Annotated in this window: 52 protein-coding genes and 2 tRNA genes (1 of these 54 only partly in view); 25 read left to right on the forward strand and 29 right to left on the reverse strand. The window is 59.9% G+C overall.

Features of this window, described 5'->3' with window-relative positions:
* Positions 1-524, reverse strand: partial view of an FprA family A-type flavoprotein gene (locus MCUTH_RS07315; RefSeq protein ID WP_066957590.1) — the beginning only. The gene continues 691 nt to the left of window position 1, outside the view; 524 of the gene's 1215 nt are visible here — the first part of the coding sequence; it begins with the start codon at positions 522-524; its stop codon lies off the left edge, out of view.
* Positions 525-607: 83 nt separating this feature from the next.
* Here MCUTH_RS07315 and MCUTH_RS07320 point away from each other — a divergent pair, with 83 nt between their 5' ends.
* Positions 608-1423, forward strand: coding sequence for a V4R domain-containing protein (locus tag MCUTH_RS07320; protein ID WP_066957592.1), 816 nt, complete (start codon positions 608-610; stop codon positions 1421-1423).
* 137 nt (positions 1424-1560) lie between these two features.
* Here the strand turns inward: MCUTH_RS07320 and MCUTH_RS07325 are convergent.
* Positions 1561-1631 (reverse strand) — tRNA-Gly (locus tag MCUTH_RS07325).
* A gap of 337 nt (positions 1632-1968) precedes the next feature.
* Between MCUTH_RS07325 and MCUTH_RS07330 the strand changes: the two genes are divergently transcribed.
* The 9 genes from MCUTH_RS07330 (at position 1969) to MCUTH_RS07370 (ending at position 9390) form a co-directional block, all read left to right on the forward strand.
* Complete coding sequence (locus MCUTH_RS07330) at positions 1969-2427, forward strand: 30S ribosomal protein S15 (RefSeq protein WP_066957594.1); 459 nt, start codon at positions 1969-1971, stop codon at positions 2425-2427.
* Between the two features lie 6 nt (positions 2428-2433).
* Positions 2434-3651 (forward strand): DHHA1 domain-containing protein, encoded by a 1218-nt coding sequence (locus MCUTH_RS07335; RefSeq protein ID WP_066957596.1) that lies wholly within the window; start codon positions 2434-2436, stop codon positions 3649-3651.
* Positions 3648-3941, forward strand: coding sequence for a KEOPS complex subunit Pcc1 (locus tag MCUTH_RS07340; protein WP_066957599.1), 294 nt, complete (start codon positions 3648-3650; stop codon positions 3939-3941). Before MCUTH_RS07335 ends, MCUTH_RS07340 begins: the two co-directional genes overlap by 4 nt.
* Before the next feature lie 4 nt (positions 3942-3945).
* Entirely contained in the window at positions 3946-4539 is a 594-nt protein-coding gene (locus tag MCUTH_RS07345; RefSeq protein ID WP_066957601.1) for a 30S ribosomal protein S3ae, read from the forward strand.
* A gap of 244 nt (positions 4540-4783) precedes the next feature.
* Positions 4784-5086 carry a hypothetical protein gene (locus MCUTH_RS11735; RefSeq protein ID WP_161937582.1) on the forward strand — a complete coding sequence of 101 codons (303 nt, stop codon included), beginning with the start codon at positions 4784-4786 and terminating at the stop codon, positions 5084-5086.
* A 59-nt stretch (positions 5087-5145) separates the two neighbouring features.
* A complete protein-coding gene (locus MCUTH_RS07355; RefSeq protein ID WP_066957605.1) occupies positions 5146-6381 on the forward strand; it encodes a 2,3-bisphosphoglycerate-independent phosphoglycerate mutase in 1236 nt (411 codons plus the stop codon).
* A gap of 17 nt (positions 6382-6398) precedes the next feature.
* Positions 6399-7238 (forward strand): polymer-forming cytoskeletal protein, encoded by an 840-nt coding sequence (locus MCUTH_RS07360; RefSeq protein WP_066957607.1) that lies wholly within the window; start codon positions 6399-6401, stop codon positions 7236-7238.
* A 5-nt stretch (positions 7239-7243) separates the two neighbouring features.
* Positions 7244-8080, forward strand: a complete 837-nt coding sequence (locus tag MCUTH_RS07365; protein ID WP_066957609.1) for a hypothetical protein — start codon at positions 7244-7246, stop codon at positions 8078-8080.
* A gap of 122 nt (positions 8081-8202) precedes the next feature.
* A complete protein-coding gene (locus MCUTH_RS07370; protein ID WP_066957611.1) occupies positions 8203-9390 on the forward strand; it encodes an MFS transporter in 1188 nt (395 codons plus the stop codon).
* Positions 9391-9431: 41 nt separating this feature from the next.
* Here the strand turns inward: MCUTH_RS07370 and MCUTH_RS07375 are convergent, their stop codons facing one another.
* Genes MCUTH_RS07375 through MCUTH_RS07385 form a run of 3 tightly spaced genes read right to left on the reverse strand, consistent with a single transcriptional unit; the run spans position 9432 to position 12746 of the window.
* Positions 9432-11444, reverse strand: a complete 2013-nt coding sequence (locus MCUTH_RS07375; protein WP_066957613.1) for a DEAD/DEAH box helicase — start codon at positions 11442-11444, stop codon at positions 9432-9434.
* Positions 11441-12250 (reverse strand): DUF7839 domain-containing protein, encoded by an 810-nt coding sequence (locus MCUTH_RS07380; RefSeq protein WP_066957615.1) that lies wholly within the window; start codon positions 12248-12250, stop codon positions 11441-11443. The genes MCUTH_RS07375 and MCUTH_RS07380 overlap by 4 nt, the downstream gene beginning before the upstream one ends.
* Positions 12234-12746 (reverse strand): ArsR family transcriptional regulator, encoded by a 513-nt coding sequence (locus tag MCUTH_RS07385; protein WP_066957617.1) that lies wholly within the window; start codon positions 12744-12746, stop codon positions 12234-12236. Before MCUTH_RS07385 ends, MCUTH_RS07380 begins: the two co-directional genes overlap by 17 nt.
* 57 nt (positions 12747-12803) lie before the next feature.
* Here MCUTH_RS07385 and hypF point away from each other — a divergent pair, with 57 nt between their 5' ends.
* Positions 12804-15014 carry a carbamoyltransferase HypF gene (hypF, locus tag MCUTH_RS07390; RefSeq protein WP_066957619.1) on the forward strand — a complete coding sequence of 737 codons (2211 nt, stop codon included), beginning with the start codon at positions 12804-12806 and terminating at the stop codon, positions 15012-15014.
* A gap of 204 nt (positions 15015-15218) precedes the next feature.
* On the opposite strand, the gene rpl12p is transcribed toward hypF, so the two are convergent.
* From rpl12p to MCUTH_RS07430, 8 genes are all read right to left on the reverse strand, one after another.
* Entirely contained in the window at positions 15219-15536 is a 318-nt protein-coding gene (gene rpl12p / locus MCUTH_RS07395) for a 50S ribosomal protein P1 (RefSeq protein ID WP_066957621.1), read from the reverse strand.
* Positions 15537-15567: 31 nt separating this feature from the next.
* Complete coding sequence (locus MCUTH_RS07400) at positions 15568-16593, reverse strand: 50S ribosomal protein L10 (RefSeq protein WP_066957623.1); 1026 nt, start codon at positions 16591-16593, stop codon at positions 15568-15570.
* Positions 16593-17234 carry a 50S ribosomal protein L1 gene (locus MCUTH_RS07405; protein WP_066957625.1) on the reverse strand — a complete coding sequence of 214 codons (642 nt, stop codon included), beginning with the start codon at positions 17232-17234 and terminating at the stop codon, positions 16593-16595. Before MCUTH_RS07405 ends, MCUTH_RS07400 begins: the two co-directional genes overlap by 1 nt.
* A 51-nt stretch (positions 17235-17285) precedes the next feature.
* Positions 17286-17762 carry a 50S ribosomal protein L11 gene (locus tag MCUTH_RS07410; protein WP_066957627.1) on the reverse strand — a complete coding sequence of 159 codons (477 nt, stop codon included), beginning with the start codon at positions 17760-17762 and terminating at the stop codon, positions 17286-17288.
* A 206-nt stretch (positions 17763-17968) separates the two neighbouring features.
* The gene (locus MCUTH_RS07415) at positions 17969-18442 is read right to left on the reverse strand and encodes a transcription elongation factor Spt5 (RefSeq protein WP_066957755.1); all 474 of its coding nucleotides are present in this window, start codon (positions 18440-18442) and stop codon (positions 17969-17971) included.
* 5 nt (positions 18443-18447) lie between these two features.
* Positions 18448-18657, reverse strand: coding sequence for a protein translocase SEC61 complex subunit gamma (locus tag MCUTH_RS07420; RefSeq protein ID WP_066957629.1), 210 nt, complete (start codon positions 18655-18657; stop codon positions 18448-18450).
* Positions 18658-18663: 6 nt separating this feature from the next.
* Positions 18664-19761: a cell division protein FtsZ gene (gene ftsZ / locus MCUTH_RS07425; RefSeq protein ID WP_066957631.1), complete on the reverse strand. Its 1098-nt coding sequence runs from the start codon at positions 19759-19761 to the stop codon at positions 18664-18666.
* The gene (locus tag MCUTH_RS07430; RefSeq protein WP_066957633.1) at positions 19758-21068 is read right to left on the reverse strand and encodes a D-aminoacyl-tRNA deacylase; all 1311 of its coding nucleotides are present in this window, start codon (positions 21066-21068) and stop codon (positions 19758-19760) included. Before MCUTH_RS07430 ends, ftsZ begins: the two co-directional genes overlap by 4 nt.
* A 93-nt stretch (positions 21069-21161) precedes the next feature.
* Here MCUTH_RS07430 and MCUTH_RS07435 point away from each other — a divergent pair, with 93 nt between their 5' ends.
* The 3 genes from MCUTH_RS07435 to MCUTH_RS07445 are packed head-to-tail and all read left to right on the forward strand — an operon-like array spanning position 21162 to position 24414.
* The gene (locus tag MCUTH_RS07435; RefSeq protein ID WP_066957635.1) at positions 21162-21344 is read left to right on the forward strand and encodes a hypothetical protein; all 183 of its coding nucleotides are present in this window, start codon (positions 21162-21164) and stop codon (positions 21342-21344) included.
* Entirely contained in the window at positions 21341-22543 is a 1203-nt protein-coding gene (locus MCUTH_RS07440; RefSeq protein ID WP_066957636.1) for a molybdopterin molybdotransferase MoeA, read from the forward strand. Before MCUTH_RS07435 ends, MCUTH_RS07440 begins: the two co-directional genes overlap by 4 nt.
* Positions 22537-24414: a molybdopterin biosynthesis protein gene (locus tag MCUTH_RS07445; protein WP_066957637.1), complete on the forward strand. Its 1878-nt coding sequence runs from the start codon at positions 22537-22539 to the stop codon at positions 24412-24414. Before MCUTH_RS07440 ends, MCUTH_RS07445 begins: the two co-directional genes overlap by 7 nt.
* Here MCUTH_RS07445 and MCUTH_RS11375 read toward each other — a convergent pair.
* Entirely contained in the window at positions 24341-24823 is a 483-nt protein-coding gene (locus MCUTH_RS11375; RefSeq protein WP_083524814.1) for a TIGR00725 family protein, read from the reverse strand. The two genes, MCUTH_RS07445 and MCUTH_RS11375, sit on opposite strands and share 74 nt — an antisense overlap.
* Before the next feature lie 265 nt (positions 24824-25088).
* Here MCUTH_RS11375 and ileS point away from each other — a divergent pair, with 265 nt between their 5' ends.
* Entirely contained in the window at positions 25089-28271 is a 3183-nt protein-coding gene (ileS, locus tag MCUTH_RS07455) for an isoleucine--tRNA ligase (protein WP_066957639.1), read from the forward strand.
* Here ileS and MCUTH_RS07460 read toward each other — a convergent pair.
* Positions 28254-28988: a tRNA(His) guanylyltransferase Thg1 family protein gene (locus MCUTH_RS07460; RefSeq protein WP_066957640.1), complete on the reverse strand. Its 735-nt coding sequence runs from the start codon at positions 28986-28988 to the stop codon at positions 28254-28256. The two genes, ileS and MCUTH_RS07460, sit on opposite strands and share 18 nt — an antisense overlap.
* A 41-nt stretch (positions 28989-29029) precedes the next feature.
* Complete coding sequence (locus tag MCUTH_RS07465; RefSeq protein WP_066957642.1) at positions 29030-29293, reverse strand: PRC-barrel domain-containing protein; 264 nt, start codon at positions 29291-29293, stop codon at positions 29030-29032.
* A 52-nt stretch (positions 29294-29345) separates the two neighbouring features.
* Here MCUTH_RS07465 and MCUTH_RS07470 point away from each other — a divergent pair, with 52 nt between their 5' ends.
* Positions 29346-30482, forward strand: coding sequence for a CBS domain-containing protein (locus tag MCUTH_RS07470; protein WP_066957644.1), 1137 nt, complete (start codon positions 29346-29348; stop codon positions 30480-30482).
* Between the two features lie 887 nt (positions 30483-31369).
* On the opposite strand, the gene MCUTH_RS07475 is transcribed toward MCUTH_RS07470, so the two are convergent.
* From MCUTH_RS07475 to MCUTH_RS07485, 3 genes are read right to left on the reverse strand one after another with little or no spacing between them, the layout of a single operon-like run.
* Entirely contained in the window at positions 31370-33013 is a 1644-nt protein-coding gene (locus tag MCUTH_RS07475) for a radical SAM protein (RefSeq protein WP_066957646.1), read from the reverse strand.
* Positions 33003-33626: a 6-hydroxymethylpterin diphosphokinase MptE-like protein gene (locus MCUTH_RS07480; RefSeq protein ID WP_066957648.1), complete on the reverse strand. Its 624-nt coding sequence runs from the start codon at positions 33624-33626 to the stop codon at positions 33003-33005. The genes MCUTH_RS07475 and MCUTH_RS07480 overlap by 11 nt, the downstream gene beginning before the upstream one ends.
* The gene (locus MCUTH_RS07485; RefSeq protein WP_083524820.1) at positions 33623-35125 is read right to left on the reverse strand and encodes a DHH family phosphoesterase; all 1503 of its coding nucleotides are present in this window, start codon (positions 35123-35125) and stop codon (positions 33623-33625) included. The genes MCUTH_RS07480 and MCUTH_RS07485 overlap by 4 nt, the downstream gene beginning before the upstream one ends.
* Positions 35126-35196: 71 nt before the next feature.
* On the opposite strand from MCUTH_RS07485, the gene MCUTH_RS07490 reads away from it, so the two are divergent.
* Positions 35197-35270, forward strand: a tRNA-Lys gene (locus tag MCUTH_RS07490).
* Positions 35271-35631: 361 nt separating this feature from the next.
* On the opposite strand, the gene MCUTH_RS07495 is transcribed toward MCUTH_RS07490, so the two are convergent.
* The gene (locus tag MCUTH_RS07495; RefSeq protein ID WP_066957649.1) at positions 35632-36519 is read right to left on the reverse strand and encodes an ABC transporter ATP-binding protein; all 888 of its coding nucleotides are present in this window, start codon (positions 36517-36519) and stop codon (positions 35632-35634) included.
* Between the two features lie 82 nt (positions 36520-36601).
* On the opposite strand from MCUTH_RS07495, the gene MCUTH_RS07500 reads away from it, so the two are divergent.
* The 6 genes from MCUTH_RS07500 to MCUTH_RS11890 all read left to right on the forward strand — a co-directional run bounded on the left by MCUTH_RS07500 (position 36602) and on the right by MCUTH_RS11890 (position 44506).
* Positions 36602-38407 (forward strand): ABC transporter, encoded by a 1806-nt coding sequence (locus tag MCUTH_RS07500; RefSeq protein WP_066957651.1) that lies wholly within the window; start codon positions 36602-36604, stop codon positions 38405-38407.
* Positions 38404-39486, forward strand: a complete 1083-nt coding sequence (locus MCUTH_RS07505) for an ABC transporter permease (RefSeq protein WP_066957653.1) — start codon at positions 38404-38406, stop codon at positions 39484-39486. The genes MCUTH_RS07500 and MCUTH_RS07505 overlap by 4 nt, the downstream gene beginning before the upstream one ends.
* A gap of 126 nt (positions 39487-39612) precedes the next feature.
* On the forward strand, positions 39613-40290 hold the full coding sequence (locus MCUTH_RS07510) for a hypothetical protein (protein ID WP_066957656.1): 678 nt from the start codon (positions 39613-39615) through the stop codon (positions 40288-40290).
* 55 nt (positions 40291-40345) lie between these two features.
* Positions 40346-41653, forward strand: a complete 1308-nt coding sequence (locus tag MCUTH_RS07515; protein ID WP_066957658.1) for a methyl-coenzyme M reductase glutamine C-methyltransferase — start codon at positions 40346-40348, stop codon at positions 41651-41653.
* A 146-nt stretch (positions 41654-41799) separates the two neighbouring features.
* Positions 41800-43206: a DUF2795 domain-containing protein gene (locus MCUTH_RS11885; protein WP_083524815.1), complete on the forward strand. Its 1407-nt coding sequence runs from the start codon at positions 41800-41802 to the stop codon at positions 43204-43206.
* Positions 43207-43396: 190 nt separating this feature from the next.
* The gene (locus tag MCUTH_RS11890; protein ID WP_224732763.1) at positions 43397-44506 is read left to right on the forward strand and encodes a DUF2795 domain-containing protein; all 1110 of its coding nucleotides are present in this window, start codon (positions 43397-43399) and stop codon (positions 44504-44506) included.
* Between the two features lie 42 nt (positions 44507-44548).
* Here MCUTH_RS11890 and MCUTH_RS07530 read toward each other — a convergent pair whose 3' ends face one another.
* Complete coding sequence (locus MCUTH_RS07530; RefSeq protein ID WP_066957663.1) at positions 44549-45634, reverse strand: helix-hairpin-helix domain-containing protein; 1086 nt, start codon at positions 45632-45634, stop codon at positions 44549-44551.
* Positions 45635-45820: 186 nt separating this feature from the next.
* On the opposite strand from MCUTH_RS07530, the gene MCUTH_RS07535 reads away from it, so the two are divergent.
* Positions 45821-47032, forward strand: coding sequence for a geranylgeranyl reductase family protein (locus MCUTH_RS07535; RefSeq protein WP_066957665.1), 1212 nt, complete (start codon positions 45821-45823; stop codon positions 47030-47032).
* A gap of 228 nt (positions 47033-47260) precedes the next feature.
* Here the strand turns inward: MCUTH_RS07535 and MCUTH_RS07540 are convergent, their stop codons facing one another.
* Entirely contained in the window at positions 47261-48091 is an 831-nt protein-coding gene (locus MCUTH_RS07540) for a tetratricopeptide repeat protein (RefSeq protein WP_066957667.1), read from the reverse strand.
* A gap of 161 nt (positions 48092-48252) precedes the next feature.
* Here MCUTH_RS07540 and MCUTH_RS11740 point away from each other — a divergent pair, with 161 nt between their 5' ends.
* Positions 48253-48711 (forward strand): hypothetical protein, encoded by a 459-nt coding sequence (locus MCUTH_RS11740; RefSeq protein WP_066957668.1) that lies wholly within the window; start codon positions 48253-48255, stop codon positions 48709-48711.
* A 15-nt stretch (positions 48712-48726) separates the two neighbouring features.
* Here MCUTH_RS11740 and MCUTH_RS07550 read toward each other — a convergent pair whose 3' ends face one another.
* The 7 genes from MCUTH_RS07550 to mcrB all read right to left on the reverse strand — a co-directional run bounded on the left by MCUTH_RS07550 (position 48727) and on the right by mcrB (position 56241).
* Positions 48727-49152 (reverse strand): hypothetical protein, encoded by a 426-nt coding sequence (locus tag MCUTH_RS07550; RefSeq protein WP_066957670.1) that lies wholly within the window; start codon positions 49150-49152, stop codon positions 48727-48729.
* Positions 49153-49295: 143 nt separating this feature from the next.
* On the reverse strand, positions 49296-50129 hold the full coding sequence (locus MCUTH_RS07555; protein ID WP_066957673.1) for an SDH family Clp fold serine proteinase: 834 nt from the start codon (positions 50127-50129) through the stop codon (positions 49296-49298).
* A gap of 56 nt (positions 50130-50185) precedes the next feature.
* Positions 50186-51301, reverse strand: a complete 1116-nt coding sequence (gene dinB, locus MCUTH_RS07560; protein WP_066957675.1) for a DNA polymerase IV — start codon at positions 51299-51301, stop codon at positions 50186-50188.
* 579 nt (positions 51302-51880) lie between these two features.
* Complete coding sequence (mcrA, locus tag MCUTH_RS07565) at positions 51881-53587, reverse strand: coenzyme-B sulfoethylthiotransferase subunit alpha (protein ID WP_066957677.1); 1707 nt, start codon at positions 53585-53587, stop codon at positions 51881-51883.
* Between the two features lie 5 nt (positions 53588-53592).
* On the reverse strand, positions 53593-54357 hold the full coding sequence (gene mcrG, locus MCUTH_RS07570; RefSeq protein ID WP_066957679.1) for a coenzyme-B sulfoethylthiotransferase subunit gamma: 765 nt from the start codon (positions 54355-54357) through the stop codon (positions 53593-53595).
* Between the two features lie 92 nt (positions 54358-54449).
* Positions 54450-54920: a methyl-coenzyme M reductase operon protein D gene (gene mcrD, locus MCUTH_RS07575; RefSeq protein WP_066957681.1), complete on the reverse strand. Its 471-nt coding sequence runs from the start codon at positions 54918-54920 to the stop codon at positions 54450-54452.
* Between the two features lie 16 nt (positions 54921-54936).
* On the reverse strand, positions 54937-56241 hold the full coding sequence (mcrB, locus tag MCUTH_RS07580) for a coenzyme-B sulfoethylthiotransferase subunit beta (protein ID WP_066957683.1): 1305 nt from the start codon (positions 56239-56241) through the stop codon (positions 54937-54939).
* Positions 56242-57211 lie beyond the last annotated feature (970 nt).

The raw sequence follows: 57211 nt of genomic DNA on the forward strand, positions 1-57211 counted from the left end.
AACCGGGCGGCACTTGCGACATGTTGGCCGAAGGCATCGTTCGGGAAGAGGATGGCGTCCTCCGCGAGGTAGGTGAACATCGAGTCGGGCCAGTGGAGCATCGGCGCCTCAAGGAACGTGAGCGTCTTCCCGCCGAGATCAAGAGTATCCCCGGTCTTCACGACCCGGATGTTCCAGCCGGTCGTATCGTAGTGGCGGGCGAGACCCTCTTTCGCCCGTTCCGTGCAGTAGATCGGGACATCGGGCATCCGCCGCACGAACTCGGGCAGGGTGCCGGAGTGGTCCATCTCGATGTGGTTCACGATGATGTAGTCGATCGTAGCGGGGTCGCAGATGGACTTAATGCGGCCGAGGACCTCCTCCTCGAACCCGCCGTAGGCGCCGTCGATCAGCGCAGTCTTCTCACCCTGAACGAGGTAGGCGTTATAGGTCGTTCCCGGGAGCGTGTATCCATGGTACTCTCTAAGATTCCAGTCGATCGCCCCGACCCAGTGGACACCGGGGGCAAGTTCTTTGGCTATCATTTTTATCCCTCATATAGTTCTACAATATACGAACGTTCTATTGTATCCGAACATTTGATATATCTTCCTTTCGATCTTATTCCATGGAAAGTGAGATCACCCGCAGAGGCAAAGCCGGGCGGCCGAGACCGAACCGGGAGATAGATCTCTACTCGACACCCGGAGGAACGCGGGCTGTCGAAAACCCGGTACGGCGGGCGATTCTTGCGGCACTCAGGGAACGGGAGCATACGTTTGAAGAGATCGTCGATCTAGCCGGGCGGGCCAAATCAACGATCTCGGTGCACCTCCGCGACCTTGTCGCGGCGGGCGTGGTCGGGTCCCGGGTCGATCCGGAGGACGCCCGGAGAAAGATCTTCCACCTCACCGGTGGCCTCGTCGCTAGCGTCTCGCCACAAGATCGTCTGGATGATGAGATCACCGCCTACGCAGGCACGTACCGGCCCGGATCCAGTGACCCCTATACGTTCTACCGGCTGGCCTTCCGGACGATACGGGTCGCGCTCATGCAGGAGGGAGTCCTCCTCGACCCGCTGCTCACCCGGGCCGGGGAGCGGATAGGAGAGGAACTCTACCCGGCGGTTGCCGGCCCCGATACGGAAGCGTTCTGCACCAACATCGCCAGGTTCTGGGAGGAGCATCGCCTTGGCCGAGTCGAAGTCGCGGGAACCGGACCGCTCACGCTCCTGGTCTACGACTGCTTCGAGTGCGCCGATCTCCCCGTAACCGGAAAACCCGCATGCGCCTTCGACTCCAGAATCCTCCGTGCGCTCTTCACCCGCCACTACGGGCGGCCGACGGCGGCGATTGAGACCCGATGCTACGCGATGGGGTTCGACCACTGCCGGTTTGAGGTGGTGCCGGAGGTGACGCAAGAATTGGAGAATCTGCCCGCATAGAAACGGCCCCATCCCGCCACAATCTCGGCCGCGTTCACGCCGCTACGTCCAGGACTCGATACAGCGTATACACGGCAACGGGAATGCCGATGACCGTCAGGATAGAATGGAACCGAGAAAAGAGACGGAAAAACCAATGCGATAGCCGGGAATCGAACCCGGGCTAGAGGCTTGGGAAGCCCCTGTCCTACCGCTAGACTACTATCGCTCCGGTATCATTACATGTTAACCGGAGAGATAATAAAGATTCGGCTCCCGCCGCAAGCGGGATGCGAGCGTGACGGCGGACCCCCTCCCCCCGGGCGACCGGGACACGGCCGCTCGCACGACGGGAGCCGCAAACCGATTCTCCATCCAGGATCCGCGCGCTTTCGATACCCTTAAGATTCCTCCCGGTAAACATGATGCAGCACTTGCATGTGCTGGCTATGGTAAGTCCGACGTGCTCCCGAAAGCACTGCCCTCTCGGGCTTGGGATTACAGAGATTAGTCAGTAAAAGACTCTTTTCTGGACTTAACATAGCGTATCTAACGGAGGTGTATGAATGGCAAGAATGTATGCTCGGCGCCGCGGAACCAGCGGTTCCGTCCGACCCTACCGGAAGGAAACTCCCGAGTGGTCCAACACGGATACAGCGGAGATCGAGAAGATCATCATCGATCTTCGCAAAGACGGCCTCTCGGCCAGCCAGATCGGCCTCGTGCTGCGGGACAGATATGCCGTCCCTGATGTCAAACTCGCCACGGGCAAGCGGATAACGGAGATCCTCCGCGAAAAAGGTCTCGAATCGGAGATCCCCGAAGATCTCAGAGACCTGATGCGGAAAGCGCTCAGGATGAGGAAACACCTGGCGGAGAACAAAAAAGACAAGCTCAACGCGCGCCAGCTCCAGGTCGCGGAGTCCAAGGTGCGCAGACTGGTCAAGTACTACACCAAGTCCGGACGGCTGCCGAAAGACTGGACCTACAGACCGGAGACTGCTGAGATCCTGCTATCGCGCTGATGATCCATGTCGCTTGACGTTGCTGTTGCAGAACTCGCCGATCACCTGCTAAAGCAGGAGTTTGTGGAGGTGCTGGCGCACCACGATGCGGACGGTATAGCCGCCGCGTCCATCCTCTGCCACGCCATGTACCGCAAGGGCATGCAGTTCCGGCTGAGGATCCGCCCGGTCATCACCACGGCGGACGTGCCGCGCGACAGCAGCGTACTTCTCTGCGACTTCGGATCAGCACTCCCGGATCTCTCCAGCGACGTGATGGTGGTGGACCACCATATGCCCCACTTCGAGGGCGAGTACCACGTCAACCCGCGTCTCGAGGGAATCGACGGCGATCGGAACCTCTCGGCAGCCGGCGCAGCATACCTTGTCGCACAGCGCATGGGAGACAACCGCGACCTCGCGGGGCTTGCGCTTCTCGGGATCCTCGGCGACGGTCAGGAGATTGAAGGGCCGAATCGGGAGATCGTGAATGAAGGCATCGCAAACGGGTTCATCACGCCCAACCGGGGCCTCCGCCTCGCGGGGAGGGGCCTGGTGGAGCAACTCGCGCTCGCCCTCAACCCCTACCTCGACGGGCTCTCAGGCACTCCCGAGACCGCCCGCACACTGGTCGCGCAGGTCACAGACGAAGACGACGTTGACTATGAGACCCTCCTCTCCCGGATCGTCCTTGCAACCGCTCCGCAGGCATCGCTCTCCGCACTCTGCGGGCTCTGGGGTACCACCTACAGCCTCGGGCGGGAAGTGATCGACGAGGCCATGAACCTTGCCGCCGTCGTCGATGCATGCGGCAAGACGGGATGCGGCGACATCGGCGCATCACTCTGCCTCCGTTCGACCCACGCGCTCCAGGAAGCCTGGGAGATCGCCGTCCGCTATCGACAGGCGGTCATCTCCAGCATCCAGAGGGCGCGCCGCCTTGACGAGCGTCTTGCTCTCTTTGAGGTGGACGATGGAACGGTGACAAGCGACGTCGCGGATGCGCTCGCAAACGACCTCACCCAGAGCGGTCCCGTCTTTGTCATCGGAGAGAGGGAGGGACAGTGCCATATATCAGCGCGCTGCCCTCCGGGGATCGACCTCGACCTCGAAGCACTGATGCGGAGGCTCGCTGAAGAATGCGGTGGCCAGGGCGGTGGGCATCACCGGAGAGCCGGGGCCAATATCGCTGCCGATCAGGTAGAGAAGTTTAAGCAGGGTCTCCTGGAGGCGGTGCCCGCATGATCCGAATCGAAGGTTTCATCGAGACGCCGCACAGGCATCCCCAGTGCGTCGCAGCAGCGCTCGAGCCCGATAACCTTACCCTGATCAGAACCTACCCGATTGAGGGAGGGGTTCGGGCCGAGATCGATGGAACCAAACTCCGATCGATCACCGCCTCGGTGGACGACTACCTCATGAACCTGGCGATAGCGGAGGAGGTATGCACCTGCGCTTCGAAACGGCGGGAGAACCTCGGGAGTGATGATGCTAACCCATCGGGACTGAGGAGCGAGAAAATCAGAAGGAAGTGATACCATGGCAAAGAAGAAACAGGTTGGAAGAAGAGTTGAAGGCTGGAAGGCCAAGAAGTGGTACCGTGTCTTTGTGCCCGACAGCTTCGGTAAAGTTGAGATCGGCGATACCATCTCTGCCGATCCCGAGAACATGATCGGCCGGGTTATGACCGCAACACTCGGTGAGATTGTGCAGGACTACTCAAAGTCCCACATCAAGATGAAGTTCAAGATCAACAACGTTGCCGGCGATGCCGCATACACCGAGTTCGTCGGGCATGAAGTGACCCGGGACTACCTCCGGTCGATGGTGAAGCGGCGGGCATCCCGCATTGACACCATCCACCCGATCATCAGCAAGGACGGCAAACTGCTCCGGGTGACCGTCGTCTGTCTCACCCTCTCGAGGGCCGATCAGAGCCAGGTCCACGCCGTGCGGCAGGCAATCTCGCAGGCCCTCACCGCCCGTGCGGCGGAGAGCGACTTTGAGACCCTGGTCAAGGATATCGTCTCCGGGGATATGGCCCGCGATATCTTCAAGGTCGCAAAGGAGATTTACCCGATCCGCCGGGTCGAGATCACCAAGTCCAAACTCGAGCAGATCGCAACTGTATAAGGGCGGCTGCTCCCCCCATTTTTCTATCCGCACCAACGTTGCTCTTCTCCCCGTCGCGATGTTGGATCGATACAAAGAGTATATACTCTATGACCGGGTATACCCCCGCACAAAGGCGTCCAGGGAGGTGAAGATGGTGACGGTCAAAGAGCAGGCTACAGAGACGCGGTCAAGTGATCAGGTTATCCCAAACCAGGATCACCCAGAGAAACAGCAGAGGATAGCCCATGGGGTTATCAGAGGAATGCTCGTTCAGTTTTACCGGGAGTGGACAACTTTTCGGAGCGGCGCGAGCGGCGGGACCAGCATGCTCGCGGCAAACGCGCTGCTTGACCGGCACTCGCATCAGATCCACGATGCCGTGTGCGACGTGGAGGCGATCATCGGTGACGATATCGCAGTGGAGATCCGGTGCCTCTCGGCCGATATGATCGAGACGACCAATATCCTCATCATGCTCGGCTGTGAGGAGGAATGCTACAGGCGCGGGGACGCTCTTGCGAAGAGGTGTCTTGCGCTGCAGAGAATGGTCGATGCGGCCCGGTGAGCAGTACCATCTCTGCTCACCGGGAAGAGTAATCAGGTTCGCGATCTCACCTGTTTCCGATGATTGCTCACAAAGTGTTATTTGTGGTGCTGGACGGGGTATCCGACCGTCCCTGTGATGCGTTGAACGGATTGACGCCGCTTGAGGCTGCAAAGACTCCGGTCCTCGATCGGATCGCAGCCGAAGGGATCTGCGGGATCATGGACTCCGTTGCCCCGGGGATCCGCCCTGGCTCCGATACCTCTCACCTTGCCCTGCTCGGTTACCCGCCGCAGGAGTACTACACCGGCCGTGGGCCGCTCGAGGCCGAGGGAACCGGGATCCACATGACCGCCGGGATGATCGGGTTTCGGTGCAACTTCGCCACGGTCGACGAAAACGGCCTCATCACCGACCGCCGGGCAGGGCGGATCTCCGGGACCGCGCCGCTTGCAGAGGCCATCCGGGAGGAAGTCGACCTCTCGGCGCTTGGCGTCGAGTTCAGGTTCGAGTCGGGTGCCGGCCACCGTGCAGCCCTCGCCCTTTCAGGAGTTGGGCTCGGGGATAAGGTCTCCTCGAACGACCCAAAGAAGGAGGGGGTGAAACCGCCGGCCGTCAAGCCCTGCACCGATGATCCGGCGGATAAGAAGACTGCCGAAGCCTGCAACGAGTTTATCCGGCAGTCATCGAAGGTCCTCTACGACCACCCGCTGAATATCAAACGGATGGAAGAGGGGCTCCCGCCCGCAAACCTCCTCCTGATCCGGGGCGCCGGAAAGATGGGCAAGTTCCCGCAATTTTCGGAGCGCTATGGTCTTTCCGGGAGCGTCATCTCCGCCGCGACGCTTATTACCGGGATCGGGAAGGTCGTGGGGCTCGAACATATCCCGGTGCCCGGAACGACCGGGTCGGTCAACTCCGATCTCAACGCCAAAGTGAAGGCGGCACTCGGTGAGCTTGAACGGAAAGACTTCGTCCTGATGAACATCAAAGGAGCGGACGAGGCCGGTCATGATGGGAAAGGCATCCAGAAACGCGACTTCATCGAGGTTATCGATGCAGCACTCGAACCGCTGCTTGATCTCCCAGATACCCTGCTCGTCATCTGCGCCGATCACAGCACACCGTGCTCGATAAAGGATCACAGCGCCGATCCCGTGCCGGTCGTCATCAGAGGACCCGGGGTCAGGGTGGATCGGAACACCCGGTTCGATGAGATCTCGTGCGCCGAAGGAGGCCTCCACCGCATCCGTGGCCTCGATCTCATGCCGATAGTCCTGGATCTAATTAATAAGAGTCATAAGTATGGCGCATGAAGATTATACCAGGTTAAATGGGATCGACCGAAGAGCGCGACTGGATCAGGGCATGCACACTCCCGGATAAGACTGAACTCCAGGAGCGAACGCTCAAGACCGATCGGGATATCGTCATCGGTGAGCGGTCGCGGATCGATTACGGTCTTCAGGGCAACGAGGTCGTGGTCTGTGAGTTCTGCAAGATCAACGGCAACATTCTTGCCACCGGCGACGTCCGGATAGACAACTGGTGCGAGATCGGCGGGGATGTCGTCGTGGAGGGAGACGCCTACCTTGGCGAGGGAGTGAAGATCCAGGGCAAACTCGTCGTCAAAGGCGACCTCGATATCGGGGATAACGTCCAGATTGAGCGCGGGTTCGAGGCAAAGGGCTGGATATCCATCCGCAACCCCATGCCGGTCATCATCTACATCGTGATGTACCTGGTGGCCGTCCTCGGGATCGAGAGGGAGGACGAACTCGACTCCGTCCTCCAGAAACTCTTTGGTGAGGAGGAGAACCCCGCCGCCACCCCGCTGATGATCCCGACCGGTGCCATCCTCGATATGCAGACGTTCTCGGTCCCGGAGAAGATGATCGTCGGATCTGGATGCCGGCTGCACGGAAACATCCGCGCCGCCTCGATCGCGGTCCGGGAGGAGACGACGATCTTTGGAAGCCTGCATGTGCGGGAGGGCGCGAGCATCGCACGAGGTTCGGTCATTCACGGTGAGATCCAGAGCGACGGCGATGTGACTATCGAGCAGGGCGGGCACATCCTCGGAAACATATCCTGCCGGTGCCTCACCCTGCACGAGGATGCCCGTGTGGATGGGGTCATCCGGGCGCCGGGAGGACTGAAGATTGAGAGGTGAGCAGCATGAGGATTGCAGAGATTCTTGAGGTCGACGGGTGCCGGCTGGTTGAACCGTCGTTTGCGGAACTGACAGAAGACATTTACACGACGTTGCTGCTCCAGGGAAGACCGGACGAGGCCCGGCTTCTCGTGGACGAGAACGAGGATCCCCTTGCGCTCGCGCTGCACGACGACGGGGGCTGGCAAGCAGCATCGTTCCTCTTTCGGGATCCGACTCTTGCCGCCGTTGAGTGCTTCGAGGCCGTCGGCGGCGATATCTACCAGGAGAGCCGGGAGGCGTGGCTCTCGGCGGTCCGCGCGTACTACTGTGCAGAACTTCTGGCAGCCACCACGCCGGCTCTTGAAGACCTGCGTTCCGACCGGATAGAGATGATCCGGGATCTTACGAGAGAGGTATGGGGCAATCGCGCCGGAACCCTCTGCCTCGACTGTTGTTGTGGGTCGGGTGTCGGTTCTACGGCCCTTCAGGCGGAAGGGATACGCACACTCGCCTACGACAACGACCCCGCGCTCCTCGCGCTCGGCCTCTCGAAAGGTCGCCTCGTGCCGGAAGACACCATGTGCATCGATGCCCGGGCGGCTTCCCGCTACATTGCACCAGTGCCGCTCGGTGCCGCGTTCATGGCCGGAGAGATCTATACCTACAATACCGACCTCTGGAAGCCGATCGTCACCGAGCTCCTCTCCCTCACCGATGAAACACTGATCACGCTCGGCACAGAGGCCGAAGCAGCCCGGGTTCGAGAGTGGTGCACCGGGCAGGGGCGAGAGGTCGAAGTCTTCGAGAACCAGCGGGATCCCATCTACGACCGATGGTGTTGCGTCGCAAGACGAACTTGATATCGGCAGATAGTCTGGCCAATATATAAGTCGGAGTATCCCCTACCCTTTTTCCCGCAATTGTGACGCATCAGCCGCGGTCCAGGTTCTGCGGCTTTGATCTTCAATCTGGTGTCATCTGCATGAATACAGCCAAACGAATATACAACGTCTTATTCATCTCCGTCTTCGCCACCATGCTAGGGCTGGGTGTCGTCAGCCCGCTGCTCCCCATTTATGCAGAGAACCTGGGTGCGACCGGCATATGGCTCGGAATCATCTTCTCGGCCTTCGCGCTCTCCCGGTCGGTCTTCATGCCCATCATCGGACGGATCTCCGATCGACGGGGGAGGAAGTGGATCATCCTCATCGGCATGTTCGCGTACGCCGTCTTCTCACTCGCTTACCTCATCGTCGATAACGTCTACTCCCTCACGGCCGTCCGTTTCGCTCACGGGATTGCGTCCGCGATGGTTGTCCCGATAGCCATGGCTTATATCGCCGACCTCTCGGAAAAGGGCAAGGAGGGAAGCCATATGGGGAACTTCTCCATATCGATGTTCCTCGGTCTCGGGATGGGACCGCTGCTCGGCGGATTCTTGAACGATGGGTTCGGCATGGCGTCGGTCTTCTACGTCATGGCCGCGCTCTCGGCGTTCGCCACGCTCCTCGTCGCCGTCTCCCTTCCAGAGGCGAGACCGGGGAGGTTTGCTCCCCAGAGCAGAGAGACCGCCCCCGCGCGGGAGATCTTTGGGCTCCCGGTGATGAGAGGAGTCCTGATCTTCACCCTCATCAGCGCTCTCGGCCGCGGTGGGATGATGGTCTTCATTCCCGTCTTCGCGCCGCTGGTCGCGATCAGCCCGTCTGAAGTGGGGATCATCCTCTCTGTGAACACCTTCCTGATGGCGTTCCTCCAGGTGCCGATAGGGAGGATAACCGATAAAGGGAACAAAGTGGCCCTGATCGTCATCGGGTCCGCGGTAGCGGCAGTGGCGCTTGCCGTAATCCCGCTCTCCAGGTCGTTCTGGCCGTTGCTCGTGATCACCGCGATCATCGGCGTCGGGGGTGCCATCCAGCAGCCGTCGATCATGGCCCTGACTGTCGATGCAGGCCGGACCATCGGGATGGGGACCTCGATGGGCGCTTACAACACAACCTTCGGGATAGGCATGATCCTCGCTCCGCTCATCGGAGGCATCTTTATGGACTTTATAAGCATCGACGCTGTCTTTTATGTCAGCGGGGCAATAAGCCTTCTCGCAACCGTTGTCTTTGCGGTGATGATGCAGAAGAGTGCTCGTCAGGACGTCGGTAAAGAAAGCCCCGGATAGGATGACCTCATCCACTCCGGGTCTTGGCGGGGAGAATCACCTTACGGCGTCACCTCCTCCTCGGCGCACTCGAGTTCTGCGACGATCTCGGCCGCATCGTCCACCTGCCGGACGAGATCCCTGATCTCTATCAGGCGCTCGGCACCGATGAAGTGCTCCGCCATCACCCGGGCCATATCGGTGAGCTCGATCCGGCCCGCCCGCCGTCGAACCAGCCCGTAGTCGAGAAGGGTGGGGAGGGCCGGCTCCAGCGTCCCGACCATCGTGTGGTTCATCCGGATGATCTCCTGTTCGTCGCCGCCGCAGACAACGGCGTTTGCAACGAACTCTTCCGTGCTCTGCTCCATATCATACTCGGGTGCAACCTCCTCCATCTCACCCCGCAAAAGACCGATGGCAACCTCTTCCTCGGTCTTTCCGGAAGTCCGGGAGTATGACCCTCCCGGCTCAGCCAGGATGACCACCCGGCCGAGGTCGTGGAAGTCCGGCCGGCCCGCCCGGCCCATCATCTGGTGAAACTCCTGAACGCTGAGCCACTGGATGCCCATCGCAAGGGCGTCAAAGATCACCTGAGAGGCCGGAAAATCGACGCCGGCGGCAAGCGCTGCCGTAGTGACCACGGCAGCGATCTCGCCGTTCGCAAACCGTTGCTCCACGTCCCGACGCTCCTGAGAGGTCAGTCCCGCGTGATACGGAGCAGCCATCTTTCCAAGGGCGTCGGCAATGACATGGCACCGGGCCCGGGAGTTGGTGAAGACGATCGTCTGGCCCCGGTAGCCTTTCGACGACCGCATCTTGTACTCCTCGGCAACCATCTGCTTGATGAACGAGATCTTCTTGGACCGCTCAAGGAAGATGAGATGCCGCTCGAGCGGGACGGGACGATCTGCGTATCGAATGAGGTTTGCCCGGAGTTTCTCGGCAAGCAGCCCGGGAGCACCGATTGTAGCAGAGAGGTAGAGGAACTGAGCATCGGGAGCGATGTACTTGAGCCGGGCAATCAACCCGTCGAGGCGGTGCCCACGCTCGGGGTCCTCGAGCGTCTGGACCTCGTCGATGACGACGGTCCCGATATCTTTGAGCGGCCTCCCGGTCCGGAGAGCGTGGTCGATTCCCTCGTAGGTCCCCACCACGACAGGAGCGTTGAGATCCCGGTCCCCTGCCGGCCGGGTCTCGGGGAGATTGAGGCGGCTCACCCCCACCTGGAGGGAAACCCGGACAAGGTGGCCGTAGCGGTCGCGGAACCGCTGGTATTTCTGGTTGGCAAGCGCGACAAGCGGAACCAGGAAGAGCATCCTTCCACGGCCTTCGAGGAAGTTCTTCATCCCGGCCATCTCCCCGATGAAGGTCTTACCGCTCGCTGTTGCAGAGACGACGAGGAGATGCTGGCCCTCGAGAAGCCCCCCCTGGACAGCGAGCTGCTGGACGGGCATCAGGTACTCAACCCCGGCAGCCTTTGTGAACGCGGGGGGCAGCGCGAGCTCTGTGACATGGGCGGTCTTTTGGACCACATGCGCCTCCAGCCGGTCAAAGAGGGTCCGCTGCCGGTCAGGGTGATCCGGCCCGATGGATGCCAGCACCCGGTCAAGATCCCGAACCTGGGCGAGAAGTTTTTCGAGGTGGACGAGCACCGAACCGCCAAACCTCCCAAGATAACCGAGTTCCCGGCGCATCTCGCGTTTTGCGCAGTCCATACAGATCCACTCCCCGCCGTACCGGACCCCGGTTGCTTTATCGACGGGGACGAACCGGTCTTCGAGCTGGCAGAACCGGCAGATATCAATCCGCGACGACGGGATCTGCAGATCGGCCAGGAACGACTCAAACTCCGGGCTCTCCGCCGCAAGGAGGACTGACGACCGGCGCAGCATCGTGATGAGCTCACGGGTGGGAGTGGGCTTGAGTTGTTTGCCCCGCCTGCGCATCTTGAAGTTCTTCGGGCGATGACCCTTCGGGGTTTTGGTCAGATCGACGAACCCGGAACCCTGAACATGCCCGCTCTCAACGAACAACAGTTTGTACGTGCCTTTCTGGGGCTGGACGATAACCTTCATGGTGCGATCAGGTCGTGGATCGTGTAGGCGAGCCCCACCGTCTCCAGTCGCTTGAGAAAATCAGTAAACTCCTCATCAACAATAAGGATTGCGCACTCACGGCCATGGAACGCCGCCTCGATGACACCCTCGCGGGAGCCAAAGAACATATCCGGCTCGATGTCTGCCTTCTTGAGAGCCACATACGACTCGAGGCCGACAGCGGCCACGACCTCGGCGTTGCGGATGACATCCCTGAGGAGATCCGTGCGGACCTTCCTGGATCCGCCGAGCTCCACTCGCGGCACTTTGCAGACATGGATGAGCCCCTCCTCATGATCGATGATGCCGTTTAACTGAGCAACGCCGAGATCCTCACCGGGCTGGGCATCCATCGTCGCGATCCCGGTGGCGCTCCGCTCCTCTTTCGCCACATAGAGCCAGCCGTCCTGCATGAAGACACCGACTCTGTCCCCCTTCCGGATCTCCTCGCGGGCGATGGCTGTCCAGACTGCCACCTGCTGAATGATGTCGCGGTTGACGTGGCGGGCGTACGATTCAAGAGCCTCGGCGTGCCGCAGGACCCACTCGATCCCGCTCTTCGTCACCTCGTATCGACCTCGGCCATGAGCGGTGACGAGCCCTTCATCCACCAGCTCCCGGATGTACTCGGAGACTGCCTGGGGTGTCACACCAAGTTTCTCGGCGATCTCCTGCTGGCGAATGGCCGGCTGGTGCTCCGCAATCTCCACCAGGATCTGGAACCGCGTCGCCTCTCGTTTACTGCGCAGGATGACGTAAAGGGGATCTTCACTGAGGCCGGTCAAGCAACACCATTCCCTGCCCTTTCACATCGAGACTGGGGATCCTCTTCGCCAGCCCCTTGATGAAGATCGGACTGACTCCATATTTTCTAGATATATCGCCGATCGAGGTAGTCCCTGCCGAGATCTCCTGCTCAACCGAATCCACGATCGCACGAAGGCTCTCGTCGTTAGAGATGGCGATGTGCAGCAGGTCTCCGATATCCCCCATGGAACACTGAAAATTTGCCCTGAATTTGCTGTATGTCGTCCGGTATTCCTTCATCGGCTTCTGGCCGGGCTTGGGCATCCGCCACTGCTCTTCGATCAGGTTTCCTTTCTTGAGAATGGAGAGGCACTCAGTCACCACCGAGGCATCAACATACGCCCCCAGTTCCTCCTCGGTCAGCCAGGCCTTGTTTAAGAGATCGTAGATCTTTTTATAGTCCGCATTATTGAATGTTATTAGAAGAGGAACCAGTTCAACCGGATCGTTAAGAATCTTAATATGTCCTGTCAATGCGATACCCTATTACTATATCGTTGTATAACTCCATAAATTTTTGCTGAAATTTCAATGCGTACATGTGGCACTATCATCATCCGGGGCATCGTCCAGGGGGTTGGATTTCGCCCCTTTGTCTACGCAAAGGCCCGAGAATACGGGATCAAGGGGACCGTCAAAAATCTCGGGAGCGAGGTGGAGATCCGCGCGTTCGGTGACCGGTTTGAGGAATTTCTGGAGGCTGTTTCACGGGGAACGCCATTATCTCACATAGATTCTATAGATGTCCGGAATCTTTGCGGTGACCCCCCCGATACGTTTACGATTCTTGAGAGCGGCTCCGGAAGTCTCTCGGGCTTCATCCCGCCAGACGTCGCCATCTGTGACGACTGTATCGCTGATATTCTCACACCGGGCGGGCGATACGAGGGTTACTGGGCCACATCCTGCGTCAACTGCGGTCCGCGATACAGCATCATCAATGCGATCCCCTACGATCGGGAACGGACATCCATGATAGAGTTCCCGATGTGCCCCCCCTGCGAGCGCGAGTATACCGATCCCTCGTGCCGGCGCCACCATGCGCAGACGATCGCCTGTGCGGCCTGCGGACCGCACCTTGCCCTTCTGCGAATTGATGGGACTCCGATAGAAGGGGAGCCCATCAAAAAAGCGGCAGAACTCCTCGATGCCGGTTCAATCGTCGCCATCCGTGGGATCGGGGGGTTCCATATCGCCTGCACCGAAGAGGCAGCTCCTGAGTTGAAACGCCGCCTGGGCCGAACGGAGCAGCCCCTCGCAGTGATGGTGACTCCAGAGGAGGTGGAGCGGATCGCGGTCGTATCCGAGGAAGAGCGAAAGATCCTCCACTCCCGGGAGCGGCCGATCGTGGTGCTTGAGAAGCGGGATCCCGCGTCACACCAGGCGATCTCGGATCTCCACACCATCGGGTGCATGCTCCCCTACACCGGGCTGCACCACCTCCTCTTTGCGAACCTCGCTCACCCGCTCCTCGTCATGACGAGCGCAAACCTTCCGGGCTATCCGATGATCACCGATCTTGCGACCGCCCTTGAACGACTCTCGGGAGAGGTCGATTACATCCTCACCCACAACCGGCAGATCGTCAACCGGTGCGACGACTCCGTTGTACGGGACGGTTACATCATCCGCCTCTCCCGCGGCTTCGCCCCGAAACGGGCGGCGATCGATCTCGGTGATGCGTGCATCCTCGGTGTCGGACCGGAACTGAACGCAAACATCTCCATCTACAAGGACGGATTCTGCATCACCTCGCCCCACGTAGGAAACGTGAGAAACCCCCAGACCCTCGCCTACCTGCAGGAGACGGCAGAGAAGATCGGAGGGCTCGTCGGCGCCCGGTATGATTGGATCGTTCACGATCTCCATCCCCAGTTCCTCTCAACGCGCTACGCGAGGGAGGTTGCGGAGGCAACCGGGGCGGACCTCCTCGCAGTCCAGCACCACCGGGCGCACATAGCGGCGGCGACCCGGGAGGAGTGCATCGGGATCGCCATCGATGGTGTGGGCTATGGCGATGACGGCACAATCTGGGGCGGCGAGGTCTTCGCCGGGCAGGTACCCAACCTCGACCGGGTCGGTCACCTCGAGGTCGTCCCGATGCCGGGCGGCGATCTTGCCACCCGGTATCCCGAACGGATGCTCTACGGCATCCTGCCGACAGACGAGGTCCGCGACCTGCTCGCATCGAGAGGGTGGAGCGAGATCGAACTTGCGGTTCTCGCACGGCAGGTCGAACGGGGCTTAAACGTCGCGAGTACTTCCAGCACCGGCCGGGTTCTTGACGCCGCAGCGGCACTCCTTGGGATCTGCCGGGAGCGGACCTACGATGGAGAGCCGGCGATGAAACTTGAGGCGAGAGCCTACGCGGGAAAACCATCGGTCTGGGAACACAACATCCTGCGCGGAAAAGACGGCTGTGAGGTCCTCTCGACCCGATCGATTCTCGCAGAGGCCTACCGGCGGTTCGGTGCCGGGGAGCGGGTCGAAGATATCGCCGCATCCATCCAGTATAATCTCGCGAGAGGCGTTGCCGCGATGGCCGTCAATGCGGCAGAAGAGCGTGGGATCCCGCGGGTTGCCCTCTCGGGCGGGGTAGCCTACAACCGGGCGATCAGAGAGACGATCCGGGCTGAGATCCTTGCCGCCGGGCTCGAGTTCGTCATGAACAGGGATTATCCCCTCGGTGACGGATGCATCAGCTTCGGGCAGGTGGTCTACGGGGGGAGTATTGAGAAGTAAGCCGAGCAGAAACTCTGGCTAAAGCGATCACTCCGGCTCCTGTCCTCGAATATCAGGGAGGAGCCGCCCATCCGATACTCTCCTTACAGCCGTAAGCGTCTCCTCTGTACAGACTGTAGCAAGGCAAAACTATTCTTGAGAAGAGCAACCATCAGGGGAGATATTCACAAAAGCGCCAGCACCCACCGGCGAAAGAAAAAGGGTTTAGCCGAAGAGGGCACCGAGACCGGCCATGCCGCTCTCTTCTTCCTCTTCCTTCTTCTCCTCTTTCTTCTCCTCTGCTTCGGCTGCGGGTGCGGCGGCTGCAGGGGCAGCGGCTGCGGCGGGCGCAGCGGCGACAGGTGCAACGGCGGCCTTGCTGATGGCCTCCTCGATGTTCACGTCCTCGAGTGCGGCGACAAGGGCCTTCACACGGGCGTCATCAACGGCGACACCGGCCGCGTTCAGGACAGCAGTCACATTCTCTTCAGTAATCTCTTTGCCTGCGTTGTGCAGGAGCAGTGCAGCGTAGATATACTCCATGTTGATTCACCTCATTCTTTTGAAATAGTGTTTAGCCGAAGAGGGCGCCGAGACCGGCCATGCCGCTCTCTTCCTCCTCTTCCTTCTTCTCCTCTTCCTTCTCCTCTTCCCCGGACTTTGCCTCGGCCGGCGCCTCTACCGCAGCAGGGGCTGCGGCAGTCGCAGCGGAGGCTGCCTGCAGGGTCGCTTCATCAAGTTCGAAGCCGTGGCTCTGTGCAGCAAGCGCAACGGCCAGCATCTCGCGCTGTGCCCGTCCGATGATCAGGTCGACGATATCTTTCTCGTAGATGCTCGCCTCGACACCCACGTTCCGGGCTTCCTGGACCGCCTTGCCAATGATCGCGCCGATGGTAATCGACGTCGGGATGACTGCGTTGACCGAGAGGTTGAATGCCTGCTGGGCAGCAAGTGCGATGTTGTTCGCGTAGGCTTCTTCATCGATAGAGAGCAGATCCGGTGTAAAGATAGTGCCCCGATAGTAGGCAGCCTGCAGGACGAGGCCGACATCCATAGGCTTGATGCCGAGCTTGAGAAGCGCATCGGCAATCTTCTTATTGATGGTCTCGCCCTTCTTCACGACAGTCTTTTCCTCGCGGATCTTGACTTTTCCGCCCTCAATGACTGCGGGAATGCCCACCTGCTGAAGCTCACCGACGATTGGACCGGGCTTGAAGCTGGTCGGACCCTTCGGGACAACAATATCCTCAGGAGCGGTCTCACCAGGCTTTGCAGCCATCTTCGTCTTGGTCTTCTCCAGCTGCTTAAAGAGCTTGAAGGGATTCTCGTTCGTGAAGATCAGGGCGCTCTGGCCTTCGGCGTAGTCGTTTAATGCCGCAACGCTGCCGCCGAGCTCGTTTAAGGCGTGCTCGATCAGCGTGTTCCGGGCCATCTTCACCGTCGCGGTCCCGCGGAGGTTCCGCCGGATCTGCTGGACCTGCGATGCCGGAATGCCGTACATGTCCACGACACCGACAAGCGCGTGCTCCTCGATGCCGCGCTTGATCGCCTCGACCTCTTCCTTCTTCCACCGGGGCAGGTGGTGCGTATAGAGTGCCATCAGATTACCCTCACTGCCGGCCCCATGGTCGTTTTCACGTAGACCGAATGAATGTTCATTGCCCCGCTCTCGAGGACAGACTCAACCCGTCGCAGGATCACATCAATATTCTCGGCGATCGCTGCCGGGTCCATGCTTGCCGATCCGACCTTCGCATGGAAGACTTTCTTGTCCTTCGTCCGGATCCTCACGGAACTTCTCAGCCGCTGGACGACGGGCCTGATATCCATTCCCTGCGGAATCGGCATCGGCATTCGTCCGCGCGGACCAAGCCTGACACCGAGGTACCGGCCGACGAGAGGCATCACTGCCGTCTCAGCAAGGAAGAACTGGTACTCCTCCGCCACTTTTCGCGCTTCCCGGGGTTCTCCCCCGAGCCGCTCAATCTCCTCAGGCCCGATGATGAGGTCCACATTCACCTCTTTTGCCTGCGTGGTGATGTCGCCCTTCCCGAGAACGGCGATCTTGACGTTGTCAAAACCGTTCGGGAGAAGAATCGTCTCATCAATACGATTCTTGGGCTGGGACATATCGATATTCCTGAGGTTGACGGTGATATCCACACTCTCCTTGAACTTCCGTTCCGGAGCCTTCTCCAGTGCCGTCTTTACGGCTTCCTGTATAGTGGTTCTGTCAACCATCCTTTGCCTCCATAGTACACGACCTCACGATCTTCTATGGTTGTCTGACATCTATTCGACGAGTACGCCGTCGTACTTTCCATCGTTGATGGCCTGGATCATCTCGCGGGGCTTCATACCCTCGACGGTGACACCAACACTCACGCACGTACCGACAACCTCTTTAACAGCGGATTTCAGGTCGTACGAGAGCATGTCATCAAGTTTCATACGGGCGATACGAACGGCGGCCTCCAGCGGCAGGTTTCCTGCCACCTGAGTACCCGGCTCTGCAGAACCCTTCGCGATACCGGCCTCTTTCATAATGAGTGCCGTTGTGGGCGGAATACCCACCTCAATCGTGAAGTTCCGTTTCTCGTCGACCGTGACAGTCACCGGCACCTGCATGCCGTTGAAGTCCGCTGTTTTCTTGTTGATCTCGTCGACGACAGCCTTCACGTTGATACCGAGAGGTCCTAGCGCCGGTCCGAGAGGTGGACCTGCTGTTGCCTTGCCGCCGGGTACCAATACCTCGACCGTTTCTGCCATACAAATTCACCAGCTTATTCCTCAGGAGGAATAGTTGCCTGGGTTATCTAAGGTCACCGTGAGAGAATTTAAATATAGTGCCGGGCGGCTCCACACCGGTTCCCCCGCCAATCAGGGAGCATGAATGCGCGAAGGCGAGAGAACTGGTTAGGCAGCACCTGCAACGCAAGGAGCCTTACCGCCATCCAAAAAGAGTGAGAATATTCTCAGCTCGTCTCTTCCGTCCGCTCTACGATGCGGACGGAGTCCCCGCGTACCGTGATCGGAATCGGGACCATACTCTCGTATAACTCGACCGTAATCTCTTCTTTCCCGGAATCGATCCTCTTTACGACCGCCTTCTCACCCTTGAAGGGGCCGGCGATGATCTCGACGATAGTGCCCTCGGCGATGCCGCTGACCACCGGCTTCGGCACCAGGAAATGTTCAACCTCCGAGAGGGCAGTCGAGCCATGCACCACGGCACGCGCATGGGGGATCAACTCTACCAGTTGCTCGATCCGGGCCAGGGAATCAGGGCTCTCCACAAGGACGTATCCTCTCAGTTCCTCGGGAGCCATAACTGCCACGACATGGATATCCTTCTGGTCCCGGATAACCTTCTCGATGTTGTCGGCTACGGTCCGTTCCTGTTTTGCGGTCGTCTTTATTGCATATATCCGGTTTGTGCTCTCAGCCATATCCATCATTTGGGCATTACCAGCATAATCTCGTATATGATAAAGCCGACAAGACCGATGAGCATGATCCCGGCCGCCGCCACGATCGCAATCTTGGAGAACTCATCGCGGGTCGGCGTTCGTGCAAGCTTCAGCACGCGCCAGTACTTCTTGAAGAGTTCCTCTTCGATCTTGATCGATTTTACTTCGTTGAATTTTTCCTTATAGTCCATCATATCGGCTCACTTCAGAAAGTCGATCTCAAACTCCTTCATCATTCGTGGCGTACTCTTTTCATTCCTCCCATATATTTGTGGTGACCGAACTCCAGTGACGACAAGCAGTGTCCGCATCTTGCCCTGCATATCAGGATCGACCTGGGCACCCCAGATGATGCGGGCATCGGGATCTATACGGTCGTAGACCTCCTGGATGACGGCCTCCGCTTCATACATCGTCATATCCGGCCCACCGACAACATTGACGAGTGCTGCGCTCGCCCCGGAGATATCCACATCAAGCAGTGGGGAACGCAACGCCTTCTTGACCGAGTCGGCGGCTTTATCCTCGCTGTCACTCTCGCCCATCCCGATCATCGCAACGCCGCCGCGCTCCATGACGGTCCGGACATCGGCGAAGTCCAGGTTGACAAGCCCGGGCATCGTGATGAGCTCGGTGATGCCCTTGACGGCCCGCATCAGCACTTCGTCCGAGACCTTGAAGGCAGCGTGGAGCGGGAGGCGGGGAACGACCTCAAGCAGGCGGTCATTCGGGACGACGATGACGGTATCCGCCACTTCCCGAAGCCGCTCAAGGCCTGCCTCGGCATTCTGGGCGCGTATGGCACCCTCGGCCGTGAACGGCAGGGTGACGACGGCGATGGTCAGGGCACCCTCCTCCCGGGCGGCTTTCGCGACGACGGGTGCGGAGCCTGTGCCGGTGCCGCCCCCGAGTCCCGTGGTGATGAAGACCATATCGCACCCCTCAACAGCGCGTTTGATATCGTCTTCGTTCTCAAGAGCCGCCTCCTCACCGACCTGGGGAATCGAACCCGCACCAAGACCGCGAGTTCTCTGCCTCCCGATAAGGATCCGGGTATCCGCGCGGGTTCGGATAAGGTGCTGAGCATCGGTGTTGAGAGCGATCAGCCGCGCCCCATTGATGCCTTCCTCCGCCATTCGGGTGACCGTATTCGACCCTCCGCCTCCGCATCCGACGACTGCGATCTCGGTCCGGAGTTCCATAAGGACATCTTCAAGTTCCTTATCAACCTCAGTGGGTTCAACAAAACGTTGCTCCTCTCGTGCCCGTGAAAGTGCTTCTTCTACGATGGACTTCATATATACCCCTCCAATCCCGGAATATGTATCCGCTTCACGCTGGTTGTCTGCACTGCATCAGGTGTGATCGTTCGCCCCCCGATCTCAACCGCTTCCCCGTTGGCAAGCTTGGCAAAGAGTGATCCTCTTGGGATCCCATGTCTACGCGCCTTTTCAGGATCGAACCGCACCTTCCGAAGGACAAGGTGATCACCGTCGATAGCAGCGTCTTCACAGATAAGTAAGAGTTTTACGCAGAGGGTAGTTATATCCCTTGCGAGTTGAGAGGACTCATTTTCAAAGCCGATAAACGTTGATATGACCTCTTTTGATCCTTTTGAGATATGAGCCACCTTTAATTTGTCAAGGGATTCAAGAAATTCAACCTTATTGGATTTTACGGTTTCTTCAACTAATTCCTGGATTACGGGGACCGGAACAGGGTTTCCCCGTCCAGTAAGATTATGGATATGAATGCGTGATCCGGGGGCGAGATCTTTGGCGAGAGCGCGTACTGCAAGATAGGTGGCCCATTCAAGGCGAGAGGCCTCGATGATCTCCGACTCAGAAAGGATGGGCAGGTTGGTCGCGTCGAGCAACCGTTCAATTCGCCCGGCCTCATCGGATGAAAGTGATTTCCTGTCGACGTAAGCAGCGACAGCAGAACTCGCCTCTTGCATCCTCCGGATGCTCTCGGGGTTGATGGCACCGATCTGACGGGTAGGTACAATATGACCGAAAGCACCCCGGGAGGAGAGGGCAATCTCCGTCTGCCGCACAGCGTAGTGGGTCCCGCCAAAGCCGAGGAGGTTGATCGTCTCAAGGGGCGCCGCAGAGAGGATGCTCTCCGCAACCGCTCTCCCGGCCATTGGATCGGCCCACTCGGCGGCAGTGGAGCCGATCTCGACGAAGAACGACGGTATCGCGAGCGCCGTCGGGCCGTGGTGCGTCACCTCATAGGAGACACGGTAGCCCTCCGGGGCCCTGGCGGCAAGGTTTTGCAGGACGGCATGCATCCAGGCGGGGGCTGCCGGCGCGAGCATCCCGGGCTCCCCTCCAAGGTCGGCGGTCTCGTAGTTGCCGGTCACGTGCACGGTCAGAGCAGGAGTCGGGTGCACACTCGAGTGCCGGGAGATGAAGATGATAAGGTCTGCATCGATCGTCTCGTCGATCCGGTCCTGATAGATCAGCCGCCCATCTATCTCGTGGAACGCGAGCTCGTGATCTGCAAGCGGCCATGGACCGCCCTCCCTTAGCAGAGTTCGAAGGTTGTCACGGATGTTTACCCCGGCAATGTCCTGTTTTGAGTTAATCAGCGCGATCCGCATCGATACATACGTTGGCGGGCTGCACGCTAAATGATAGTGCTGGTTGGCCGGACAGTAAATCCTATCTCTCTACAGGCAAACCATCTGTGTACTATGGACGAAGAGAAGATACGGAAAGCATTCGAGGCATACGGCATAACCAACGAGATTACCTGTCCACAGGCCTTCGAGATCGCCGAGAAATACAATATTCCAAAGATGGATATCGCCCGCTACTGCAACCAGCACGAACCGAAGATCAAGATCAGGAGTTGTCAGCTGGGCTGCTTCAGATGAGCCTCTTCCTTGAGGTCGTACCCGTCAGCGAGGCCGTAGAGACGGTGCGGAGGATAGCACCCTCACCCGGGTGCGAGGAGATCCCGCTCGAAGACGCTCTCTACCGGGTCCTTGCCCGGGACGTCCTTGCCGATATCGATATACCCGGGTTTGACCGGTCGACGGTCGACGGCTACGCTGTCATTGCGGCCGATACCACCGGGGCTTCCGAGGCCATTCCGGCGATGCTCCAGTGCCGGGGTCGGGTCCTGATGGGGAAGGCCAATGCAGATCGGATCTCCCCGGGGACCTGCTGGTACGTCCCTACAGGAGGGGCTCTTCCCGAGGGGGCGGACGCAGTTGTGATGATCGAGCACGCAGAGCAGATCGGAGACGATATCCTGGTGCATCGCCCGGTGGCACCCGGAGAGAATGTGGTCCTTCGCGGCGAAGACTTTGAGGGAGGAAAAACGGTCCTTGAACGGGGACGCATGCTCTCGCCGCGCGAGATCGGTGTCGTCGCGGCGATCGGCGCCGACAGGGTCTGCGTGATGAAGACGCCGAAGGTCGGGATCATATCAACAGGAAACGAGGTCGTCCCGATCACGAGCACTCCCGGGCCAGGCGAGGTGCGGGATGCAAACTCCTACCTGGCCGGGACCTTTGTCGCGGAGCGAGGCTGCCACCCGGTATACTTCGGGATTGTCCGGGATGAACGGGCAGCCTTGCGGCAGGTGATCTCATCGGCACTCGATCAGTGCGACGTAGTCCTGATATCAGGGGGGTCCTCGAAGGATGAACGGGACAACACCGCGGCGGTCATCGAAGAACTCGGTGAGGTGCTGGTGCACGGGATCGCGCTCGCTCCTGGAAAACCCACGATCATCGGGACTGCCCGGGGAAAACCGGTCATCGGGCTCCCCGGGCACCCGGCTTCGGCCTTCGTCGTGCTCGTCGCTATCGTCGAACACCTGCTCGCAGCGATGCTCGGCGTCACCGTCGCCCGGCGGACTGTCCGCGCACGGCTGACACAGAATATCCCCTCGACACGTGGGCGGGAGGACTATATCCGGGTCAGCCTCAGAGACGGAGAGGCGACGCCGGTCTTCGGCAAATCCGGGCTCCTCAATACCCTGGTGAGGAGCGAGGGGCTCGTGCGCATCCCGGCCTCGAGCGAGGGGTTCGAGGTCGGTGAAGAGGTGGAGGTGATCCTGTGGTGAAGCGTTACCTCTCGGTCATATCGCTTGACGAAGCGCGTGCGCTCGTGGCTCGCTCGTTCCCGGGAGTTCCCGGGATCGTCAAAATCCCGGTAAACACCGGGGCGGTGGGGAGGATCACCGCAGAGCCTATATTTGCCCGGTTCTCGGTTCCGGCCATTCACATCTCGGCGATGGACGGGATTGCGGTCAGGAGCGCAGATACACTCGGAGCGAGCGAGCAGCGGCCCGTAACCCTCCCGGATGCAGCGAGGGTCAATACAGGGAATATCATCCCGCCCGGTTACGATGCCGTGGTGATGATCGAGGATGTCTGGGTCGAGGCGAAGTCCGGCGACGGAGAAACGTATACCATCAGAAAACCGGTCAGCCCCTGGCAGCATATCCGGCCGGTCGGTGAGGATATCGGCGAGTCGGAGATGATCCTCCCAAGAGGCCACCGGATCCGGCCGCATGATCTGGGTGCGCTTGCAAGTTACGGGGTTACGGAGATCCCGGTCATACATCTCCGGGCAGGACTGATCCCCACCGGGAGTGAACTTGTGCCGGTCGGTGAGATGCCGCCGCCCGGGAAGGTGGTGGAGAGCAACACCCTGATGGCCGCGGCGATCCTTTCGGAAGCGGGTGTGGAGACGCACCGCTACCCCATCGTCCCGGACGACTACAACCAGATCCGGGACGCCGTCAGGCGGGGTGTCGCAGAGAACGATATCCTGCTCGTCTCGGCCGGTTCATCCGCCGGGACACGCGACTACACCGCCGATATCATTCGCGATCTTGGTGAGGTTCTGGCGCACGGGGTTGCCATCAAACCAGGAAAGCCCGTGATCATCGGTAGAATTGAGGGAAAACCGGTGATCGGTCTTCCCGGCTACCCCCTTGCCGCTGCAACCGTGCTTCGCGAGATCGTCCTGCCGCTGATTTCACGCTACGGCCTTTCCACCCCACGGCCCGAGCGGGTCGATGCCAGACTGACCACGAGCCTTCACTCGGATATCGGCACCGACGAGTTCGTCCTCCTCTCGGTGGGAAGGCTCGGCGAGCGCTGGGTGGCGGTGCCGCAGTCACGGGGCGCCGGCGTCCAGATGAGCGCGGTTCGCGCGAACGGCTACATGCAGATCCCGGCGCAGAAGGAAGGCGCCGAGGCGGGAGAGACCGTTAGCGTCCGGCTTACCGTCCCCCGTGCGGAGGCCGAAGAGGCGGTGCTCATCACCGGGAGCCACGATCCGGCTCTCGACTACCTGGCCGACCTGGTGCGGCCTCGCGGCGTCGATATCCATTCCACCCATGTAGGGAGCATGGGCGGGGTGATTGCGCTAAAAAAAGAGGAGTGTCACGCGGCCCCGATGCACCTCCTCGCTCCCGACGGCACCTACAACACCTACTACCTGGATCGCTACATGCCGGGCGCGGACCTTGCCCTCCTCTGCGTTGCAAAGCGGCAGCAGGGGGTCATCTCCCGCGACGGGTTGACCTTTGACGACCTACCCGGCCGGACGTTCATCAACCGGCAGAAGGGATCCGGGACCCGGATGCTCCTCGACCGCCACCTCGCAGAACGCGGGATCGATCCGGCATCCATTCCCGGCTACGACCGCGAAGTGACGACGCACCTTGCGGTGGCGCTCGCTGTCAAGACCGGTGAGGCGGATGCCGGGATGGGGGTCTACAGCGCCGCAAAGGCGCTTGGTCTCGAGTTCGTCCCGGTGGCGACAGAGCGCTACGAGCTCGTGATGCACCGCGCGATGCTCGATGACCCGAGGATTGCAACGCTCATCGAGACGGTCTCCTCAGAAGCGTTCAAGAAGGTCCTCCGCGACCTTGGGGGCTACGAGACGGACGAGACGGGCGTCCTGCGCGGACTGCGAGGCTGACCGCCTCCTCTGGCGTGGCGCAGGCCCTCACACCATCTATTTTCCAGGTCGAGAGGCCGTAGACGGGCTTTCCGATCTTGAGTGCGACGGCAATCTCCGAGAGCGTGCCGTAACCTCCACCGACGGCGATGACTGCGTCAGCCGACTGGACGAGAATGACGTTTCGCGCATGACCCATACCGGTGCGGATGATCACATCCAGATACGGATTTCCGTCCCCGGTGTCCGGGAGGATGCCTACGGTCGTCCCGCCGGCCTCCCGTGCGCCCCGCGAGACGGCCTCCATCACCCCGCCGAGGCCGCCGCAGCAGACGGTCCCGGCCGCCTCGGCGATGAGGCGGCCGACCGATCTCGCCATATCGTATTCTTCGTCGGAGCAGTCCCCCCTCCCGATGACTGCGATCTGCATGAGAGAGAGTCTGGCGGGCGAAAGATAAAAGGAACAGGGTGGGCTGTGGAACTTTAGTGGTCGCGAGTCGCACTTACAGTGCTCCCACTCCGGACAGGACGTCCATCGTGAGTCGCACCTACGGTGCTCACGCTCCTGTCGTTCCGACAGTCGCAAACTGCGTCTTTGGTGCTCGCGCTCCTGTCGGAACAACTGGAGTGCACACAAACACTTTGTCTCCTCAGAACAAACGGTACACCAGAGTGCTGAATATGAGGGATACAAGGTGAAAGAGGTCACCAGCAGTTACAACCCGCGTGAACTTGAGACAGAGGTCCAGGATTACTGGAAGCGGGAGAATATTTATGCACGCGTCCAGGCGCTGCGCAAGGATGGAAAAGCATTCTTTTTCGTCGACGGGCCGCCGTATACCACCGGCCACATCCACCTCGGCACCGCCTGGAACAAGATCATCAAAGACTCCATCCTCCGCTACCACCGGATGCAGGGCAGAAATATCATCGAGCGGGCCGGCTATGACATGCACGGCCTGCCTATCGAGGTGAAGGTCGAGCACCAGCTCGGGTTCACTTCAAAGAAGGACATCGAGGAATACGGCATCGCAGAATTCATCGAACAGTGTCGATCGTTCGCCCTGACGCACATGGCGATCATGAGCGAGCAGTTCCGGCGGCTCGGCATCTGGCTCGACTTCGACAACCCCTACCAGACCATTGATCCAGGATACATCGAGTCCGCATGGTGGGCGGTCAAGCGGGCCGACGAACGCGGCCTGCTCGAGCGCGGCTACCGGGTCGTGAACTGGTGCCCCCGATGCGAGACGGCGATCGCCGACTCGGAGGTTGAGTATTGGGACGAGACCGATCCTTCCATCTTCGTAAAATTCCCGATCGTCGGGCGCGAGAACGAGTACCTGGTGATCTGGACGACAACACCCTGGACCCTTCCAGCCAACGTGGCGGTAGCGGTCAACGCAGAGTTTACGTATGCGCGGGTGCGGGCAAAGAAGGACGATAAAGAAGAGATCCTCTGGATTGCCGAGAAACTCGTTGAATCGGTCCTGAAGATGGGCCGGTACCAGGACTATACAGTCCTAGAGACGGCGAGCGGGAGCGATCTTATCGGGATGGAGTACGCATCGCCGCTCGCCGGCCAGGTGCCGCATCAGGCAGAGATCCGGCACCGGGTCGTCGAGGCAGACTATGTCGCACTCGAGAACACCGGTCTCGTCCACATTGCACCGGGGCACGGGTGGGATGACTACCTGGTCGGCATCCGGGAAGGGCTTGAGATCTTCTGTCCGGTTGACGCCGGCGGATGCTTCACGCCGGCAGCCGGGACGACGTTTGAGGATATGTACGTCCGGGACGCAAACGACTTCATCATTGAGGCGCTCGGCGATTACCTCCTCGCTCGACAGACGATCACCCACCGCTACGGTCACTGCTGGCGGTGCAAGACCCCCATCATCTACCGGGCAACGGCGCAGTGGTTCGTGAAGGCCACCGAGATCCGCGACCAGATGCTTGAGGAGATCGCAAAGGTGAAGTGGTACCCGGAGTGGGCGGGAAGCGCCCGGTTCCACGACTTCGTCAAAGAGTCACGCGACTGGTGCATCTCCCGGCAGCGCTACTGGGGCATCCCCATCCCCATCTGGCACTGCGAGAAGTGTGACAGATACACCGTCGTCGGCACCATCAAGGAACTCGAGGAGTTGTCGGGGGCAAAGATTGCCGACCCCCACCGTCCCTACGTAGACACCGTCACCATCCCGTGCTCCTGCGGCGGGGTGATGCGCCGGGTGACCGATATCTTCGATGTCTGGTTCGACTCGGCGGTCGCCTCCTGGGCAACCCTTGGGTTCCCCCAGGAGCGCGAGGCCTTCGACCGCTACTGGCCGGCGGACTTCATCACCGAGGGGCAGGACCAGACCCGGGGCTGGTTTTACTCCCAGCTCGGGGCGAGCACCGTGGCGTTCGGCCGGGCCCCCTACAAGAGCGTTCTGATGCACGGGTTCGCGCTCGATGCCGAAGGGCGCAAGATGAGCAAGAGCCTCGGAAACGTCGTAACACCCGAAGAAGTGATGAACCAGTTCGGCGTTGACGTTCTGCGGCTCTACGTCCTCTGGGCGAACGCTCCCTGGGACGACCTGAAGTTCAACTGGGAGGGTGTGAAGACCATTCACCGGACGCTCAACATCCTCTGGAACGTCTACCGGTTCCCGCTCCCATATATGATCCTTGACTCGTTCCAACCTGCATCCAGAGAGGACGGCCGGTGGGACGATACCTATGTCCAAGAAAAGATCAGCGAGATGCCGCAGGAGGACCGCTGGATTCTCTCCCGGGTGAACACGCTCATCCGGACTGTGGCCGATGATATGCGCGAGTACAACCTCCACAAAGTGACGCGGGCACTCACGACCTTCATCCTCGAGGACCTCTCCCGCTGGTACGTGCAGCTCGTCCGGCCGAGGATGTGGCTTGAGGAGGACTCACCGGAGAAGAGGTATGCCTACGAGACCTCGTACTATGTCCTGCGCCGTCTGACCGCGATCCTTGCACCGTTCGTCCCCCATATCACCGAAGAGATCTACAGTAACCTCCGCCTTTCCGGGGATCCGGAGAGCGTCCATATGCTCGATTGGCCAAAGGCGGACGACCTCCTGATCGATCCGGATCTTGAAGCGGATATGGAGATCATCCGGTCGTTTGACGATGCAGTCGCCACCGCACGGCAGGCGGGAAAAAGGAAACTCCGCTGGCCGATCGATGAGGCCGTGGTGGTCACCGAGAGCAACGACGTGAAGACGGCCCTTGAGGACTTAAACGCCCTTGCCTTAAACCGGGCGAACGCCAGGAAGGTCAGGGTCGTTACCGGGAGATGGGAGCGGATCTTGTGGAAGGCAGAACCGGTTATGCGGGCTATCGGCCCGGAGTTCGGAAAAGAAGGGCCGAAGGTCAAGAGCCTGATTGAGGGTGCCGACGGCACCGCCCTGAAGACCGCGATCGATCGGGAGGGAGAGGCAAAACTCGACGGCTACACGATCTCCGCACGCCATGTCGCCTTCACCGAAGCCCTTCCGGAGGGGGTCTTTGCAGCTCCCATGAAGGACGCGACGGTCTACGTGGACATCACCCTCACGCCGGAACTCGAGGCAGAGGGCTACGCCCGCGAGGTGATCCGGCGGATCCAGGAGATGCGCCGCCAGTTGAACCTGAACGTCAACGAATTCATCGTCGCGACTGTGGAGGTCGGCGACGAGCGAGTAGCCTCCCTCCTCGGGGAAGAGGTGTGGAAGAAGGAGATTGCCGGCGAAGTGCGGGCAGCAGCCCTCACCATCCGGCATGCTGACGGGGAGAAGCCCAAAGAGGCTTTTGCCCTCGAGAAGGACTGGGATGTGGAAGGCGTGCAGATGCAGATGGGCATCTCACGCGCCGGTGAGTGACCGGATCAGGGCCCTTCCCTCCTCCGTCAAAAAGAGCGGCGTCTCGTCCGGTTCCCGGATGCAGGTCCGCGCAGCCTGCACGGTCTCCCCCGTCAGGGGGTTATACCCTTCTTTTATGCACTCATCCCGATAGAGGAGCGTCCCCCGCCGCTGCCAGGCAGGGGTTGCCGCCAGGTTGACGCCCCGCGCAAACATCATCTCATGCATGGCGTCCGACTGCATGCCCCGGAGGGCCGCGGCGGCTTCCCGGGGGGTCATTCCCTCCTCGATCAGGGCATTCTGGCAGTAAGCGTTGATATGGTTTCGCCACGCCTCGTTCTGCCTCGATATGAGGTACTCGATCGCAAACTCTCCGGCTGCAGGGATGATCCGGGCGTCGAACGCAAGCGGCTCAGTACACCCGAGCTCGATCGTGAGCGCACTTGCCGCAATCGCGGCCGTCACCGAGTCAATCTTTTCCACTCTCCCGGAGAAAGGAAGGGTCTTAAAGTAGAGGCTGATCTCGTCGGAGAAGGTGTAGGCGAAGACCGGCGCTAGACCGCTCCCGGTGAGGAGGTGGCGGCAGACCGAGCACATGCTTGCGTGGAATGCCTGATCGAACGGTTTTTTAAGATCGAGCGTACGGGTCAGGCGGTGGAAGGCCCGGCCGTCGAGTCTGACAAAAATTGGGGGGAAGATGGTGAGATTCGAGAAGATCTCACGGTTTACTATATCCATAATATACTATCGATAGAGATATCGGGCCGAGAGGGTTGTAGTTACTCTTCCTTTGCCGGCGACTTGAAGATCCCGGGGATGTGGCGGACGATGACGATATCCCCGACGCTCTTTACGATCCGGAAGGGGATCTGCAGCCCAACGTACCCCTTTACCTCACCGATCTCGGGGTTGAGTTCTCCGACTGCAAGGGAGTCAATTTTCTTCTGATCCACATCGATCACAACATCGTCGACATTCCCAACAAAGATGGCCCTATCGGTATAGACGCTCAGTCCGAACAACTCTGTGACCTGTGTTCTCATCGGTACCCTCTGAAGGTATATTACTATAAATGATAAAAAGATACTCATTTTCATGGACGCGTCGCTGCAGATCGGAAACCTTGCCGGGATCCCGGTCAAACTGCATTGGAGTTTCCTTCTGGTAATTCCGCTCTTTGCTTGGATCATCGGGAGCCAGATCGTGCTCACGACCGAGTTGATCGCTGTCCTCTTTGGTGTTCCGATCGACCTGACGCTGATTACGGCGAATTTTAACCCCTACATCCTCGGGACCGTCGTCGCACTCGGCCTCTTCTTCGGTGTCTTCATCCACGAGATGGCCCACTCGCTCATCGCAAAAGCTAAGGGGATCGAGATCCACAGCATCACCCTCCTCATCCTCGGAGGGGTCTCCCAGGTGGAAGACACGATGCCGGACCCGAAGATCGAGCTCCCCATGGCGCTTGCAGGCCCGCTCACGAGCCTTGCGGTCGGCCTTGTCAGCAGCGCTCTGGTCTACGTCTTTGATGCTCTCATCGAAGATCCGGCGGTGGCCGGTGTCCTGGTCTTCACCTTCGGGTACCTCGGGCTCCTGAATGTCCTGCTCTTCGGGTTTAACCTCCTCCCGGCGTTTCCCATGGACGGAGGGCGCGTGCTGCGGGCATGGCTCGCCCGGAGGATGCCACTTGCCCGGGCGACGCGGATCGCCGCCGATGTCGGGAAGGCGTTTGCCGTCCTCTTCGGGATTGTGGGGCTCCTGCTCCTAAACCCCATCCTGATCATCATTGCCTTCTTCATATATATCGGGGCGAACCAGGAGGCCACGTACCTGCGCTACAACATTCTGCTTCAGGACGTCACGGTTGCAGATGCGATGAGCAGCCCCGTCACCACGGTGGAGCCAACAGTACCCCTCGCACGCGTGGTGGAGATGATGTACGAGACGAAGCACCTCGGATTCCCCGTTGTTGAACGCGGCTCGCTTGTCGGGATCATCACCCTCTCCGACATCCACAAGGTCCCGCAGCTCGATCGGGAGGCGATGCAGGTGCGGGACGTCATGACCCGGAACCCGACCACCCTATCACCATCGGCACCGCTCATCGATGCACTGAGAATCATATCCGGGATGGATATCGGGAGGATCCCGGTGGTCGCGGACGATGTCCTGGTCGGGATCGTCACCCGCACGGACGTCCTGCGAGTGATGGAACTTCGGGAAGAAGGGTAGAAAACGACCGGCCAAAGGTGCGGTATACTGGAACGGCAGGAGCTTGGGATGTCCCTGGCTCCCCGAACCCTCGATTTTGTAGAGAACTACTTTCTATTGGAACGTAGTGTTATCCCATTTCACGGATTTCCATTGTTCCCGCACCTTCGGTAATCAAATACCTTACCTACCACACCGTCCATCGCCACGCACTGCCCGCCCCCTTGGGGGCGGAACGACTTTCCCGCAGGGAAAGGAGATTGAGCACCGCCAGGTGCGATTGAGGAGCGCGAAGCGCGGGCGGTGGGGGTTCTGAGGATGGGGTGCAGGTGCCCACGCAGGGGGTGCTCCTATCTTGGAATGGCGATAGATGACATTTGAGTCTTGAGAAGGTCAAGGACCTTAGAAGCGTGTTTGAACACTGTCAGGTGTGAAGAGACTGGGGGATGCTCCTTCGAAGACCTTCGACTTTTTCGCTCTCCATTCCTCGAAACCTTGCGGGTTTCTCGAGTTTTGGCCTTTCAGCCCGTCATGCCCGATGGCGAGCCCCTCAAATTACTTTGTAACCCCCACCCCGCCCGGCCTTCGGCCTCCTCACTCGCACCTGCGGTGCTCCAACTCCTGCCGCTCGCGATGCTCGCGCCAGTCGTTCCCCGCCCCCAGGGGGCGGGGGCAGTGAGTTGCGATAGGCGACGTACCTACAGGAACGGAGCTCAAGCACCGTTAGGTGCATGTGGCGATGGTTTGGAGAACCGGGGCTAGAGCACCGGATGTACGAAGCCGATGGAAATCCGTGAGTGAGATTATGCGATCTTTTAGTCAGGATTAATTCCGATCATGAGTCCAAACATCATCAGGCCAAACGCAACTCCCAAAGACAGCGGCAGTCTGCATATGAAGCCCCCGCCCTAAAACTTCATCACACCCTCGATCCCCGTCTCCCCGACGATCTTTCGGAACTCCTCGAGGCTCCGGAACGGGCGGCGGGCCGCGATGGTTGCGGCCCTCTTCTTCCCGACGCCGGGGATCCACCGGAGCGCCGAGACAGGCAGGGTGTTGATCTCCACCGGGCAGGGAAGGGCCGTCACGGACCGCATTCCCCAGTCCACCACGACGGTGTCAAGGACTGTCTTTACCGGTAGTTCGAGAGGGATCCCGACGAGAATCGGATAGGAGCCCATCTGCCGGCCGAATGAGGGTTTACCGCTGATCTCGATGACGACATCTCGAAGGATGGTCCCGACCGGAAAGACCCGGCGGAGCATCGGCTCGTCGAAGTGGGTCCGGGTCCACTCCTTGAAGGAGCGGAACCTTGCGTCGTGCTTCCCGATGGTGTGCTCGTCGTAGGCCGCCGTCCCCTCAAACGGCATCAGCTGGCGGATATTCACCCGCCGTACCATGAGCCCGGCATCAAGGACACGTTTGAGGAATCTCTCGTTCGCATCGAAGGTCGCCGGCGTCTCCCCGGCAAGACCGATGATGAAGTTCAAGCCCGGCAGAAGTTCTGGGATGCCGTCCGTCCGGCCTCCCCCGACATCGTTCACGACCTCGATCGCACGGAAGACGTCGTCCGGCATCGCTTTGAGGTTGTTTGCCGCGACCACCGTGGGATCGGCGGTCTCCATCCCGAAGGCGGCGGTGTCGCCGGGGGTGTGGCCTGCGACGATCGCCTCAAGCGCCGCCCGCGCTGCATCCTCATGCCGGGCGATGGTGCCCGGATTGATGTTGTCGATATGCAGGGTCGCAAGATCCGGAGCCATGCTCCGGATCGCGGAGAAGAGGTCTTCGAGCACCTCCGGGCGCGGGACCGGGAACTCCCCGCCTTGGCTCTGGTAGGCTAGGAGATCCGGCTGTCGGCCGAGCCTGAAGTGGCGGGCTCCGGCAGCATGGAGCGCCGCCACCTCCTCCGCGATTCCCTCGATGCTCCGGTAGCGCGGGAGGCCGTAAAAGGGTTCGGTGCAGAAGGAGCAGCCTCCGACCGTCGCCCGCGAGCATCCAATCGCGGTCTCGAGTTCGCACATAACGTAGGGGAACGCCGGATGCTGAGCGATGACCCCCGCGCCCAGGACCGACCAGGGATCGGTCAGAGAGTAATCGGCCGCACCGGCAGGCTCCCCGCCCGAGAGCCAGGCGTCCAGTGCGACCGCCGGCGAACCCGAGAGCATGACGTCGAATCCGGCAATCGCCTGCCGAACCGCCATTCTCCCGCCTCCGGACGCGTAACCGAAGGTGATCGGCCCGCCTATCGCGGTAGTCGGTTCCCGAAGCAACGTCCCGAGTTGCTGGATTTCCGTCAGAGTCGCCGGTTTCCCCCCGATGTAGGCACCGGGCACGGTCAGCCCCGCGATCATCACCACAAGATCATCCCGCCCGGATGCGGCGACGAGAGCCGGGTCGGACCGGACCTGGTCGATGGTGACGTAGCGGGGGGCGTAGCCGTGCTCGATGAGAACCCCGGCAACCTCTCTCACGTAAGGGGAGATGTAGGGGGCGACACCGAGGCAGGCAGGCTCGTCGACGTAGCCGTCGATGATGAGGGCGCTAGAGGTCATACCCGATCAGGCGGAGCAATCTTCCCGCCCAGTAAAGTTTTCCCCGCTTGAGGGGATCGACGTCCCGGTCGGCAAGATCGAACCCGATGATCCGGATCTCTGCCGCACCGAGTTCGTCGGCGGCAAAGACCGCCCGGTCGCCATCGGTGAACCCACCGAAGTTGTGGACGCCGGGTATGGGGGCCGCCTGCGTGGTGGCAACGAGCGGGCCCGGCAGACGGGGGACCCAGTGACGAAGAAGCGGGATGTTGTCGCCGTGAGCATGCACGACCATCACCGTCCCCTGCCGTGAGAGGTCGATGAAGATATCGGTTGCCCCATCCAGGTCAGTAAAGACGGCATCTGGCTGGATCCCATGCCCCACGAGCACCTCTGCGGCCGCATCGGCGGCGAGCACAGTCCCCTCGATCCTATCCAGTTCTTTTGCAAGATTAGGGGCGTTCCCGCAGACCGTCACCGATTTTCCCCGAACGAGCTTTTCAAGCACGCCAATATCGTCACGACCGCCGGCCAGTTCTGCAAGCAGCCGGGCCGCATCCTCGTCAGCCTCGCGGTCGAACCCGAAATACTCGAGGATTGCAGCGTAGTGAGGTTCCCAGTCCTCAAACCTCATTCTTCGTCCTCGTCATCCAGGCCGACAATGCTGGAGAACCGCTTGAGGATCGGGTCGATCACCAGGGCGAGCAGGCCCTCCTTCTCCTTCACCATCGAGAAATAATTGAGCGGGATCTGGGCGGCGGCCATCGTAGCGTGCCCGCCCGCCTCTCCGATAGGGCCGAAGGCCTCGGCCATCACCTTACCCAGGTGAATCCTGATATCTTTGTTTCTGGCGGAGATGATGATGTTCTGGTCGCTGATACCGTAGACCAGCGCGGTATTCACACCCTCAAGGTGGATCAGCATATCAGCCGCCTGGGGAAGCGCATCGCGGTTTCTGATGTAACCGACGTTCGAAAAGAGGTAGCCGCTCTTGATCCGCCGGTTCCTGATAGCGTTTCCGATTATATCAACAGTCTCCTGGGAGATTGTAGGGGAGGTAATCTTATCGAGGAGGTCTGAGTCGGTCAGGGGGAGGAGGAACGCTGCATAGTTGAGGTCCTGGGGCGTGACGTTCCTCTTGAAGTCCCTGGTATCCGCCCGAATGCCGTACAGGAGGGCTGTGGCGACCGTCTTGTTCACAGGAATATCGAGTTCCATCAGATACTGTGTCAGGATACTCGCCGTGGCACCGACTCCCGGTCTGATATCAACGAAGTCAGCAACGGAGGGGAGATGCTCACCGTTCTTGTGATGGTCGATGATGATGTTGACCCGGGTGGTCTTGGGGAGTTCGTTATTCACGCCGGGTCCGGACGAATCAACCAGAGCAATATAGCTGCATTCAGAAAGGATCTGGGGGGTGAGCCGCTCCATTTTGATATCAAGAAGGTTGATGAACGCTCGGTTCTCCTGGTGCCCGATATCGCCCTCGTAGACAATCCGGCAGTCGAGTTTGTTGTGGCTCGCGTGCCGCGCAATCATTGAGAGCGCCATAGCGCTCGAGATTGAGTCAGGATCGGGGTTCAAGTGGGTGACGATGCAGAGCGTCCCCTCCCAGGAAGCGAGCAGATCATAGAGCCGCAGGGCGAGCCGCGAGGAATGGAGCTTCCTGATATGGTGGATAGCTGTCCGGGCCACCACCTCCTGTGGATAGAGGACGACATCAGCACCCTCCTGCTGGAGAAGGTCAACGCTGACAGGGTCTGTGGCGCGCGCAATGACGTAGGTCGCCGGATAACGGTTCTTGAGTGTCCTGAGCGCAGCTAGATTGGCTTCCCGGTCGTTCGCGAGGATGAATGCGATCTCCGGGACCGGCAGCCGGTCTAGCAGATCGGGATCTCTGATATCTCCAACAATCGCCTCGTACTTCTGATCACGGAGATCTTCGACCCTTTTTTCGTCCTTATCGACAATGATGAGGTCCTCGTTCTCCTGCCCGAGCTCCTCCACGACGTTATAGCCGGTGCTCCCGCAGCCAAGAATGATGTACTTGATACGTTCCTTTGAAACGTTCTGAACCGCCTCAGGCATGCGTACAATGGTGTAACTTCTCATCGTATTAAGGGATTCCATCTCTGCGATTTTCGGGAGGTATCCGTAATATTTATATTCTTTCATATCCTATACTGTTAGGTCAGATGCTTGGGCCTGTAGCTTAGTTCGGCAGAGCGACGGACTCTTAATCCGTAGGCCAAGGGTTCAAATCCCTTCAGGCCCGTCGAACACTTGTCTCTTCTTATCATGTGAATTTTCCCGATCTAAAGATCACTCCAGCAAACCAGTTTCAATCTTGTAGCCGACCATTTATTCAAACGATCCCCCGACTCTCAACGTGGCGCCGGGCAATCCATTCGAGCCCAATCAGCCTCAAGACTAACCGCGGATTCTAACGCGGGCTTGATTGCTGCAAGCTTTCCGGGGTACCGGAGGCACATATATGCCAAAGATATATAATACCTGCTCCGGCGGAATAAACGGACAAATGTGATGCACACCTGACTAAAAAAGAATTCCAGAGGTGCAATCGCTGCAGGCCGCCCGGGGGCGCCGCTGGAGCATCTTCAGGCAAACCCGGGTCGTCACTGTCCAATCTTAAAGAGCATCTCCTCAAGCGTCGGGTAATGAGACTCAATCCGGTCGATCGTCGCGCCATCGGCTGCAAGCGTCGCGGTCGTCCGGTTCAACTCCTCAATAGAGTGAGCTACGGTAAGGTACCGGCCATCGGAGATGGTGTAGTCGACCGATGTGGTGAAAGTTGCCGGGTCACCGATGCGGAAGAAGACCTGATACGTGAGAGATCCGAACTTCTCCCGAAGTTCGGGCATGGTGCCCTTAGCCACCACTCTACCCCGGCGCAGGATCAACACCATATCGCAGACCTCCTCTACCTGAAAGAGGTTGTGTGCCGAGAAGATCACGGTCTTGCCCCGGTCGCGAAGACCTTTGACGTACTCGATCACCGACCGGGAGGTCATGGGATCGAGGCCGGAGGTGGGCTCATCGTAGATGAGGAGACCAGGGTCGTGCATCAGCGACCGTGCGATCGCAACCTTGCGCTTCATGCCTTTCGAGAGTTCCCCGATCTTTTTCCCGTTTGGCTCGAGCGCAAGCTCCGCGAGAAGGTCTTCGCGCCGCCTCCGGATGACCTCCTTCCTGAGGCCGTAGATCTCCCCAAAGAACGCAAGGTAGGCATCCACGGTCATCGTCTCGTAGAGCCGGGACTCCTCAGGGAGGTAGCCCAGGTTCTGCTTCAGATCGAGCGGCCTTCTTGCGACATCGATTCCGTTGATGACGAGGTTACCTGCTGTCGGGAGAATAAGGCCGGCCATGATCTTTAAGAGCGTCGTCTTTCCAGCGCCGTTGTGCCCGATCACCCCAAGTATCCGTGCATCGTCGAGATCGAAGGTGACACCGTCGAGAGCCGGGAAGTCGCCGTAATATTTGACAAGGGAGCGGGCCGTTATCATGGGACACCTCTTTTATGTCTTCGATGTCTACAAATAGTTTGTTGCAGAGAGTTATGAATCTCTGACGTCACCGGGCATTACCATGAGTCGCGCTTCTTCTATCTGGACGATCGCCGTCTGGGAGATGAACAGGTCGATGACCACGATGGGCAGGCATGTCTTACCGCTCGCGGCAGGTTTGCTCGTCCTCCTGGTACTGGTGATGGGGTTTGCCGCCTCAAGCGGCGTCCATATGCAGGACGGGATCTATCGCATCGGCATCGATGACCCCGAGGTCGCCCGGATCGTCGCCCCTGATAACCGCTTTACCCTCTACCTCGATGATGGCCCGGCCCTCTGGGAGAACCGGTTTGCATATGATATAATCATCTTAAACGGCGAGGTCTATGCCGCCGAAACAGAGAAAGGGCTGGCGGCGCTAAAGACACTGAAGCGTGATTACGATGGTTATGTCTCTCGCGTGGCCGCAGGGGAGCCCGATCTCTTTGCAGGCTACCCGCTCTGGATCGATCTGGAGTACGTGAAGAGCGAGCTTGATTTTCAGACGGTAATGAGCGGAGAGCAGGCGAGCCCCACGGCAGATACCAGAGTACCCCGCGCTACGCCCGGATCAGTCGAGGCGGTGACGCCCCCACCGTCGGCCATGCTGGTCTCCGAGGATGACCTTCGAGTACACCTCGCGGAGGCGAGGAGCGATCACCCCATGAGTCGCTACACCGGTATCCTCTCGGGCAGTTCTGCAACAGACGGGCTTCTCGTACCCTCGGAGCTCTCGCCTCCGCTCCCCTACGATGCACTCATTCTTGTCTTCGTCTTTATATTCCCGCTTTATTTCACCTCACAGTTCTTCATGATGAGCGTGATGAACGAGCGGGTGGGAAGGGCCGGGGAGGCGCTCCTCTCCACCCCGATCAGATCGAGCGCGATCGTCATCGGGAAAGCCCTCCCCTACTTCGGGCTCATGCTCATCATTGCAGGCGCAATCACCGTCTTTATCGGGGCGCCGCTCACGATCCTCCTCCCGCTCATCCCGGTCATCCTCTTCTTCCTCGCAAACGCCCTGATCATCGGGATGGCCTCCCGGAGCTTCAAGGAGCTCTCGTTCGTCTCGATATTCTTCTCGACGCTCGCCACATCGTACCTCTTCTTCCCGACGATCTTTGCAAACACCCATGTCATAAGCATCATCTCCCCCCTCACCCTGATCGTCCTCGAACTCCAAGGTGAGGGATTCACCGCCATGGAGTATGTCTACTCGACCGCGCTCTTCTTTGCAACAAGCATCATCCTCTTTTATCTCGGCACAATCAACTTCCGCGAGGAGCGGCTCTTTTCCGAGAAACCCCTCACATCACGGCTTGCGGACTTCATCTCAGGCGCGATCAACCGCGACCATCCGAACCTTGCGCTCTTCATCCTTGCCGCCTTCACAATACCGTTCGTCTTTATGGCGCAGATGATGACGCTCGTCCTCTTCTTCAACATCCCGATGCCGCTCTCCCTCGTCCTCCTGACCGTCTCTGCGGCATTCATCGAGGAGTTTGCGAAGTCGATCGGGATCTACGCCGTAGCACGTGAACGTCCAACGTTCCTGACGCCAAAGAACCTGATCTTCGGGGCGGTCGCCATCGGTCTCGGGTTCCTTGTCGGGGAAAAACTCCTCCTCTTTGCCACGCTCGCCCAGATCACGGAGTCGATCTTCGGAAGCGTCCTCTTCCTCTCTCTCCAGGTGCTCTGGATGCCGCTCCTTCTCCATATCACCGGGGTGCTGATCACCGGCGGCTTCCTTCTGCTCGGGGGACGCCACGCCTATGTACCCGGCCTCATCGCGGCGAGCGTGGTGCACAGCCTCTACAACCTCTACTTCCTCACGGGGGGACTGCTGTGAACGGCCGTCATATCGGGATCATTGCAAAGAAAGAGTTCCTCGGACTCTCATCGGAGAAGACGATTCTTTTTGCCGTCCTCCTGCAGGTCTTTATCGCGATGTTCTCCTCGTTCCTGATGGTGGGGCTCACCGCCATGTACGACCCCGAGGCGATCGAGAGTTACTCCGCGACCACCTACGGTGTCGGCTACACCGGGGCAGATTCACCACTCATCGATGAGTTCGCAAAAAGGGACGACCTCGTGCTTTACCGGATGGATCTCCAAACAGCGATCGACGCGCTCAGCGATCGCCAGATCGCAGCGGTGGTTCATGTCCCGGATACACCGCCGGATGCAGAGGGGCCGATCACGATCACGCTCTACCTCATCCAGAACGACCTGCAATCGAGCATCATCAACGTGAAGTTAAAAGAGGTCCTCCAGAGTTACGAAAGGGAACTCCGGGAGGTTCGGGCCGACCGGATGGTCTCCTACCCCATCGGGCTGAACTTCCCTAAGGCCAGTGGCGGTGAGAGTTTCTTTGAATTCGTTTACGGCCTCCTCATTCCCCTGCTCGTCCTCCTCCCGGCGATCGTCTCGGCGGCGTTGATCATCGATCTCATCACCGAGGAGTACCAGCGCCAGACACTTGAGACACTCATCTCGACGCCGATCACGTACACGGAGATGATCTGGGGGAAGATTGCCACCTGCGCAGTCCTGGTTCCGGTCCAGGCAGGAGCCTGGCTCCTTCTTCTCGGGTTAAACGGCATCGCGGTCGGAAACATAGCCGCAATCCTCCTCCACGCTTCAGTGGGCGGTCTCTTCCTCATCCTTCTTGCGGCAATCGTTGCGCTTCACTACCGTGAGAGAACCAGCGCCCAGTTCGTCTTCTCGACGGCCCTCGTCGTGGTCTTCCTCTTCGTTATGGCCGTCCCCTACAACCCCTTAAACCTCATAGTGCGACTCGCGGTGGATACCGCCGGCCCGATCCACTGGCTGATCCTCGCCCTGACCGCAGGTGCAACGGTGCTCCTCGGCTGGGCTGCAACAGCCTATGCCCAGAAGATCGGGGAATCCGGCCAGAAAGAACGATGAGATGAGAGAATTAGAGAACGTCGCATTCCGTCCCGGTGAATCCGACACGACCCGGGGTAGAGATGCCCCCACCCGAGATCATTTTTGATAAGTTATATATTGTGAATTATACAATTCCGGCCATCGATGACCAACCTCCGCTACCTCAACACAACCTGTGCAGTCTGCGGCGACCCCTGCCGGTTCACCATCCCCGAGGCCGCCGGCAGTGTCGGGTCGCGGGACCTCGATACCCGTCCGGCCGAACCTCTGCGCTCCACAATCTATGCATGGGTGAAACGTTGCCCATCCTGCGGTTACTGTGCCCCGGATCCGGGGAAGGCCCCAGAGGGGGTGGCCGACGTGGTGAAACTACCCCGCTACCGCTGGCAGCTCGACTCCCGCAGGTTCCCGAGACTTGCAAACACCTTCCTCTGCTGGTCGATCATTCAGGAGGAACTCGGTGCTCCGGCCCAGGCCGCGTGGGCATCCCTCCATGCCGCCTGGATCTGCGATGATGAAGGTGATGACGTCCCCGCCCGAATCTGCCGAATACGCGCCGCCGATCTCCTGCGGCGGGCGTGGGAACAGGGGGATCGGCTGACCACCCAGGCAGGAGGCGATGAGGCGATCTTGGTAGATCTTCTCCGCAGGGCAGGAAGGTTCCGGGAGGCACGTGCCCTGGTGCGGGAGACGCTGGAGCAGAACCCGCCGCCCCTCATTGCAGAGATCATGCGGCTCCAGGCCCGGTTGATCGACGCGAAAGACCGCAACACCCATACCGTGGCTGAGGCCCGACGCTACAAGATGCCGACGACGCTCTGACTGGGCTTTGCGGAGCCTCACCATTTGTATACTGCCCTGCAGATACTGTATAATCATGGATATCACGATCTTCTCCCCCGGCATCTACACCTACGGCGCCATGCTGATCGGCGGCGTTCTGCGCGATGCGGGACACGAGGTCACGCTCACCCGGACGCCCGAGGTTCCGGAAGGCTCACTCCTGCTTGCGAGCCTCTTCTCGACCCAGCACCTTCTCGACCCCAAAATCAGGTCGCTTGTCCGGAGACACCGCGAGCGGGGGGGCACGGTCTACGTCGGGGGACCGGTCTCGGCCGTACCGGAGATCGTGCTTCGGGAGCTCGCTCCCGATGCGGTGGTCGTCGGCGAGGGCGAGGAGACCGTGGTCCGCCTCGCCGAGGAGGGCGCCTCGGAGACCCTCCCCGGTATCGCCTACCTTGACGGCGACCAGGCCGTCGTGACGGCCCCCGCCCCACCGGCGCCGATCGATCGGCCGCTCCCCCTGATCCCGGAGGATATCGGCAGCCAGAGCATCCGGGGCGCGAGCGCGTACATCGAGACCCACCGGGGATGCATCGGGGGATGCACCTTCTGCCAGGTGCCCCGGTTCTTCGGGAGAGAAGTCAGGAGCAGGCCGCTTGAGAGCATCATCGAGGAGGTGAAGGCATTCCGTGCAGCCGGGGCCAAGCGGCTCTCGATCTCGGGGGGGACCGGGTCGCTCTACGGCTCCCACGGTTGCGAGATGAATCCCGGGGCCTTCATCGCCCTTCTCCGCGGGATGGCGGAAGTGATGGGGCCAAAGAATGTATCCGCCCCGGACATCCGCGTCGACTGCATCACCGACGAGATCCTGGACGCCATCCGGCAATATACCATCGGGTGGGTCTTTTTTGGGATCGAGTCGGGGAGCAACCGGGTGCTCCGACAGATGGGCAAGGGCGCGACCGTCCGCGAGGTCGAGGAGGCGGTGGAACGGTGCCGGGAGCATGGTCTTCACGTTGCAGGAAGTTTCATCGTCGGCTACCCGGGCGAGACGGAACGGGACTACGAGGCGACAAAAGACCTGGTTGCCGCGCTCTCACTCGACGATGTCTTCATAAGCAGCGCCGAGCCAATTCCCGGGACGCCGCTCGCCGATCTGGTGATCAGGACGCCTCGCGATAAAAACCCGGCTTTTATGCCGCATACCGGGGAGTACCGGGCCCTGCATCTTACGGAGAGCGAAGCGCGGTGCTTTGACCTGATGATGCATGCCGATATGTATCGGCCGCAGATTCGGCTTGTGACTGACGAGGTCTACGCCGCGTACTTAGCCGAGGCAAAGAAACAGGGAGAAGACATCCGGGCGGCAACCGAGCTGATCCTCCGCTACGCCCAAAGATGAGTTCGGGACCGGAGATCCCTCTTCTCATTAATTCCTGATCACGACAGATTCTCCCGAACGGGAAACCCTTAAGTATCCTCGATCCTCTACTCCCCCTGCCTTGAAGGGATACCCCTTCGCAGGTAAACGAGTTAGAGGGAGATACGATGGCTGGACGACAGACTGGGCCGGCGCTGGAGATGGAGACCCGGCCAAGATTGGGAGAGACGGTAGACCTGATGCGGGCACATGAGATCAGGGATATCAGGGTTCAGAACCCGGAGGGAGAGAGGCTCGGCGACCTTACCGATATCGCGATCGACCGCGAGAGTGGCTGTATCAGATACGCGGTGCTCGCCTACGGCGGGATCCTCGGGTTTGGTGAGAAACATTTTGCCATTCCCTGGGAAGCAGTTCGAACCCGCCCGGGAGAGAGGGTTGCTGTTGTGGATACCGATAAGCAGAGGCTTGATAGTGCATCAGGGTTTTCCCGGGAGAGTATGCCCGCCGAAGGTGACTGGAGCCTGATCAGGACACCACCACCGGTTCGCGGCGGGGTAGTGGAACCCTCACGCCCGGTAACAGAACGCCCACCCTCGGCGGAGATGGGAGCGGCGGCACCGAAGGCGGAACCCATGCCCCCGGAAAGAGACGTCCCGATGCCACCGCCCGTCCAGACGGTCGCGGGCGGTTGGGGCGGAGTCCCGACGACCCCGCGCACCGAGGAGCGGCCGACCCGGAGAGAGACCGTCGTCGAGGAGGTCAGGAGAGAACGTCCGGCAGAAGCGGAGACCCGTCCGGTGATGGGGGCCGAACGCCCCATTACGACCCCGGGACCGGCTCCCGGGCACATCTCCGCGGCCGACCTGCAGACCTACCTCAAGGGCATGGATTACCCCGCGGGCAGAGAGGATCTCGTCGCCCATGCGCAGAGGAACAACGCACCGGAGAGCGTGATCACGATACTTCAGGGCTTCAGCGACCGGACCTACCGGTCAGCCGCCGAGGTGAGCGAGGAGTTCGGCAGAGAGACCCGCGGCGAACGGCCGGGAGCGCCGGAGACCGTCACCCGGGGGGAGCCCGAGGTCCGAAAGACCGTGCCGCACCGGGAACGCATCTCCGCATCCGACCTGCAGACCTACCTCAAGGGCACGGATTATCCGGCGGGAAGGGAGGATCTTGTCGCCCACGCGCAGAGGAACAACGCACCGGAGAGCGTGATTGCGGCAATCCAGCAGTTCAGTGACCGAACCTATCAGTCGGCTGCCGACGTAAGCGTCGAGTTCGGCAGGGAGACCCACGGCGAGCGGCCAGAAGCATTGGAGACCAGAGCAAGAGAAACCCGGACTGAGACGGTTACCCGGGAGACTGTGCCGCACCGTGAACGCATCTCCGCGGCCGACCTGCAGACCTACCTCAAGGGCATGGATTATCCGGCAGGTAGAGAGGATCTCATCACCCACGCGCAGAGGAATAACGCGCCGGAGAGCGTGATTGCGGCGATCCGGCAGTTCAGCGACCGAACCTACCGGTCAGCCGCCGAAGTGAGCGAGGAGTTCGGCAAAGTCAGGTGACGGAAGGGATCACCTGAATCTGGCAGATGAGGGGCAACCATCCCTTCATCGACCCCCGCACACCCTTTTTCATCACGGAGAATTCCCTCCCGGGATTTGAGGAAATTTTTAATAATCTCAACGTGCATCGTCCGCTCTGCGCGAAGGCGGAGATCACCTTCGAAAGCATATGAGGGAGATGGTGGTTTTTATGGTTGAAACGATTCTGGAGCAGCAGACGCGCAGGACAGAGAGGCAGGAATACTTCTCGTCCGAGGATATTGTGGGGAAGCGGGTGAAGAACCCGGATGGCTATGACCTCGGTGAGATCTCAAGCCTCCGGGTCGGCCTACCCACGGGAAAAGTGGCATACGCGGTACTCAGGAGTGGAGGCATGTTCGGTCTCGGCTCGAAGTTCTTTGCAATCCCCATCGAGGCCATGATCTACCGGCCGGGAGACGACGTCTTTGTGGTGAATATCAGCAAGTATAAGCTCGAGAACGATCCCGGGTTCGTCGAGGGTGATTGGCCCAGGGAGCCGAACTGGAACCTGATTGAGTCGACCCGCCCGATGGGGCCCCCGAGCCAGGAAGAGGCGCGGGCCGTGACCCGGGTGGAACCCCCTCCCCGGGAGGTCGTCACGACAGAGCGGGTGGAGGTGCGGGAGAAGGCCGGGCGAACGGGAATCCCGATAACAGCCGAGGAGGTCGAGGGGAGAGGCACAACGGCGACGCAGTCCGTGATGGAAACCCGGCCTGAGGAGGTCGTCACGACGGAGCTGAGAGAGACACGAGAGAGAGTAACCGAGGAGACCCGTCCGGTGACGGGAGTCGAACGCCCCACAACAACCCCGGGACCGGCTCCCGGGCACATCTCCGCATCCGACCTGCAGACCTACCTCAAGGGCATGGATTATCCAGCGGGCAGAGAGGATCTCGTCGCCCATGCGCAGAGGAACAACGCTCCGGAGAGCGTGATCACAATACTTCAGGGCTTCAGCAACCGGACCTACCGGTCAGCCGCCGAAGTGAGCGAGGAGTTCGGCAGAGAGACCCGCGGCGAACGGCCGGGAGCGCCGGAGACCGTCACCCGGGGGGAGCCCGAGGTCCGAAAGACCGTGCCGCACCGGGAACGCATCTCCGCATCCGACCTGCAGACCTACCTCAAAGGCATGGATTATCCAGCAAGGAAAGAGGATCTCATCGTCCATGCGCAGAGGAATAACGCTCCGGAGAGCGTGATTGCGGCGATCCGGCAGTTCAGCGACCGGACCTACCAATCCGCCGCCGATGTGAGCGAAGAGTTTGGAAAGATAGCATAACCACCGGTACCTCGATCTCCGGGGATCCAGGCTCGTTTCCACCTAGAGGGCAAGCCGCATCTGCACCGAATCCCGCCCGCCGAACGTTAGATAGCATCCGGCAGCCTTTCCCGGAACCCCGGCCCGCGCCGCAAGGTCAGCAGGGCCGGTAAACGGCTTTTCTTTGCGCAGCAGGAGGATTCTGTCGGCTCTCTTCGGCCCGATGCCTGGTACCCGGAGGAGGTCGCGGCGTGAGGCCAGGTTGACGTTCACCGGACTGCTGCCGTCTGCGAGGACCTCCTTTGGATCACGGTTCGGGAGATAGTCCCCGTCATCAAGGACCGTCCGGAGTTCATCGGGCGTAACCCCATACTCCCGGAGCAGGGAGTCTGCCTGGTACCACCGTCTTGCCCGCCATACGGGGGTATTGGGGCGTGAGGCGAGGGGGGTTCCCGGCAGGGCATGGAACGCCGAGAAGTAGACACGGGAGGGGCGGACCCGCCGATACTGGTCGGCGAGACATGAGAGGATCTCGGCATCGGTCTCACCCGCCGCCCCAAGAACGATCTGGGTGGTATGCCCGCCGGGCTTCTCCTCAGCGATCCAGGCCTGACGTTTCAGGATATCCTGCCTGTAATCCTTCACCCCGGCGATGCACCCGAGTCGGTCGGCGGACGTCGCCTCCAGGTTGATGCTGATCCGGTCCGCCACACGGGCAGCGTCGTGAATGTCCGCCCGGGTGGCGCCGGGGAGGATCTTCAGGTGAAGATAGCCGTCATAGCCCTGCCGCCGCAGGATCTCCCCCGTCTCCACGATCTCGTGCATCACAGAATCGACGTCTCCGGCGATACCGGAACTTAAGAAAAGCCCGCCCACGAGCCCCTCCTGCCAGAGCCCGAGGAAGGTCCTGGCAAGTTCTTCAGGGGTGAACCGGAGCTGCTCTCGCTGCAGGCGGACTGCACAGTAAGCGCAGTCGTAAGCGCAGGTGCCGTGAAGCAACACTTTGAGCATCCGCCCGCATCCGCCAGCCCGCCGGTTGTAGTTGATGACAGGTGCAGCAGAAAGAAGCCTGATCCCCTCCCCGGGACTGCAGAGGTCGAATCGGCCCGCCGCGGTGAGACGGGTAAGTTTCTGCTCCAGTGTCGACATGCAGAAGCATCGGTTCGCAGAATTAAGAGCTTGCCGCGCGGGGTGTGAAAGTGTCGATGAACATCAGGTATGATACGACCGCCAGCGTGGGCGCAGTCCCCCCGCAGGGCTGATACAGTGAGGAATATCCTGGAGAACGGAATAAACATAAACAACAGTTTCTCATTACCACGGAGAGAGACAGAGATGGAGAGTCGACCGGATTACGACGCAGTCGTTATCGGGGGCGGGCCGGCCGGAAGCACTGCGGCGTATCTGCTTGGCCGGTTCGGTCACCGGGTGGCGCTTTTTGAGAGACAGAGGTATCCTCGAGATAAGCTCTGCGCTGGCTGCCTCAGCCAGAAGTCCGTCCGGTTCCTCGAGCGGGTCTATTCCCTGCCGGTTCCCGCCCTCAGGAAGGAAGGACTGCTTGATTTCACCGGGACGGATTATGCCCTCTACATAGGAAGCAACCGTGTCCTCGCCGAAGACCTCGCTGAACCGTTCCACTTCACCCGACGGGAGCGCTACGACACTTACCTCGCCCATAAGGCGGCAGAGGCCGGCGCAGAGATCCACGAAGGCGTCGACGTGACCGCAATCGACCACGTCAACCGTATCGTCACGACCTCAGACGGAGAACAATATACTGCCCGTGCCATCATCGGTGCCGATGGGATCCATAGCCGGGTCCGGCGCTCCCTCCCGGACAGCGCTATCGACCCGGAGCGGTGGAACAAGAACCTCGGCTGGGCCCTGGAACTTGCGATCCCGCGGGAGGAGGCAGAGGTGCGCATGAGCGAAGAAGCGACCATTCGTCTAAGCGACGGTCTTACAACACCGTGCCTCGTTCTTGATGTCTGCCGGTGGGGCTACGGCTGGGTCTTTCCGAACAGAGAAGAGATCATCGTGGGGATCGGGGGGCTGATTGAGAAGAACCGGAGAGGGCTCCCCGATCGTCTCAGGGAATTTTTGAAGGTCGTCGGTCTTTCAGCCTTTGAAGAGCGGAAACCAGCAGGATGGCCCCTGCCGTTCGGCAATTACATCACCTCCCCGGCCTATGAGGGGACACTCCTCGTCGGGGACGCTGGAGGGTTTGCAAGTCCCATCCTCGGCGAAGGGATCTTTTACGCCCACCGGACCGCGGAACTCGCCGCCCACGCCGTTGACCGCCACATCACCACAGGTGCACCGCTCGCCGGGACCTACACCTCCCTCCTCAACCGGCGCCTCATCCCCGAACTCCAGGCGGAGATGAGACTCCGGGACTTCATCTACCGTTGCCTGGATGCCCGGATGTACATACCCCTCGTGGCCTTGATGAGAACGACGCGCAGGCGGGTCATCGACGCAGTGCAGGGGTCCCGATCGTTTCGGAGATTTCGACACGATGAGGATCTCCACACCGCCGTCTGGTGATCGTTTGCCCGGCAGATACCTCTTATCCATCCATATGCTTAATGTGCCGGCTCATGGAGATCTCCTGCCATCCCTCTCTTCATGAAGGCAACACCCGCACGGGAGGATGCCATACTCTGGATCGCACGGCTTGCCTCCTGGCGGGTTTGACAGGGTCTACCTGATGAGATAGGAGAGGTCTCGCGAACGGATGAGAGGTGAGTGCATTGCCCCCAGAAACGGGGGACGTCACCACTTCTCAATCAGGGAGACGAGCATCTTGCGGACCTGGGAGGTCAACTCGCAGTCAGGGTTGATCTCAAGGGCCTTGTCGGCGCATGCAAGCGCGTGGCGGTACATGCCGAGGTGGTAGAGGGCGCTGCACTTCATGCTCCATCCGGCAGAGTACCGCGGATCGAGCGAGAGCACCTGGTCGAAACACTCAAGCGCCTTTCGGTACTCTCCGAGTGCGTACAGGGCCCCCCCCTTCAGGCTCCAGACCCGGACATTCCCGGGGTCTTCACTGATGGCCCGGTCGTAGCAGGCAATGGCCTCCTCGTGCTGGTGCCGGAGGAAGTGAACATAACCAAGATCGATCCAGGCCGCCACAAAATGGGGATCGATCGAGAGCACTCGTTCGTAACAGGCAACCGCTTCGTCCAGCTGGCGCATTGCAACGAAGATCCCGCTCCGGTTATACCATGCGACGGCCGAGTCAGGGTTGAGCTCCACGGCCCGGTCATAGCAGGCAAGCGCCTCCTCAAACCTGTTGCGGCGTCGGTGCAACATCCCCCGTGAGACCCAGGCCGGAGCAAATTCCGGATCAATCTCAAGGGCTTTCTCCCAGCAGGCCAGAGCATCCTGATCCCGGCCGAGGAGATCAAGGAAGACGCCTTTGTTATTCCACATCTTCACGTTTGTCGGATCTTCTTCGAGCACTCTGTCAAAGCAACCTATAGCCTCAGTGAACCGTCCCTGCTGTGCGAGGGAGACGGCTTTTCTGCTCACCTCAGTATCTGTTTCGGGCCTCTCCCGGTCATCGGGATCGCATCTTCCAAAAAGTCTGTCTGTGATGCCCATTCCAGTGCTCCCCCCATAGCAACGCAACTGGTAGCAGGCATACAATATAACCGTTCCCCTTGATCGGGATGGCAAATGTTGTGGAAACGTGAACAACCCCCATCCGGACAGTCTCTTTGCGCTCCCTTCACTCAACGGACCCGGGGGTATTCTTACCCGGTATGGTGTCGGATCACCCGCTCCACTCGCCCGACGCCACCCTCGTGACGGAGTTCCGTATGCACCCGGGCATGGCAGATACCGCAGAGAGTGAGCAGGTTTTTCGGGTCATCGTTCGTGGGATCACGGTCGAGATGGTGGATGTGAAGGTCCCGCTCTCCGCCGCAGATAGCTCACCGTTGCCCGTCCCGCTCAAGAATCGCACGCCGGATCGCTTTCCAGCCAGGGAGGGCATACTTCTCCTGTGCACGGATATGGATCGAGAACCGTTCGCAGTACACGGAGCCTGCGCTCCGCACGGCGAACGGGCACTGATAGCAGAGCCGGCGAAAGCCGTTCCGGTCGGGGCAATCGTTGCAGGGTGGATCCAGAGAACGGTCGAATGCACCAAGATGCAGCTGGAGGTAGGTGCTCACGATCAAAAAGAAGGTTGGTTCCAGGACGGGATAAGGATGGGGTAACCCCAATCCCACAGATCACAGCGGCATCGGGACGGGAGTCTCGGGGCCCACAGACGTCCTGCTCTGGTGCAGGACAACACCAGCAGCGCTCCGGATCTCGATCTCAAGCGCCACGCCATCCATGGGTTCTTCACGCGGGACAACGATCGCGATGGGGTTGCCGCTGGAGATCCTCTCGTATCGCACGTTCTCCCGGGTCTCGATCATCGTGCCCCACGAGACGTCCCGCTCGATCGTATAGGTCACGCTGTAGGTTTCCGGTTCATCGGAGTTCGGGATGTATCGGAACTCCACACGGTCGTCGTAGCCGGAGGCCTCACCCCGGAACTCCGTTGCCGTCTTCCCCGCAGAAGACTGTCCTTCGCCGGTGCACCCGGCAGTGAAGAGCATCGTCACGAGGATCAGACATACGAGAAATATGCGTTTTACGGTCGAAGTCATTCCTCACCGTTTCCAGTCGGTTCCGTACCCGTTGGGCATCCGGTCCCGGCGCCCCGGGTGCGGTACGCACCAGTGAGAATGTATCTTCGGGATTTTTAAAATGAGTTCCGCAGGCATCTCCGCAAAGAGATGGCGGCAAGTCGTCACCCCTTCTTCTCCTCCTCCCGGTAAGGGATCGGGACGTAGGCGACCGACGGGCGGCGGGGCATCGCCTGGGGAAAGAGATCCATCAGGCGGTAAATCTCGGCGGGCATGCCGGAGATGACGGGAAGCCCGAGGTCCCGGGCCTCCTCGAAGGTGATCGGGTAGTCATGGGTCCACGTTCCCTCAACGAGCAGGCGTGCGAGGCGCTCTGCCCGATCAGTCTCCATGCGGTCCCGGAGCAGACTGACCACGAACTCCCTCATCTGGCTCTGGGCCTTTGCCGCGATATCGACCAGGATGAAGGTCTCATCCTCGATCTCCTCCGGAGGTTTCAGACGCGGAACCCGTAAGATCGACGCCGCCGGGTAGTCGCCGATCCGCGGATCGACCGGTCCGAGCACGGCGTTCTCATCCATCATCACCTCATCGGCCGCAAGACAGAGGAGAGTCCCGCCGGACATGGCGTAATGCGGGACGAAGACCGTCACCTTTCCTTTATGACGCCAAAGCGCCATTGCGATCTGCTCGGATGAGAGGACGAGACCTCCGGGGGTATGGACGATGAAGTCGATCGGCATCTCCGGTGGTGTGAGCCGGATCGCCCGCAGCACCTCTTCAGAGTCGTTGATGTCGATGTAGCGGTAGAACGGAATGCCCAGGAAGGCGACCCGCTCCTGCCGGTGGATGAGGGCGATGACCCTTGTTTGGCGTTCGGCCTCGATATCACGGATCGCCCGCAGGCGTCGTGCCCTGGTCACCTGCTGCTGGGCAAACGGCACCACGAAGAGGAGGATGATTGCAACCGCGAGGAGCACGGTCCAGATATCAGGCATTCTGGCAGCGTAATGCGCACTCAATATAAGAGGGTTCGCCCCAGTGACTCCGAGGCCTACCCCGGAAGGCGGCCAGGGTTATGCCGCGCTAAGGGGAGGAACTCGTCGATCGACGTCTGCCGGGTGCGTCCGCCCTCGAGGGTCGAGAGCCTAATCCCGATAAGCCGGACGGGCGTACCGTTGAGGAACGGAAGGAGCAGGGCTGATGCGATCCGTCGGATCGTCTCAGGGTCGCCGGTGAACCGCTCAAGCGTTCTCGACCGGGTATGTGTCTGGAAGTCGCGGTACCGGACCTTGACGGTGACGGTTCGGCACCGGAGACGCTCAGCCGCAAGGGTCTCGGCAACGTCGTCTGCAAGGGTCGCAAGCGTCTCGGACAGGAGAACGGGATCAGCGGTGTCCGTCTCAAACGTCGTCTCGCGGGAGACGGACCGGGACTCAACCCGACCCTGCACCTCGCGGTCATCGATCCCGCAGGCAAGACGGTGGAGGTGGATCCCGGGCCGTCCAAACCGGGCGATGAGATCCTGAACGTCCCTGCGTGCAAGATCGCCGATGGTCAGGATACCCATCCGCCGGAGTTCCTCACCGGTCTTCCTCCCGACACCGGGGATCTTCGTCACCGGCAGCGGGGCGAGAAACGACGTAACCTCATCGGGAGGGACAACCGTCAGTCCGTCGGGTTTTTGATGGTCAGAGGCGATCTTCGCCACGGCCTTGCCCGGGCCGATTCCGATCGAGCAGGTAAGCCCTGTCTCTTCCCGGATCTCGCGTTTAATTGCGGCGGCAAGTGCCTTTGCGGCCATGAAACTGCCGGCATCGCTGACGTCGAGGTAAGCCTCGTCGATGCTCACCTGCTCGATGCGCCAGGCATGCCGGGAGAGAACCGCCATGATCTCCTCTGAAACTCTGGTGTAGAAGAGGCGATCCACCGGAAGAAAGACACCGTGCGGGCAGAGGTCGTACGCCCGGGAGATGGGCATGCCGGAGTGGACGCCGTAGCGGCGGGCCTCATACGAGCAGGTGCTCACAACCCCCCGGCCCGCCCCGCCCTTCGGATCGGCGCCGACGATCACCGGTTTTCCAGCGAGGGACGGATTCCGGCGGACCTCCACAGAGGCGAAGAAACTGTCCATATCCACGTGCAGGATTATCCGGCCGCCGGTCGCCACGTCATGAACTCCTCCACACACCGGTCCTCTTGCGGAGATGTTTGAGATCCGGCGATATAAGGAGGTTTGGTGGCCGGGGCGAAAGTGAAGGGTCAAAAGGGGCTGCACGGGTGCTGGATGGAGCAGAGGGCGGCATTCTCCGATCATACCGGAAATGACCATGTGTAAGCCCGAAAACGGATTTCTACAGCAACAGGACACGTTAAACCCATGAAAATTACTTCCGTAGATGGGCCGTGTGGATATCGCTACGCACTGCCCCAGCCTACCTCATCGGTGAAGCTTGAACTGAGCGTTTCTGTAACCCAGACCTGGTGCAGACCCACCAACTGAACACCCCGCCGCCCCAATCCAAAGCCCCCGCGCGCCTCTTCGTGACCGGGACAGGTATCGCGGAGACGAGGGAGAGAAGAAGTGCGAAAGAATCACTGAAAATAAGCAGACTTCGTGATATGAATTTGTGGCCTCATAATACGTGGGCGAGTGGGAGCCACCCGCTCCACCTTCTCCATTTGATCGGCAGGAATGTTTGCGATCACGGAAATGAGGACGTGCAAATAAAAGGGTAATGGAGTTGGTTTACCTGGCCGGGATGATGAGCGAGCGCTCGCCGGCAGGCATGAACTCCCGAATTGCACCCTTCGCGAACTCGCGGCGGGGCTCGGAGAAGTCGAACTTCAGCGCCGGGTCGGCGAAGCAGACCTTCACGAGCGGACTGTAGCAGAACGCGTCGCCGCGGCCGTAGTGGGAACCGCCGACAATAGCGGCGTATTCGCCCTGGTGACCGACGTTCATCGCGTAGTTCGGGTAGTTCGGACCACGCAGTTCTCCCATCAGACCGCGGTCGGACTCCATGGAGAGCGAGTTTGCGGAACCGCACTGGTCCTGGAGGTCGTAGCCGAAGAAGCCGAGACGCGACCATCCGTCCTTGTGCAGGAGCATGGAGAGGTACCAGGCGTTCAGACCGGCGTTGGAGTTTCCGGTTGCGATGGAGGTCGAGAGACCGGATGCGGCGGCGATGACACCGGCACGCTGGGACCCGCCGAAGTGGTCCTCCATCATCGTCGGGAACTGCTCGTACTGCTCCATGGCGTTGAGGGTGACCTCGGTCGCGATATCGTTGACGATATCCTGGGTCGGCTTGACCTTGTCGCTCGGGCTCGGGTTCTTCCAGTCGACCTTGTACTTGTCCTTGATGTAGTCCATACCGTAGTAGGTGAACTCGTCGAGGATGTTGTCGGTGTAGGCCGCGGTTGCGTACTGGGTGAATCCGACACCGCCGGACATGTAGGAGCCGAGCCAGATCTGGTCGTAGAGCATGGTTCCGGCGCCGACGACCTCAAGGGCAGCCTTCGCGGGGTCGTTGGGGTACTTCCGGTTCGCCTGGACGATATCCGAGAAGAGACCGAACTTGATGCCACCGGGCTCGTTCGGGCCACGGGCACGCCGGGCGGGCAGGAGTGAACCCATCTGGACGACGCCTGCGTGCTTTGCGGCGTAGGAGAGGTCGGCGACGGCCGCTTCACCGGCGCACATGCGGTAGGCGGCGATGAAGGACATACCGATCTGCATTGCAGACCACCGAGAGGTCGTTCCACCATCACAAGTCCGGGAGACCGCGGTCGGGATGTGGATCGCCTGGTACATGCTCTTGCCGATCTCAGCCTTGAGCTCCTCGGCCTGCTTTGCGGGGAAGAGCTTCTCGATGTTCAGCAGGAACTGGGGCTCGATGTCGTCCGCGAGCTCCTGGTCGCCGGTGAAGACCTTGACGTAACAGTCGTCGACGAGGCCGGGGTGGGTCTCGACCATGTGCTCCTGGACGACAGCACCGCCGGGCATTGCGTGGTTTAAGATGTGGAGGTACTCGTTGATCGTCTCAGGGGTAACTTCCTTGCCGAGACGCTTCTGCAGGGTCTGGTGGGCGAGGTCCATGCCGACGATGACAGTCCTCCTGATGTCGTCCCACATCTGCTGCATCGCAGCGTTGTTGACGAAGTGCAGGTCGTCACCCTCCACGAAGACACCGGTGCCGGAGACCTCGTAGGTCATCAGCTGGCGCTGGCCCATCGGGATACCGCCGAGGTGGCAGCGTTCGGGGTCGTACATGGAGATGCCGCGGTCCATCTCGATCGCACGGCTTGCCTTCATGAACTCCATCTTACGGGGAGACTGCCGGACACCGTTGAACTTGTAGAACTGGGTGGTCTCGGACTCGACGTCCTGCCCCTGGAACTTCTCCTTGAGTGCCTTCAGGAACAGCTTCTGGGTTCTCTCAATCTTTGCCATTGTAATCACTCCTCTTTCGGCATGAAGCCGTATTTTGTCCGCAGCGAGTGGATGCGCTGGACGTATTCGATGTATTCGGCGTCGTCACGGAAGGCGGTTCCGACAAGCGAGTGGAAGATCGTCGTGTGGGCCTTGAGCCAGTTCTCGTCCATGGGCTTGCCGACGGCAACCTCACGGTCGAGGGGCTCGCCGATCTGGTTCTTGACGTAGCGGACGACTCCGTCCTCGCCAAGGACGCAGCGCTGGAGGGCGTCGAACATCATGCCGTCTTCTGCGAGACGGAGCGAGTGACCGTGCACGGTCGCACCACGGATGCCGACACGGGCGGGGTCGAACATCTCGGTCTCGATGAGTTCCTTTGCGTACTTCTCGAGGTCACGCTCACGGCACTCGACGATCTGACGGCCGGAGAGCGTACCGGGGTCGATACCGCGGAAGCGGTACATCTCGGCGTAGGTCCGCTGGTAGGGCTGCGAGGGGGCGTTGAACATCGAGTCTGCAAACTGGATGTAACGAATCCGGTCGCCTGCCTTCGCACCCTCGGTGGGCTTGACGAGCTTGCGCATGGGGCAGTCGGGCTCCTGCTGCTCGGCAAGCGGCGGGTGGGCGCTCGGGTACGCCGATCCGGGGGCGCGGTGGCCGAGGATCAGCACGATGTCCTCATCAGTTACGGAACGAACCTTCTCAAGCTTGTGGTTGGGGTTCATCTGCTTGCGCCGGTTTTCGGCGACGATCGATGTCCCTGGACCATACTGGGGCGTGTATGCCATATTTCAATTCACCTCAAAGCGACTGATATCTTATCCTTTTCCTGTCTAGAACGAATTCCAGCCATATTTCCAGGTATTGGGTGCTCTTTTGCTCACCGTTGCGGCCGGATAATCACCGGGCATTCCTTGCTGCGGGGGTCCGTAAGGCCGATGAGAGTTTGATCAGCATCAGGACCGTACTTCGCGTAGTCAACAAGCGTCGGGGCCGATTTCATGAACCTGCCTTCCTGGAGCTGGTAGGGGAATCCCACAAAGAAACCGTCGCAGAGCGTCCGGATCTCATCGATGACAGAGGGATTCTCGACCTCCAGGATGATCTCCCCAACCTGGACACGGAGCGCGACTTGAGCGTCGCCGACCTGGATCACCCTGCGATCCGAATGCGGATTCGGGCTTCCTCGTGCCGGCCCATACGGGACCGTCTTCGGCAGGCCGGGGCCGTGGACCACCATCCGGCGGATGCCGGCAATGCCGGTGAGCATATTGAGCAGGCGTTCGGCAGTCTCAGGCTTGAGCATCCTGAGCGGCACGATCCTGACCTGTGGAAATGCGGCGTTCATCATTCAGATCTCTGCTCGTTCAGGCTCCGTTTGCGATCTGGTTGATCGGCTTGTTGAAGACGTCGATCTTACCATAGGTCTCGGCGAAGAGCTTCGAGGTGCTCTCAGGCGAGAACATCTGGGTTCCTGCGTCGAGCGCTGCCGCAGCGACCACACACGGAATAGCTACGCCATTTGCGTGCCTGGTCACGACGTGGTTGCCGTTGAAGATACCGGGGCCGCCACCACCGTAGATCGAGTGGCTGAAGAACGAGAATCCGACGGCAGTACCCATGACACGGCCGTAGTCGGTGCTCGGGAGACCGGTCTCGTGCTCAAGCAGGTCGTTGAAGTACAGGAGCGTCGCGGAGACTGCCTGGGCGAACCGTCCGGCACCACAGTTGACGATGGTGGCCGCCATGGTTCCTGCAGCAGCGTAGGCGTTCCAGAGCATCGGGTCCTTCGTGTCGTAGAACTGGAAGTAGCTGCCCTTCTTGCCCGGAGTGATGACCCTGTCCTCGATGGCCCGCTCGACCAGGCTCTGGACAACGGTACCGACGGTTCCGGTCTCACCGTTTGCCTTGACGAGGTCGTAGACCAGGTTGTTCGCGTTCAGGCCCTGGTAGGCGTAGGCGAGCAGCTGGGCACGCTCGAACGGTCCGATGGCGGATCCCATCTCGAAGACACCAGCGGTCTCGAAGGTGGACGCGAGTGCGGCACCCTGCAGGGCATTCCTGCCGGTCATCATGACGACGTGGTTGACCGGGATGTTCCGGAGCGCGTAACCGATACCCTCGTTGTTCTGGGGGATGGTCAGGATCGACGTGACGAGTGCGCCTTCCATGTCCTGGGTGTGGGGGTAGCTGCCCCAACAGGCTGCCTTGACAGTGGATGCGTTGAAGGCGTCGATGTTGAACTGGTCGACGATCGCGAACGTGGTCGCGGCTGCGACTGAGGTGATTGCAGCATCGTACGTTGCCGCGTTGATCAGGCGCTTCGACGGAACCTCAACGAGCAGGAGCTTGCCGCCGTTGAACTCCAGGATCTTGGTGTCGTCGCCCTCCTCAACCTGGACCATCTCCTTGATCTTGGCGACGATGGCGTCCTTGTTCTCCATGATGGGGAGATCGAGTTCTCTTCCCTTGATCTTGCCCTTCCCAAGCTTTCCGGTCTTGAGCGCTTCCTGGATGCCTCCGAGGTTGACGCTGATCGTTCTCTTGGTCAGGTCGATGATCTTACTTGTGGCCGGGTTAACCAGCGGGCTGATTCTGTCGAGGGTGACGCCGCTCTTGAGCAGCTTCCCATCATCAGAATAGAGGTCGATTGTTTCCGTGTATTTAGCCATAGTATTTCATCCTTTTACCCTTGTTCAATGCATTCCGTTCATGCGAGAGATCAATAAACAGTCACCTGTTCTAGATCCCTGAAGGCCGCTACTGCACGTCCCAAAAGGGACTATAAGAGTAGAAAGAGAGTTGTTAATAAAATTTGCGAAATAAGATAGGCTTCTTTTGCTGATTATAAGAATAATAATGAATATATTTCTAATAACATATTTTAGAATCGGGATTTTATGGAATAAATGGTTTAACGCGATCCAATTTAAGGATTTCCAAAGGTATCATTACAGGGCCACCTGCCCAAAGAGGGTCGCACAAAAAGGACATATTAAATAATAAATGAAACAATAACAATAATAAGAGTTAATAAAATTTTTCTTAAAACTATCAAAAGGTACCTGCTTCTATAGGTTACATCCTAAAAATATATAATTCTAACCAAATTGAGGGGGATCTTACGAGATCCAGATATCAAGGCCACAATTTTTAAAATGCATGCAACAGCAGCCGCTAACAAATACAATTTAATTATATACTACCTGCAGTAAGCCTACCCTCGCCATCCTCAACACTCACCAAAGAGATCTCACCCGGCTTCTGGAACAGACGGTTGCGAGACCTGCACCACAGGGCGATCCCGGGCCGCATACAGCAGTACATCTTCGGGTAAAGAACAAATCGTGTAAAATGGCTTAATGTAAACATAATAACCTTTAGTACCTTACCAATTCGGAATAGTTAAATACAAAACATTACAAGTTATGACAAAGCGATCCGCCCGGTGCTCCACCCGGATGTTTCGTTTTCCTCAGGTGAGCGGGCTCTCTGCATGTCTCCGGAGCATTTCGGCGAACGGGGCGGCGGCCCCTCCTGTGCAGGAAGGTCCGGCTTGCCGGGTACGGAATGCCCCGGTAACTCCCCGCAACGCGAGGGAAAGCCCAACAACAGGCTGTACCGGGAACACCTACCCATGAG

The sequence above is a fragment of the Methanoculleus thermophilus genome, from assembly GCF_001571405.1.
GTDB lineage: Archaea > Halobacteriota > Methanomicrobia > Methanomicrobiales > Methanoculleaceae > Methanoculleus > Methanoculleus thermophilus.

Coding starts and splice junctions, on each gene's coding strand:
- MCUTH_RS07320 (WP_066957592.1), top strand. CDS start 608: ATGGAAAGTGAGATCACCCGCAGAGGCAAAGCCGGGCGGCCGAGACCG.
- MCUTH_RS07330 (WP_066957594.1), top strand. CDS start 1,969: ATGGCAAGAATGTATGCTCGGCGCCGCGGAACCAGCGGTTCCGTCCGA.
- MCUTH_RS07335 (WP_066957596.1), top strand. CDS start 2,434: ATGTCGCTTGACGTTGCTGTTGCAGAACTCGCCGATCACCTGCTAAAG.
- MCUTH_RS07340 (WP_066957599.1), top strand. CDS start 3,648: ATGATCCGAATCGAAGGTTTCATCGAGACGCCGCACAGGCATCCCCAG.
- MCUTH_RS07345 (WP_066957601.1), top strand. CDS start 3,946: ATGGCAAAGAAGAAACAGGTTGGAAGAAGAGTTGAAGGCTGGAAGGCC.
- MCUTH_RS11735 (WP_161937582.1), top strand. CDS start 4,784: ATGCTCGTTCAGTTTTACCGGGAGTGGACAACTTTTCGGAGCGGCGCG.
- MCUTH_RS07355 (WP_066957605.1), top strand. CDS start 5,146: ATGATTGCTCACAAAGTGTTATTTGTGGTGCTGGACGGGGTATCCGAC.
- MCUTH_RS07360 (WP_066957607.1), top strand. CDS start 6,399: ATGGGATCGACCGAAGAGCGCGACTGGATCAGGGCATGCACACTCCCG.
- MCUTH_RS07365 (WP_066957609.1), top strand. CDS start 7,244: ATGAGGATTGCAGAGATTCTTGAGGTCGACGGGTGCCGGCTGGTTGAA.
- MCUTH_RS07370 (WP_066957611.1), top strand. CDS start 8,203: ATGAATACAGCCAAACGAATATACAACGTCTTATTCATCTCCGTCTTC.
- MCUTH_RS07375 (WP_066957613.1), bottom strand. CDS start 11,444: ATGAAGGTTATCGTCCAGCCCCAGAAAGGCACGTACAAACTGTTGTTC.
- hypF (WP_066957619.1), top strand. CDS start 12,804: ATGCGTACATGTGGCACTATCATCATCCGGGGCATCGTCCAGGGGGTT.
- rpl12p (WP_066957621.1), bottom strand. CDS start 15,536: ATGGAGTATATCTACGCTGCACTGCTCCTGCACAACGCAGGCAAAGAG.
- MCUTH_RS07400 (WP_066957623.1), bottom strand. CDS start 16,593: ATGGCACTCTATACGCACCACCTGCCCCGGTGGAAGAAGGAAGAGGTC.
- MCUTH_RS07405 (WP_066957625.1), bottom strand. CDS start 17,234: ATGGTTGACAGAACCACTATACAGGAAGCCGTAAAGACGGCACTGGAG.
- MCUTH_RS07410 (WP_066957627.1), bottom strand. CDS start 17,762: ATGGCAGAAACGGTCGAGGTATTGGTACCCGGCGGCAAGGCAACAGCA.
- MCUTH_RS07415 (WP_066957755.1), bottom strand. CDS start 18,442: ATGGCTGAGAGCACAAACCGGATATATGCAATAAAGACGACCGCAAAA.
- MCUTH_RS07420 (WP_066957629.1), bottom strand. CDS start 18,657: ATGATGGACTATAAGGAAAAATTCAACGAAGTAAAATCGATCAAGATC.
- ftsZ (WP_066957631.1), bottom strand. CDS start 19,761: ATGAAGTCCATCGTAGAAGAAGCACTTTCACGGGCACGAGAGGAGCAA.
- MCUTH_RS07430 (WP_066957633.1), bottom strand. CDS start 21,068: ATGCGGATCGCGCTGATTAACTCAAAACAGGACATTGCCGGGGTAAAC.
- MCUTH_RS07435 (WP_066957635.1), top strand. CDS start 21,162: ATGGACGAAGAGAAGATACGGAAAGCATTCGAGGCATACGGCATAACC.
- MCUTH_RS07440 (WP_066957636.1), top strand. CDS start 21,341: ATGAGCCTCTTCCTTGAGGTCGTACCCGTCAGCGAGGCCGTAGAGACG.
- MCUTH_RS11375 (WP_083524814.1), bottom strand. CDS start 24,823: ATGCAGATCGCAGTCATCGGGAGGGGGGACTGCTCCGACGAAGAATAC.
- MCUTH_RS07460 (WP_066957640.1), bottom strand. CDS start 28,988: ATGGATATAGTAAACCGTGAGATCTTCTCGAATCTCACCATCTTCCCC.
- MCUTH_RS07465 (WP_066957642.1), bottom strand. CDS start 29,293: ATGAGAACACAGGTCACAGAGTTGTTCGGACTGAGCGTCTATACCGAT.
- MCUTH_RS07470 (WP_066957644.1), top strand. CDS start 29,346: ATGGACGCGTCGCTGCAGATCGGAAACCTTGCCGGGATCCCGGTCAAA.
- MCUTH_RS07475 (WP_066957646.1), bottom strand. CDS start 33,013: ATGACCTCTAGCGCCCTCATCATCGACGGCTACGTCGACGAGCCTGCC.
- MCUTH_RS07480 (WP_066957648.1), bottom strand. CDS start 33,626: ATGAGGTTTGAGGACTGGGAACCTCACTACGCTGCAATCCTCGAGTAT.
- MCUTH_RS07485 (WP_083524820.1), bottom strand. CDS start 35,125: ATGGAATCCCTTAATACGATGAGAAGTTACACCATTGTACGCATGCCT.
- MCUTH_RS07495 (WP_066957649.1), bottom strand. CDS start 36,519: ATGATAACGGCCCGCTCCCTTGTCAAATATTACGGCGACTTCCCGGCT.
- MCUTH_RS07500 (WP_066957651.1), top strand. CDS start 36,602: ATGAGTCGCGCTTCTTCTATCTGGACGATCGCCGTCTGGGAGATGAAC.
- MCUTH_RS07510 (WP_066957656.1), top strand. CDS start 39,613: ATGACCAACCTCCGCTACCTCAACACAACCTGTGCAGTCTGCGGCGAC.
- MCUTH_RS07515 (WP_066957658.1), top strand. CDS start 40,346: ATGGATATCACGATCTTCTCCCCCGGCATCTACACCTACGGCGCCATG.
- MCUTH_RS11885 (WP_083524815.1), top strand. CDS start 41,800: ATGGCTGGACGACAGACTGGGCCGGCGCTGGAGATGGAGACCCGGCCA.
- MCUTH_RS11890 (WP_224732763.1), top strand. CDS start 43,397: ATGGTTGAAACGATTCTGGAGCAGCAGACGCGCAGGACAGAGAGGCAG.
- MCUTH_RS07530 (WP_066957663.1), bottom strand. CDS start 45,634: ATGTCGACACTGGAGCAGAAACTTACCCGTCTCACCGCGGCGGGCCGA.
- MCUTH_RS07535 (WP_066957665.1), top strand. CDS start 45,821: ATGGAGAGTCGACCGGATTACGACGCAGTCGTTATCGGGGGCGGGCCG.
- MCUTH_RS07540 (WP_066957667.1), bottom strand. CDS start 48,091: ATGGGCATCACAGACAGACTTTTTGGAAGATGCGATCCCGATGACCGG.
- MCUTH_RS11740 (WP_066957668.1), top strand. CDS start 48,253: ATGGTGTCGGATCACCCGCTCCACTCGCCCGACGCCACCCTCGTGACG.
- MCUTH_RS07550 (WP_066957670.1), bottom strand. CDS start 49,152: ATGACTTCGACCGTAAAACGCATATTTCTCGTATGTCTGATCCTCGTG.
- MCUTH_RS07555 (WP_066957673.1), bottom strand. CDS start 50,129: ATGCCTGATATCTGGACCGTGCTCCTCGCGGTTGCAATCATCCTCCTC.
- mcrA (WP_066957677.1), bottom strand. CDS start 53,587: ATGGCAAAGATTGAGAGAACCCAGAAGCTGTTCCTGAAGGCACTCAAG.
- mcrG (WP_066957679.1), bottom strand. CDS start 54,357: ATGGCATACACGCCCCAGTATGGTCCAGGGACATCGATCGTCGCCGAA.
- mcrD (WP_066957681.1), bottom strand. CDS start 54,920: ATGATGAACGCCGCATTTCCACAGGTCAGGATCGTGCCGCTCAGGATG.
- mcrB (WP_066957683.1), bottom strand. CDS start 56,241: ATGGCTAAATACACGGAAACAATCGACCTCTATTCTGATGATGGGAAG.